A 57394-nucleotide genomic window follows, 5' to 3' on the forward strand; every position below is an offset into this window, starting at 1 on the left:
CTGACCCAGCGGGCGCGGCGGACGACAGCTACTCGGTCGGCATCACGATCGTCGAGAACAGCCGCCGGGTCCGCCCTTCGGCGGGGCCGAGTTCGCCCCAGCGTTCGATCACGCCCCGCAGTTCGTCCAGGAACTGCTCGAACTCGCTGTCCGACAGCGAGAGTGCGGTCTGCGTGTATCCGACGCCGTCCTGTGTGAAATCGCGATCGTGCCGGGAGAGGTAGGCGTCGAACGGGCTGAGAAGTCCGGCGAGGAACGCCATGAATGCCTGACGGTGTTCGTCCGGGGACATCGTGGCTAGTTCTTCGGGGGAGATCCGCCCAGCCTCCGAGCGCAGGGCGTAGGTCCGGCGCACGGCACCGCGCACCTTCTCCATGGCGACCACGTCGAGCACGCGGGCATCGGTGAGGGTCGCGACCTGACGGTAGAGCGTGGCCGACGTGACGTCGGGCAGCTCGGCCGCCAGTGCGGCCGTCGTCAGCTGTCGTCCACCGAGCAGCGCCTGCACGATGCGCAAGCGGATCGGGTGGAGCAGAAGATCTGCGCTGACACTCATCGAACACCAACCATTCTCATTATTGACAACGTTCTCATTTGTAAGAATGATACTCCTCAACGGACTTAGGGAGGAGCACCATGGCCAAGTTGACGGTCACCTCGACCGCACTGACGATCGCACTCTCGCGTGGGGAGAAGGTCGCGAGCCTGCACGGCGACATCACCATCCCGCTCGAGCAGATCAGTTGCGTCGACGTCGTCGCGGACGCGTTCGCGAACATGCGCGGATTCCGCGCGCCCGGCCTCGGGTTTCCGGGCCGGGTCCGAATCGGAACCTGGCGGGGCCGCGGATCCCGGATGTTCGTCGTCGCCCGTCGCGGTGTGCCGGCCGTGCGGGTGCGGACCGTCGGCGTCGCCGCAGGTGCGAACTTCGACCAGGTGATCGTCAGTACCCCGAATGCGACAGCCGACGCTCAACGCGTTCGGGACGCGCTGTCGACGGGCCGTCCCGAGTTCGCCGAACAGGAGGTGTCGTTCGTCTCGGGCGACGGCACCGAGTTGGTCGGGGCACTGGCCGTGCCGAGCGGCGGAGGCCCCGGGCCGGTGGCGTTGATCCTGAGCGGCTCCGGTGAGATCGACCGGGACGGCGATCATCGCAAGATGGCCATCGGTGTCAGTCGGGCGCTCGCGCACGCCCTGGCCCACAATGGCGTCGCGTCGTTGCGATACGACAAGCGTGGGGTCGGTGCGTCGGGCGGCAGCTTTCTGACCGCGGGCTTCGCCGACAACGTCGCCGATGCCGCAGCTGCTATCGAATGGCTCCGTTCCACAGGAGGATTCGCGAGGGACGAGGTTGCCGTGATCGGACACAGCGAGGGTGCGTGCCAGGCCGTCGCGCTGGGCGCGGACCGGACCGCGGATCCGGCCGCGGTGGTGCTGCTCGCAGGTCCGGCGGCGACCGGCCGAGAGGTGCTGTTGTGGCAGTCAGGCAAAGCCGTCGCGGGCCTGCCGGCCGCAGTGCGAGCGATCCTGCGGGTGTTGCGAATCAACGTGCGTACCAAGCAGATGAAGGCGCTGGACAAGTTGTATCGGAGCGAGGGCGACGTCGCACGACTCGGCAGCCGCAAGGTCAACGCGCGCTGGTTTCGAGAGTTCCTCGACTTCGATCCGAAACCGTTTCTACGAGAGAACTATTCACCCGTCCTCGCGATCACCGGCGGGAAAGATATCCAGGTCGACCCAGACGACCTCACGACCATCGCCGACCTGGTGCCGGACGAGGTCGACACGGTCCGGGTTCCCGATCTGACGCACCTGCTGCGCCGGGATCCGAACCCGCCGTCCCTGCGTGCCTACCGGCAGCTGGTGCGCGAACCGGTCGATGACAAGCTGCTGTCGCTGGTGGCCGACTGGACCGCCGGCCACCTGCGACGCGTGTGAGCCTTCGTTGTCAGCGGGCGGCTCCCGGGGTCATCGGACGGCCCCCGATGTCAACGGACGACTATGCCGTCGTCGTCGCTGTAGACGGTCTCGCCCGGGTTGAAGGTGACACCGCCGAAGGAGACCGGCACGTTCTTCTCGCCGGAACCGGTCTGTGTGCTCTTGCGGGGGTTCGTGCCGAGCGCCTTGATGCCGATGTCGAGGGTGCGCAGGATCGCCGAATCGCGCACCGCCGCGTTGACGATGACGCCCGCCCATCCGTTCGAGACACCACGGCCGGCGATGATGTCGCCAACGAGGGCCGTATGCACGCTCGCGTCGCCGTCGACGACGAGGACACCGCCGTTGCCGGGTTCGCTCAGGGTTTGCTTGACCAGCAGGTTGTCCTGGAAGCACTTGATCGTGGTGATCGGGCCGGAGAACACGCTCCGTGCACCGAACTGGATGAACTGGGTGTCGCAGCTGCGGATTTCCGGACCGATCTCGTCGGCCAGATCGGCGGTTGCCACCGGTTCACTCATGGTTACTGCCCTTTCGTTCGTTCGCCGGTCGCACCCGAGCTTACCGATCGGTAACTTGTGCCGGTCAGCTGCGACCGTGACGCCAAACGTAGTCCGGGCAGGGAACGAGGAGGAACAGCGCGAGGGCCGTCAGCTGTACAGCTCGGTGATGCGGTCGGCGAAGTTGTCGACAACCTTCTTGCGCTTGAGCTTCATGCTGGGGGTGATCTCGCCGTTCTCCACGGTGAGCTCACGCTCGAGGATCGTGAACCGCTTGATCTGTTCCCAGCGGTTGAGCCCGGCGTTGAGTTGGTCGACGTAGGCGCTCATCATCGCGACGGTCGGACCGGCGGCGGCGATCTCGCGCAGGGGCATCTCACCCATCCCGTTCTCTACCGCCCACTCGGCGATCGCTTCGCCGTCGAGGCTGATGAGGGCGACGCAATACGACTTGCCCTCGCCGTGCACGATGAGCTCCCCTGCGAACGGACAGATGCCCTTGAAGGTTGCTGCGATCGCCGACGGGGCCACGTATTTGCCGTTGGAGGTCTTGAACATGTCCTTCTTGCGGTCGGTGATCCGCAGGTAGCCGTCGGCGTCGATCGTGCCGATGTCTCCGGTGTGGAACCAGCCGTCCGGCTCGAGGGACTCGGCGGTGGCGTCCGGGTTCTTGTGGTAGCCACTCATGATCCCGGGGCCACGCAGGAGGATTTCGCCGTCGTCGGCGATCTTGACGTCCGTGCCGGGAATGGGCCAGCCGACGGTACCGAACCGGTACGCGGTCGGTCGGTTCACGAACGACGCGGCGCTCGTCTCGGACAGCCCGTAGCCCTCGAGGACGGGTATACCGATGGCGTCGAACCATTGCGCCACATCACGATCCAGGGGAGCGGACCCGGAGATGAAGAACTTCAACCGGCCGCCGAACCGATCTCGGATCGTCCGGAACACGAGCCGGTCGGCCAGGGCGAGCTGGGCCTGCTGGATCCTCGAGAGGGGCTTGCCGGCCTGGCGCGCCTTCGAAGCGGCCAGCCCCACGCCGATGGCCCAGTCGAAGATCCTCTTCTTCACGCCGCCCTCGGATTTGACCGTGGCGACGATGCGCGCGTACGCCTTCTCGAATATCCGGGGCGCCGCACCCATGAAGGTCGGCCGCACCACCGCGAGGTTGTCGACGATCTTGTCGACCCGCCCGTCGATGGCGGTCGGGAATCCGATTTGCAGCGGCAGCGTCAGGAGCACCTTGCCGAACACGTGCGACAGCGGCAGCCACAGGTACTGCAGGTCGTCGCCCTCGGAGATGCCGACCGCGTCGATCGATGCAGCCTCGTACGTCCACGCCAAGTGTGGCAGGCGCACGCCCTTCGGCCGTCCCGTCGTGCCGGACGTGTAGATCAGTGTCGCGAGGCTGTCGGGAGAAATCCCGGAAATGCGGTCGTCGACGCAGGTGGGACGCTCCCGCAGCGTGCGGTCGCCTAGCTCCGCGAGCTCGTCGAAACCCATCACCCACTCGTCGTCGGGTACGGTGCCGTCGATGAGCACGACGCGGTGCACGTCCGGAATCTCGTCGCGGTGTTCCCGGAGCTTGGCGAGCTGGCTCTCGTCCTCGGCCACGACGACCCGGCTACCCGAGTTCGCCACGATGAACGCGACGTCGGCTGCCGTCGTGGTGGGGTAGACGGTGGTCGTTGCGGCGCCGGCACACATGACCGCGAGGTCCGCGAGCACCCACTCGTACCGAGTACTGGATGCGACAGCGACGCGCTGTTCGGGTTCGATGCCGAGCGCGATCAACCCCGCGGCCAGGGTGCGGACCCGCTCACCGACCTCGGCCCACGAGACGCTCACCCACTCGTCGCCGCTGGGGTATCTGAAGGCTTCGGATCGGGGTGTCGCCGCCACCCGGTCGATGAACAGCTGGGCCACCGACGGCGCCCTGTCCTCGATCTTGGACCAGTCCACGACCTCGTCTGACGCGCGCGAAGCTGTCATGACCCGAGTCTATGAACCCCACTGATGCCCTGAACGGGAATTCATGTCACGGTTCCGCCGCGAAGGCATGACGTGAATTCCCGTTCAGGGCATGGGCGGCGGTGGCGGGGCGTCGCCGGCCGGTGAGGGTCAGCGGAGGTCGCGGCGGCGCAGCCCGGCGAGACCGCCGACCAGCAACGCCACCGCGATCAGCAGCAGCCAGACGACCGGTGCGGCCTGGAACTCGGCCCCCGGCAGCCGGGGCAAGTGCAGGAACGGCACGAGGTCGAGCAGCAGCTGGGGGAGATCGGCGACCATCCCGATGATGTACAAAGCGAGCATCGCTGCGAACACGACCCACGCGCCCGGGGCCAGACGCGGCAACGCACCGAACAGCGCGACGGTGATCCCCGTGACGAGCCATACCGCCGGCAGTTGTACGAGCGCGGCTGCTAGGACGGGAGGGATCTGTCCGCCGATGTCGCCGATGGACGCGCCGTACGCGATCCCGGCCGCAAGCCCCGCGACGATGAGGACGATTGCGGGACCAGCGAGAGCGAACAGGAGGTGGCTGCTCGCCCAGCGCGGGCGGCCGATCGCCGCGCCGAGAACGGATTCGGCTCGGCTCGACTCCTCCTCATCGCGCAACTGCAATGTCGCGGAGATGGAGAAGGCGGCCGCGGCGAGGCCGAAGATGGAGAAAATCATCGCGAGGTACGCATCCTCGATCACCTTGGTCCCACCCATGCGGTCCAGGACAGAGATGATGAATTCGCTGCTGCCGATCTGGTCGCTGACGCCGCTCGCCGCGGCGCCGAGCATGGCCGCGAACACGGCCAGTCCCACCGTCCACGCGAGCAGTGGTCCGCGCTGCATGCGCCAGGCGAGGCCGATCGGGCCCGACAAGAAGGTCGACGCTTCGCCGGGACCGGGGCGTCCGGCGATGAGGCCGGCACCCAGGTCGCGCTGGTCGTGCAGGCGGTAGGCGACGGCGACGAGGACGACGGCGGTAACCGCCGATAGCAACAGCACCCACCAGCGTTCGTCGGCGAACGGCCGCAGCTGCTGCGCCCACCCGATCGGTGACAGCCACGACATCGTTCCCGATCCGACGTCCCCGACAGCTCTGAGCAGGAACGCGAACGCGAGGACGGCGAACGCGAGGCCGCGCGCCAGTCGCGCGCCGGTGCTGATTTGGGCGGCGACCGCTGCCACCCCCGCGAACACCACCCCGGCGCCGAACATGGCCGCGCCGAACGCGATCGATCCGGCGGCGCCCGTTCCGATCGCGGCGAGGCCCGCAGTGCTGGCCGCGGCACTGACGACCGTTCCGATGCCTGCGACGAGAAGCGCCGCGGTGAGGCCCGCGCGGCGTCCGATCGACGTCGACTCGAGCAGTTCTGTGCGCCCCATCTCCTCCTCGGTGCGGGTGTGGCGGATGACGGTCAGGATGACGGCGATGGCCAGCATCGGGAACAGGATCCCCGATCGCCACGTCGCCAGCGCGCCGATGCTGGACCCGAATATTGGTCCCACCAAGGCGATCTGGGACTTCACGACCGCGGTCGTTGCCGCGAACGCGGCACGGGCACTCTCCGTCGGGTACAGTCCCGCGATCGAGCTGCCGTACACCATTGGCAGCACGCCCAACACGATCGCCCAGGCAGGCAAGATCATCCGGTCGCGGCGCAGGTAGAGGCGCAGCAGCGCCGTTGTTCCGGTGAAAGGCGACGACGTCGTCACCCCCGTAACGGTGGCCCTCGACGTCGCGGTGGCGGTCATGCCCGCACCTCTTCCGCGATTTGATAGTGCTGCATGAACAGTTCCTCGAGTGTCGGAGGCGTGCTGACCAGGCTTCGGACGCCCGTGTCACCGAGGGTGCGAATCAGGGCGCCGAGTGCGTCCGCGTCGGCCTGGCAGTGCAGCGTCCGGCCGTCGATCCGCACGTCTTCGACACCCGGAATTCGTCCGAGATCGCCTGGATCACCGTCGAGTTCGGCGGTGATGGACGTGCGGCTCAGGTGACGCATCGCGGCGATCGAGCCACTCTCGACTGTTCGGCCGGCCCGGATGATCGTGACCTTTTGGCACAGAGCTTCGACCTCCGAGAGGATGTGGCTCGACAGCAGCACGGTCACACCCCGCGCACTGGCCTCCGCGATGCAATCGCGGAACACCTTCTCCATCAACGGATCCAGTCCCGACGTGGGTTCGTCCAGCAGCAGCAGCCGGGCATGCGACGAGAACGCAGAGATCACCGCGACCTTCTGACGGTTGCCCTTCGAGTACGAGCGGGACTTCTTGTGGGGGTCGAGGTCGAATCGTTCGATGAGCTCGGCTCGACGGGCGGTGTCCAAGCCGCCGCGCATCCGCGCCAGCAGGTCGATGATCTCCCCACCGGTGAGTGACGGCCACAGCGTGACGTCGCCTGGGACGTAGGCAACTTCACGGTGCAGGTCGACCGCGTCGCGCCACACGTCGCGCCCGAACAGAGTTGCAGTACCCCCGTTCGCGCGGAGCAACCCGAGCAGCACCCGGATGGTCGTGGACTTGCCGGAGCCGTTGGGCCCGAGAAAGCCGTGGACCTCGCCCTCGCGCACCGTCATGTCCAGCCCGTCGAGTGCACGCGTGGAGCCGAACGACTTCTCCAGCTTCTCGACTTCGATGATTGCGGTCATTCCTTCTCCTTGGAGGATTGCCGTGGGGCTGTGTAGGCGTCGAGCAACGCCGAATCGGTGAACAGCCCTTCGGTGAACAACTCGAGGCCGGGAAGCGCGATCTCGTCGCTCAACTGCCGGAGCGCGCGGGCGTGGTCCACGGAACCGTTCGTATCGGCGTGCATCTGCAGGAACAGCAGTGTCGTGCCGAGGCTGTTCATTGCCAGGTACCGCGCACGTCCGGTGGGGTCGCGGCTCGGTCGCACTCGTCCTTCCTCGACGGCGGCGTCCAGGTACTCTTCGACTCCGGCCACCATGTCTTCGAACAGCGACTCTGCGAGTTCGCCCCCGGCCTGGAACGAGCGGACCAGGTAGGCGACGAGAGGTGCGTACTGCTCGATCTCGCTCATGGATGCGAGCATCCGGCCCGGATCACTCGCTGTGAGCATGTCCCGTTTCTCGCTCGCGATCGCCGCCAGGACGTGGCCGTCGCAGGCGGCGCGCAATCCCTTCTTGGAGCCGAAGTGGTGGTTCACGAGGCCTGGCGAGACTCCGGCGGCGGTCGCGACGGCGCGTATCCCGGCGCCGAACCCCTGTTCTCCGAACACTCTGATCGCGGCGTCACGGATTCGAGCCCGGGTGTTGAGGTCGTGGTCGGGCGAGACCGCCTTTGCTGAACACATGTTTAAAGTATTGCTCACCCGTTCAATCGGGTCAAGAATTCACACGCCACCCTCGCGGAATTTGAGTGCCATCAGTGCGAAATTCTGATGGCCAGTCGGCCCCGGTTTCCGACTGGTCGCGGATCGGATCCTGGTTCCTGTGACTAATGCCGGGGAAAGGGTAGGTTGTCTGTAACTTGCAATCTACTTACCAGTAGGGGTACGACCATGCCTGCTCCGTCAGCAGCGACCTTCGCCCGCCTCGCCGATCTCATCGCGATCCCGGACGCCGCGGACCGTCCTACGCGCCCGATCATCGAGGCCTTCACCGGACGCGAACTCGCCACCGTCCCCGTCGGCACCGCGGCCGACACGCTCGCCGCGATCGAGCGGGCCCGCGTGGCACAGAAGGCGTGGGAGAAGCGGTCACCGGCCGAGCGTGCCGAGATCTTCCTGCGTTACGCCGAACTCGTACTCGAGCGCCGTGGCGCCCTGATGGACATGGCGCAGGCCGAGACGGGCAAGTCGCGGGCGTCCGCCCAGGAGGAAGTCCTCGATGTCTCGTTGACCTCGCGCTACTATGCACGTCTGGCCCCGAAGCTGCTGCGCCCCAAGCGTGTTCAGGGCATGCTGCCCGTCGCGACCAAGACCGTCATCCGCCATCACGCCAAGGGTGTCGTCGGCGTCATCTCGCCGTGGAACTACCCGATGACGCTCGCGGTGTCCGACGCCATCGCAGCGCTGCTCGCCGGCAACGCCGTCGTCCTAAAGCCGGACAGCCAGACCCCGTACTGCGCGCTCGCGTGTGTCGAACTGCTGTACCAGGCCGGTCTACCCCGCGATCTGTTCGCAGTGGTGCCGGGCCCCGGTTCGGTGGTCGGCACGGCGATCGTCGAGAACACCGACTACCTCATGTTCACTGGTTCCACCGCCACAGGACGTCTGCTAGCCGAGCAGGCCGGGCGCCGGTTGATCGGCTTCTCCGCCGAGTTGGGCGGCAAGAACCCGATGATCGTGACCAAGGGTGTGAACCTGCGCGAGGTTTCCGACGCGGCGGTCCGTGCGTGCTTTGCCAACTCCGGCCAGCTGTGCATCTCCGTCGAGCGCATCTACGTCGAGGAGGCTATCGCCCCCGAGTTCATCCGCATGTTCGGCGAGCGTGTGCAGAACATCTCCCTCGCCCCGGGCTACGAGTTCGGCATCGAGATGGGCAGTCTCGTGTCCGAGGCACAGGTCAAGACGGTGTCCGGGCACATCCAGGACGCGGTCGCCAAGGGCGCCACCGTGGTAGCCGGCGGCAAGGCGCGCCCCGACCTCGGGCCGTTGTTCTTCGAACCGACCGTGCTCACCGGCGTCACCGAGGAGATGGAGTGCCACGGGAACGAGACGTTCGGTCCGCTCGTCTCGATCTACCCCGTCGCCAACGTCGAGGAGGCGATCCGGCGCGCCAACGACACCGAGTACGGGCTCAACGCGAGTGTGTGGGCGGGCAACAAGGCCGAGGGCGAGGCCATCGCGGCCCGAGTCATGGCGGGCACCGTCAATGTCGACGAGGGCTACGGACCGACCTGGGGGAGCACCGCGGCCCCGATGGGCGGCATGGGCGCGTCCGGCGTCGGACGCCGGCACGGCGCCGAGGGCCTGCTCAAATACACCGAGGCACAGACCGTCGCGACCACCCGCCTGTTCAATCTCGGTGGCCCGCGGTGGGTTCCGGCGAAGGTCTGGGCCAAGATCCTGCCGCCGTTCGTCAAGGGAATGAAGTACCTGCCGAAGCGCTGACGTCCCGCGCCCTTAACGACCTCCGCGCCCGCCCCTGCCAATAGGCAAGGGCGGGCGCGGAGGTCGTGGAGTGGCCCGGCCGCAGCGGACTGGCACCGGAGTGGACCAGACCCGGGACGTGCTCCATCACCCCCTGGTGGGTGGAATCACCTGCCAGAGGACAACGAGAGCAGCGGCCGCAATGGCACACGAAACCGCGAACATGATCGCCATCAAGGGCGACCCCGTGAGGCCGAGGGTCACCCCCAGGACGAGGATCGACAGCACTGCGACCACCACCGCCTGGATTACTCGTACCGGTGGCCGGCTCGGTTGTCCGGGCACCGCTATCAGGTGCCGCGTCGGGTCATCGCCATAGCCAAACCCAGAGCCGACAGAACGACGACCACTGCGCCGACCACGACGTTGGACCAGATCATTCCCGCACTCGTGCTCACACCGGCCACCAGCCAGGGTGAGACGATCAACCAGACACCCAGCAGCGGCGCAACGAAGGTGATGCCGTGCGTCCGCCCGTAGGTTGTGGCGTGACCGACTGCCAGCAGTGCGACAGCGAGCCCGGCGATCATGTTGGTCATCATCAGGGTCGTCTGACCGTTGAACCCGACGATGAACGACGACGCCGCAGCGTAGAGACCGGCCAGCACCAGCAGCCCTCCGGCGAACTGTAGGGCGGGACCTTCGCCCAGTTCGTCGTAGCTGTCGCGAAGGGCGGCAATATCCGGATGGGTTTCCATCGACATGCTCGGTGATGTCGACATCGCAATCATCTCCTCGACCTTGTTCGATCTGTTCGGTCAAGTATCGGAAGCACCCAATTCGGCTCAGCCGCAGTGAGGTCAGTCAATGCCCTGGCCGAACCCGGTGATTCCGGCCCTTACTCTGACAGTAATCCCGCCAACCGGGTCCCGTAAATCCCGTCAACCGGGCGCGCACTCCCTGCCTGGTTGTACGGCTCGAGTAGTTCGGTGCGAGGCCCCGTCCCGTGGATTCCGAGGGCCGTGTTCTGTTCCCGAGACGGGGTCGCAAGGCATTCTGAGGTGGGAGAACGTCAGTGAACGCACCGCAGTCATCGAGATCGCCGACCGAACGATCCCGCGTCGCGGAGATACTGCGCGACGAGACGGTCGGTGGGGCCTTGCTGTTGGCAGCGGCGGCGGTTGCCCTGGTCTGGGCCAATTCGCCCTGGTCCGCCGCGTACTTCACGATCGGACAATTCGAGCTCGGCCCAACGGCTCTCCACCTCAACCTGTCAATCAGCTCGTGGGCCGAGGAAGGGCTCATGGCGATCTTCTTCTTCGTCGCGGGCCTCGAACTGGCCCAGGAGGTCACCTCGGGGGAGTTGCACGGGCGCCGGCGGGCCGCCGTCCCGGTGGCCGCGGCGATCGGGGGCATGCTGGTGCCGGCGGCGGTGTACGCGGCGGTGAACTTGGCCTCGGTCGGTGGGGATCTACGAGGCTGGGCCATTCCGGCGCCGACCGATATCGCCTTTGCGCTCGCGGTTCTCGCGGTCATCGGTTCGCATCTGCCGGCTCAGTTGAGGGCCTTCCTGCTGGCACTCGCGGTGGTCGACGACTTCCTCGCGATCGTCATCATCGCGACGTTCTTCTCCGAAGCACTCTCGTACGGAGCCCTCGTGGGTGGTATCGCGGGCGTCGGGATCTTCGCAGTGGCCGTCCGCAGGGCTTACCGACCGTGGTGGCTGCTGGTACTGATCGCCGTCGCCACGTGGATCTTGTTCCATTCCTCGGGGATTCACGCGACTGTGGCCGGTGCAGCACTGGGGCTCGTCGTACCGACCCGCGGTGAGCAGCACGGAAGGAGTCTCAGCGCCCGCTACGAACACCTACTGCGCCCGGTATCGGCGGGTCTGGCGGCTCCGGTCTTCGCATTCGTCGCTGCCGGCGTCGCTGTCGGTGGCCTGGCCGGCCTGGGAACGGCGTTGTCGGATCCTGTAGCGCTGGGCGTGGTTCTCGGCCTGTTGCTCGGAAAGCCGATCGGGGTCTTCGGGGCAACCGTGCTGTTCGCCCGCTACGGTCCCGGCCGCCTCGATTCGGGGCTGGGTCGGGTCGATTTGTTAGGCATCGCGGTAATCGCGGGCATCGGGTTCACCGTGTCCCTGCTCATTGTCGACCTCGCCTACGGATCCGGCACGGTGTTCGGATCCCATGCGACGCTCGGGGTGCTCGTGGGTTCGAGCCTTTCCGCGGCGGTCGGGGCGGTGATCCTGTCGATGCGCAACCGCACCTACCGGATGCTCGCGTCGACTGTGCCGGACGAGGACGATTTCACTGAGCCGGGTGAGACCGAGGAAACCGAGCCAGGCGTGGACGAGTCCACCGAGCTGGACGAGATCGAGGAAACCGACCGTGGCGAGGACGAGGTGACCGATCCGGGTGAGGGCGAGTCCACCCAGCGGGGCGAGGATTCAGATACCTGAGTTGTACCGCCGGTGTCGGCCCACGTCGGCTCGTTCGGTGCTGATGGCGTCGGTCAGCCGCACCAGACGACCGAACGTCGGGCCCATCCGGCGCGGTCGACGAACGATCGCGTCGCAGATGACTTGCCCGCCCTGCTCGGATGTCAGTGCCGGCGCATCGGCGTACTGCTTGTTGGGGGCGATCATCGCCGTCCGCACCAGCGGCATGTACACCGACGTGAATGTGATGTTCTCGTGCAGGGTTTCGGCCTGGAAGCAGGTGGAGACTTCGTCCAGTGCGGCCTTCGAGGCCACGTACGCCGAGTACCTGGGGCCGCCGAACAGGTTCGCCACCGAGAGCACGTTGATCACCTGGCAGAACCGGCGTTCACGCATCCCCGGGAGCACCCCCAGCATCAGGCGCACCGCCGCGAAATAGTTGAGCTGCATGGTGCGCTCGAAATCGTGTGCCCGCTCGTACGAGTCGGCGAGCGAGCGGCGGATGGACCGCCCGGCGTTGTTGACGAGGATGTCGACGCCGCCGTGTTCGGCCAGAACCTTACCGATCATTGCCTCGGAGGCTTCTGCGTCATTCAGGTCGCACGGGTAGGCGAATGCCTGCCCCCCGCGGGCCGTGACCGCGTCGACGACCTCTCGAAGTTCGGCTTCGCGGCGGGCAACGAGGATCACGACGGCACCGGCGGCGCCGAGTTCGATGGCGGCCGCGCGCCCGATCCCCGACGACGCCCCCGTGATCAGGACACGGCGGGAGGCCACCGCCCCGGCGAGTGTACGACCTCGACGTCGCGCGAACGGGCCGCGGGTGTCGAGCGCGTGCTTGGCCTGGAACCACCACCCTGTCGCAGTCACGGTGAGCGATCCTATATGACCGATATGACGGGTCAAGCGGTGGTTGCGAGTGCCGCCGCGAGTCCGAGTGCGGTTGCCATAGCGGCCGATTCACCGACCGCCCAACGCAGCGACGCGTCTGCGCCCGTTCGGTGCGCCGACGCCGGGGCCACCCAGGTGCGCCGCAACCACCACCCCGCCGCCAACAACGCGGCGAGGGCGACGATCTTGGCGAGCACCACTCGGCCGTATCCGGTGGTGACGAGCGGGGCCACGCCGCCCAGCCGGATCGCCGCATTGACGACGCCGGTCGCCGCTACCACCCATACACAGCGCCCCGCAATCGTCGAATAGCGCGGCAACAGCGTTGCCCACGCGCCACGTGAACGGACGGTGAGCGCGAGGGCGGCCAGCATCCCGAACCATGTGGCGGCGGCGAGGACGTGACCGGCGCCGAGCAGCGCCCCGAGCATCTGCTGCGACATGTGGCCGCTGACGGGTCGGGTGATCAGCGCCAGCCCAGACAGCGCCAGCACCGGGGCGGCGGGCCACGGCAGGCTTCGCCGGTACGCGACCGCCGCGGTTACGGCCACCAGTGCAGCGCACACCACAGTGAGGACACCGAGTCGGCCCGTGTTGACCACGCGCACGAAATCGATGACAGTGCCCGGCGCAACCGCGAATCGCGAGTGGCCCTCGGCCTCGGCGGCCTCGACGACGACCAGCACGACCTCGGCCACCGTCCACGAGCCCGCCACCGCCGCGGTGGACTGCCACAACAGGTTTGGGTCAAGGGCGGGTCGGCGCTCGTCGCGTTGCAGAAACTGCCAGGCGGCGAGCCCGAACACCGTCGCACCGAGACCCACGGCAAGTACTCGGACCACGCTCGTGGGGGATGGGCCGTCCGGGGTGGCGAGCATCCATGCGATGCCCACCCCGGCCAACGCGGTGACGATCGTGGACAGTAGCCAGGTCCGCCCGGAGACGACCGAGCGCACCGTTCTCATCGGTGACGGTCAGCCCTGGCCGCGCGGCCTGCGTAGCGCGAACCACAGGCCGCCGCCGAACACGACGACCCCGATTCCGACGAACACCCAGATCAGCCCGCTGCTGTCCGACACTTCGTCGGAGCTGCCAGTCGGCGCGGCGGCCTTCGGACCCGGCGTGCCGACGCCCTCCTGGGTGAGCGTGAACACCTGGGTGCCGCTGATCGGGTGGCCGTCGGCGGAGGTCACGCGGAACGCGATCGTGTACTCGCCGGCGGGTCCGAGACCGTCGAGCGGCACGCTGAGGGTGTCGCCCTGGACCGTCGGGTCACCCTTCGACCACAGGTTGCCGTCCGGTCCGACGACGGTGAGCGATGCGAAGTTCTGGTGGAGTGCCTCGTTGAACTGGAGACTGACCTGTTGGGGAGCGGCCGCGATCTGGGCACCGTTCTCGGGGCTGCTCCCGATGACCGCCGAGTGTGCGGACGCAGTGCCGACACCGAGCACCATGGCGAGCATCGCCACGAAGCCGACGACGACGGCACGGAGGCTGGTGATCCTGTGGCCTTTCATGAGACGGCTCCGATCACCGTGACAGGCGTGCGGAGGGGGGTCTTCTTCATCTTCCTCGTGTGTCTTTCTGTGCGGAGGTACCGGTGCGCTGGTCAGGCGCACACGGGTGGTCCGCGCCGGGAGAGTCCCACGGCGAGCACAGCGAGACGCGGTGCGCGATCGAGCCTACGCGGCCGGAGGACCCGCGTCGGCTGGACGCCGACCGTCGGCGGCGTAAGGACAGCGCGCAGGACACCGGTGACCGGCCCGTAGAGCCGTTCCGCGGTCAGGATCAGGCCCGCACAGACGACGGTGGCCGCAGCGTGCGCGGCGAGCATCGTGGATTCCGGAGCCCCACTGTGCACGTGGGCATCGGAGGCGAGGGTGAGCGCGAGGTGCCCCGCGCCCTGCCCGACGGCCAATGCCGCGAGCAGCGCCCACCGGCTGCGGGTGAGCACGGGTAGACCCCCGACGACGACGCCGACCCCGGTACAGACCGCGAGCAGCAGCGTCAGCGAAGTTGTGGCGGGGAGCGTGCCGCCGCCGAAGCCGTGGGCGGCCACGGCCAGAGATGCTGCCGTCGCCCCGACGGCACCGCCGCGGAGGGCGGCGGTGGGTTCGGGGCGACGGGTGGGCATTGTGATCGGGAGAGCGCTAGCGGACGCCGAGGCGCGACAAGATGTCGGCCTCGACGCCGTCGAGTTCCGCGGAGATGGCGTGGTGGGCCTGCTTGCGACGCGCGGGAGACATCTGTTCGGCCGAGCGGACGGCGGTGCCGAGGTCGGTCAAGCGCGAGCGGATCGCGGATGCGAACTGCTGGGTCTCCGCGTCGGCGGGGTGACGGGCGACGATTTCGTCGATGGATTTCTCGGCGCCGGCGATGCGGGCGCTGAGCCTGGCGCCGTGACCGGTGTACTCGCCGAGACGATCGACCGCGATGCCCATCTGTTGGGCACGTTGGGCGTCGATCTGGGCGCGCAGAGCCGTTGCGCCACGGTAGGCGATCGGCACGATGATGGGGGCGAGCAGGCGCGCGACACCGAGATAGCGGCGCAGCTTCGCGACCGTCAAGCCCTTCTCCGACGCCTTGATGGCGGCCTTCTCCTGTGCCTTGAGTGTGGCGATCTGGGCCTTGTCGACCTTTTTCTGCGCCTTCCTGTCCGCGCGGTTCTTCTTGCGGTCGTTCTTCGCGCCGAGCTTGGCCTCGAGCTTGGCCTTGTGTTTGAGCGCCTTCGCCTCGGCCTTGCGCCTGGCGCGCCGCGTACGTTTCTTGAACAACCCCACTGGAATGGCCCCTCCATCTGGTGTTTCGGTGCAGGCGCGGACCGCGTCACGGCCTATCTGTGCTTGTTCCTGATCGCCGCTTTCGGCTTTACCCTAGGTGAGCACATAATCTTGCACATCGTGTGTTCCCCCAACGGTCCGCAGGAAGGCGCCCCCGTGCTGCTCGAGCCGGGAGCTCTTACGCGGTGCCGACACCGGATCCATCTCGACGCCACCTACCCCGACCAGCTCGCTGCGGCCCCCCAGGACATCGGGGTCAAGCAGCGGCAGGAAGCGGCGGCCGCGCAGCGTGAGGCGGTGCGTATCCGGCTCATGGATGCCGACCCCGACGCATGGGTGCGGATCGCGCCCGACGAGCCGCAGCGTGCCCACGCAACCCTCGAGGCGTGCCGGGCCGGTGCAACCAAGATCTGGGGCGCGGCGCTGCCACCCGAACGTGACACAGGTCGGCGCGGAGGCGCCGAGATCCTGCTGCGGGACGCCGAGCTCGGCGGCTACATCCCCGTCATCGTCGTCAACCACAAGGTCACCGATCCGGGCCGCGGAGCGACCACGTCGGGGCTGTTCGAATGGGCGCCGACGATCGACGAGACCCGCAAGGTCCGCTCACACCTGCGCGACCAGATGAGGTTGGCGCACCTGTACCGGATGCTCGAGCGGCACGGTCTGGCCAGCCCGTCGCTCCAGGGGGGTGCGATCGGCTACGGCGCCGACTGCGTCCTCGTCCACGACCTGGCCGAGATCCTCGACGACTACGACGAACGGTTCGCCGACCGGATCGCCGTCGCCCGCGGCGAGGCGGCGACGGTGCCGTCGCAGATCAGCGAGTGCCGCTCGTGCCCGTGGTGGGAGGGCTGCCGAAAGAAACTCGAGCAGACCCGCGACGTGTCGCTGGTGGCGTCCGGGGCGCGCGCCGAAGTGCTGCGCGCGCGGGGAGTGCGCACCATCGACCAGCTCGCCGCGTGGGAGGGCGAGGCCCCGGAGGAGTGGCCGAACAACTCGTTCCACGACACCGTCGTCAACGCGAAGGCTTGGCTCGCCGGGGTGCCGCTGGTGCGCCGCAACGAGACGGTGACCGTGACCCGCGCCGACGTCGAGGTCGACATCGACATGGAGAGCTACCAGGAGCACGGCGCCTATCTGTGGGGGACGCTGCTCAACGTCGCGGGCACGTCCGTGTACCGGCCCTTCGTGAGCTGGGATCCGGTGCCCACTGTCGACGAGGCGCGCTCGTTCGCCGAGTTCTGGACGTGGCTCATGGCCGAGCGCGCCGCCGCAGCAGCTACCGGAAAAACCTTTGCCGCGTACTGCTATTCGCGTACAGCGGAGGACAAGTGGCTGCTGGACTCGGCCCGACGCTTCGCCGGCGTGGAGAGGGTGCCCACCGTCGAAGAGGTCCGCGAGTTCATCGACAGCCCCCAGTGGGTGGACATCTACCAGGCCGTCGACGAGAACTTCGTGTGCCCGAACGGCAAGGGACTCAAGAAGATCGCGCCCATCGCCGGCTTCAACTGGCGCGACGCCGAGGCCAGCGGGGAGGCCTCGATGAGTTGGTACCGCGAGGCCGTCGGCTACGACGGGGAACCCGACCTGGAGCAACGCCGACGGCTGCTCGAGTACAACGAGGACGACGTCATCGCCACCAAAGTGCTGCGCGAGTGGATGAGCGAGCGGGCGGTCGACGAGATCCCGCACGAGTCGGAGCTCTAGCGCCCGACCTCGGGGGCACCGCGTGCCCAGACGGCGAGGCCCCGGGACCGAGCGTCCCGGGGCCTGGCGTGCGTCGGTGACTACCGCGGCGCCATGCGCAGCGCGCCGTCCATGCGGACGGTCTCGCCGTTGATGTAGTCGTGCTCGGTGAGGAACTGCGCCAGCTGCGCGTACTCGTCCGGGCGGCCCAGGCGGGACGGGAACGGGATGCCGGCTTCGAGGTTCTCGCGGTACTCGTCGGTCACGCCGGCGAGCATCGGGGTGTCGATGGTGCCGGGGGCGATGGTGTTGACGCGGATGCCGACCTGCGCGAGATCGCGTGCTGCGGTGATCGTCATCGCGTGCACGCCGCCCTTGGACGCGGTGTACGCGATCTGGCCGATCTGCCCCTCGAACGCCGCCACCGACGCGGTGTTGATGATGATGCCGCGCTGACCGTGGTCGTCGACCGTCGGCAGGTGCTGCATGGCGTTGGCCGCCAGCCGCATCACGTTGAACGTGCCGATCAGATTTACGTTGACGACGGTGCGGAACAGCTCCAGCTGGTGGGGGCCGCTCTTCGACAGGATCCGGCCCGCCCAGCCGACACCGGCGCAGTTGACGACCGCGCGCAACGGGATCCCCGACTCGCCGATCTTGTCGAGCGCCGCCTGCACGTCGTCCTCGTTCGTGACGTCTCCGGCGATGAACGTCACGCCCGCGGGCGCCTCGCCGGCCCGCTCGATGGACGGCGCCAGGTCCAGCCCGAACACCGTGGCACCGGCGTCAACGAAACGCTTCGCGGTCGCGGCCCCCAACCCGGAGGCCGCTCCGGTGATCAGTGCCGCGGTTCCCTGGATATCCACTGCTGTTCCCCTTCGTCTCGGCTCGGCCGACCTCGGCCGGCGACTATGTTCTGCACCATAACGCGGGGGCGGAAGATCTGGGGCTCGGGCTTCGGCAACAAATACGTGCGGATTGCTTCGCGGTGTCAGCGGCCAGCATCGATCCCGCCGAGCGCCTGCGCGTTCGCCTCCTCGGCGGCGCCGAACCTCGCTGCGATCTTCTCGAACACTGCCTGCATCTGCTCGACGACGGCGATGTGGTCGCCGAGGGCCTGGTCGAGGGCGTAGTCCCCGCCCGAGGCCTTCTGTTCGAACTTGCGGGCCAGAGCGATGCCAGAGGGAAGGTGGCCGAGGCCGTCGATTCTGGCGAGTCCCTGAGCGTACCGCTGGAGATCCATCAGTTCTTCTCGCAACTGTCCACAGCGTGCGGCGCACTTCTCGGCGACACCGGGCTCTAGATAGAGCTCGCCACCGTCGACCAGTTCACCGAGTTCTGTCCACGAAGGATTCATCCACATGATCGAGCCTCTCTCGTCAGCGGGGCAGGGAGGGTTCGAGGAGTTCCGCGTTCTCGATCGCTTGAGGACAGGGGCTTTCCGTCGGTGGCAGACCCCTGCCGAGACTCGTCTGAACCATCAGTGTGTCCGGGCCAACGGCGAGCACTACGTCACAGTGCTCGTTGCGGCGGTCGGACGTCTCCCGAACCGTGAACGCCTCGCGCCCAGCGAGATCGATCGGGGTGACGTGGATGAACCGTTCATTCGTGAGAATCGTGTCGAGTGATATTCCCGTGGCGAAGATCGTGAAGTAGAAGGCACGGTCGGGCTCATTCCAGCGGCACAGGCTCCAGCCCGGCTGCTTGACGCCCAAGATGTCGCGACTCTCCGATGCCGGATCGACGCCGATCGCGAGCAGTACATCCTCCGGGACGCTGCACGGATCGAACACTGGCTCCCCGGCCTGCGCCTTTGTCTCGGCCTGCTCCTCACTCGCCGACCCGCAGCCGACAAGACCCAGCACACTGACCGCGGCGACGATCGCGCCGCCCCAACGTCCCACGAACCCCACGCTTCTCCTCATTTCCGCAGCGCCATTTCCACAGCGCCCGGCTCATCGAATCAGACGCGTCTGGATGACGCGTGGTTCCCCGGTGGGAGAGTGGGCTGAACGTCTACTGCCCGGATTCGATCCCGCCGAGTGCCTGCGCGTTCGCCTCCTCGGCGGCGCCGAACCTCGCAGCGATCTTCTCGAACACCGCCTGCATCTGCTCGACGACCACGATGTGGTCGCCGAGGGCTTGGTCGAGGGCGTAGTCGCCGCCCGACGCCTTCAGTTCGAACTTGTGGGCCAGGGCGATACCTGAGGGTAGGTGGCCGAGGCCGTCGATGGTGGCGAGACTTCCGGCGCGGTCTTGGAGTGCTATCAGTTCGTCTCGCAGTTGTTCACACCGGGCGGCGCACTTCTCGGCAATGCCCGGCTCGAGGTAGAGCTCGCCATCGTCGACCAGTTCGCCGAGTTCTTTCCACGAGGGATTTATCCACATGATCGGCCTTCCGTCAGCGGGGTAGGGATAGTTCGAGGAGTTTCGCGTTCTCGATCGCTCGCGGGCAGGGGCTTTCCGACATGGGCAGCCCCTTGGCGAGACTCGTGCGGATCATCAGGGTGTCCGGTCCGGCGGCGAGCACGACGTCGCAGTGCTCGTTGCGGCGGTCGGACGTCTCCCGAACCGTGAACGCCTCACGCCCGGCGAGATCGACCGGGGTGACGTCGACGAACCGTTCATTCGTGAGAATCTCCTCGAGCGGCCTTCCAGTGGCGAAGATCGTGACCAAGAAGGAGATGCCGGGGGAATCGTTCCAGTTGCAAAGGCTCCAGCCCGGCTGTTTGACACCCAAGATGTCGCGCTCTTCCGACTCCGGGTTGACGCCGATAGCGAGCAGTACATCCTGTGGAACGCTGCACGGATCGAACACTGGCTCCCCGGCCTGCGCCTTCGTCTCCGCCTGCCCATCGCCGCCCGAACCGCAGCCGACCAGCGCCAACACACTGACCGCGGCAACGACCGCGCCGCCCCATCGTCCTACGAACCCCACGCTTCTCCTCATTTCCACAGCGCGATTTCCACAGCGCCCCGCTCATCGAACTAGACGCATCAGGACCGCACTCGGTTCCATCGAAGACACGCGTCGTGACCGGCGGTGATGCGCGACACGTTTTCAAAGATACGATCACGATATATCGTGAGTGTGTCGGTTAAGAACGGAAGGAGAAACCGATGAGCAATATGAATCGCCGGCGCGGCCGGGACGATGCGGACGCACCCTTGCGAGCCTGGGGCGAGGGGGCAGGCCGCCGACGCCACCATCACCGCCCGTTCGACGCGGAGGATCCGCGCGGACCGGGCAGGCGCGGCGGGCGAGGTCGCGGTCGCGGCCACGGCGGGCCCCAGGGTCGCGGCGGACCGCGTCGCGCAGGCCGAGGCGACGTGCGCGCGGCCGTCCTGCTGCTCTTGAAAGAGGACGCGATGTACGGCTACCAACTGATGCAGACCATCACCGACCGCACCAACGGGGCCTGGCGTCCCAGCGCGGGCGCGATCTACCCCACCCTCCAGCAGTTGGAGGACGAAGGCATGGTGCACACCTCAGCGGAGGGGGGCCGCAAGCTGGTCAAGCTCACCGAGTCCGGCCGCGCATACGTCGAGCAGAACGCCGAATCCTGGGGCGACCCATTCGCATTCGCGGGATCGGGCCCGGATCTGCGTGGGCCGCTGCGTGATCTGCACGGGGCGGCCCGTCAGGTTCAGATGTCTGGCACGGCGGCTCAGGTCGCCGCGGCCGAGAAGATCCTCGCCGACGCCCGTCGTGCCCTGTACATGATCCTGGCCGGCGACGACGCCGCCGACCAGGACACCCCGTGACACTTCGTTCGAGCGCTCAGGACGGGTCCTGGATCCGCGCCCAGGGCCTGGCGGACTCGAGCTCGTAGGCGAGTTCGAGGAGTGTGCGTTCGTCACCGTGGTTCGCGGAGAAGTGTGCGCCCAGCGGCAGGCCCGTCGAGGTCTGGTGCAGGGGCAGTGAGATCGCGGGACCGCCCGACGCGTTGTTGATCGGGGTGAAGGCCACGTAGTTCACGAGCCGCTCGAACAGCGTCTCGAAATCTTGTGCGGGGGAAAGGTATCCGAGCTTCGGAATGGTGTGTGAGAGAACAGGGGACACCACGACGTCGTACTTCTGGAACATCCGCGCGTAGATGCGGGCCGTGCGCTGCAGCCGGTACAGCATCCGCGGTGTCTCGATCATGTGCTTGCGATACATGGCGTCAAGTCCGCGGCTGAGGTTGTCGGTCTTGGCCGCGTCGAACGTCGGCCCGAACATTCGCTTGCCTCCGGTGAGGAGCGCAAACGACAGGAAGCCCCAGTACAGCTTGAAGTCGCGCATGAATTCCTCGCCGACCGGCAGCGTGGCCTCTTCGACATGGTGGCCGAGTTCGGCGAGCAGGTCGGCGGTGGACTGCATGGCCTTCCGCGTCTCGTCGTCGGTGGGCACCCCGGTCACCGAGTCCACGATCACCCCGACCCGAAGGCGCGTCGACCCCGGTCCCTCGACGAGTCGGATGGGCGGCAGTTTCGGATTGCGGTAGTAGCTCTCGGCCGCGGCGGAGAACCGGGCACTGTCGCGCACCGACCGGGTCACGACGCCCTGCCCGACGATCCGGATCGGCATCGACTTGTCGAGCGAGTTGGCCACCGTGCGGCCGCGAGTCGGCTTGAGTCCCACGAGTCCGCAGGCGGCGGCAGGGATCCTGATGGAGCCCCCACCATCGTTGGCGTGGGCGAACGGCAGCACCCCGGCGGCGACCAATGCGGCGGAGCCGCCGGAGGACGCGCCCGGGGAGTACTCCGGGTTCCAGGGATTGCGGACGGGATCGGCGTCCGGATACTCGGTGGACGCGCTGAACCCGAACTCGGGCAGCCGGCTCTTACCGATCGGCACCGCGCCCGTCGAGAGGAACTGGTCGACGAAGTCGTCGTTCCGGGGTGCCGGGGCGGGCGTGAACGCCGCGCTGCCGTGACCGGTGGGGAGACCCGCGAAATCGACATTGTCCTTGAGGATCGTCGGGACGCCGGAGAACACCCCGCGGCGGGGAGCGTTGGACTTCTCGAGCGCCCGCTCGAAGTCCTCGGTTTGGATCCCGTTCAGAACGCCCTGCACGGCCTCGGCCCGGTCGATCGCGGCCTGGACCACCTCTCGCGCCGACACCTCGCCGGACGCGATGCGCGCGGCCACTCCGGTCGCATCGAGGTCACCCAAGGCGTCGTCACGGAAGGCATGGACATGCAGGTTTTCAGTCATTCCCGGAGTCTAGGGGACCCGGGCGCGCTTCTGGACGATTCCAGCGGAGCCGGGCGAACAGGGCGTCTTCCGGCGCGATAATGGGGGCATCACCTCGCGCACCACACGGCGAACGTGGGGAGCGGAAGGACCATGGAACAAGTCCGGGCGATCAACTGGAACCGAGTACCCGACCCCGAGGACGTCAGGGTGTGGGACCGGCTGACCCGCAACTTCTGGCTGCCGGAGAAGATTCCCCTGGCAAACGACCTCATGTCGTGGCAGACCCTCACCGAGGCCGAACGCCGGCTGACCATCCGGGTGTTCACCGGTCTTACACTCCTCGACACCGCGCAGGCCACCGTGGGCGCCGTCGCGATGATCGCCGATGCCGTCACCCCGCACGAGGAGGCGGTGCTGACGAACATGGCGTTCATGGAGTCGGTGCATGCCAAGAGCTACAGCTCGATCTTTTCGACCCTGTGTTCGACGCGGGAGATCGACGCCGCGTTCGACTGGTCGGAGGAGAACCCCCACCTGCAGCGCAAGGCGCAGATCATTATCGACTACTACCGGGGCGACGATGCCCTCAAACGCAAGGCTTCCTCGGTGATGCTCGAGTCGTTCCTCTTCTACAGCGGATTCTTCCTGCCGATGCGCTGGGCGAGCCGCGCCAAGCTCACGAGCACCGCAGACCTGATCCGCCTGATCATCCGTGACGAGGCGGTCCACGGCTACTACATCGGATACAAGTGCCGGCAGGCGCTCGCGCAGCTCGACGCCGAAGCGCGTGCCGAGCACCGCGACTACACCTACGAGCTGCTGCGAACGTTGTACGACAACGAGGTCCGCTACGCCGCCGATCTGTACGACGAGGTCGGCTGGACCCCGGAGGTGTTGTCTTTCATGAGGTTCAACGCAAACCGGGCACTCGCCAACTTGGGGTACGAACCGCTGTTCGCGCCGGCCGACTGCGAGGTCGACCCTGCGATCTTGTCGTCGCTCGATCCCGGGGCGCTGGAGAGCCACGACTTCTTCTCCGGGGCGGGCAGCGCGTACGTCATCGGCCACCAGCAGCCGACCGAGGACGCCGACTGGGACTTCTGAGGAACTTCCTGACCAGGCAGGAACGCAGCTAGGAGGACACGTGGGCCGTGTCGATCTGCTCCGCAGGTACGCCGGAACGCGTGCGCCGCGTCAGCCATCGGATGCCTGCGATCGCCGCCGAGACGGCCACCACCACGCCCGCAGAGATCGTGCCGGCCGGGGTGTCCGGGAACAGTGCCTCGAGCACCAGCCACGCGCCGAACGCGAAGAACAGCACCGCGGCACCGACCCGGACGAGAACCTCCGGCAGGTGCCTGCCGAGGAGTGCGCCAACGACGATGGCGAGGGCGTCTGCGGCCACCATGCCGACAGTCGAACCGATCCACACGCCCACCCAGTCGTGGTCGGCGGCGAGGGTGACGGTGGCGAGCATCGTCTTGTCGCCGAGTTCGGCGAGGAAGAACGCCGAGGTGACGGCCAGGAACACTGACCCGGTCACCTTCTGGGCCCGTCGCTGCTCGTCGTCGGACAGGCTGTCGCCGCGCAACGTCCACAGACCGAAGATCACGAAAGCGAGGCCGGCGAGAATCGAGATCGCCGTGGTGGGCAGCGATGCGCCGAGGAAATGGCCGACGCCGACGGAGACGAGGTGGACGACCGTGGTTGCGAAGGTGATGCCTGCGAGCACCATCCACCAGCGGTGGCGCAGCGCGAACGTCATAGCCATGAGCTGGGATTTGTCGCCCAGCTCGGCGACGAAGATGACGCCGAAACTCAGCAGGATCGCGGCTGACAATTCCTCGGACCTCCTCCGGTTCTAGTTCTCGGAGGATGTCGGGAACCTTCCTCCGGCCCGAACACGATGGACGTGTCCACGGCCGAAGGTCTCGCCCACCGGACGCCGTCCGGTTCGCGGGCCGGGCGGACACTTCGATGTGCCGGCCAGCATGTCGACCCAGCGATTGCGGGCTACTCCCCTTCGCAAAGGAAACGGTAGTCCTGGTTTAGCGAAAGCGCAAAGGGCGCAATAATTTTGGGGATCCGAACTTTCGATTTCCGGCGGGCGTCATGCGGCCAGCAGCATGGCCAGAACCGCGGTGTCGGGATCTCTGATCGGATCGATTCCGACGCGCGAAACCATCGAGGTCACGGTTCCGTCGGCTTCCGCCTCGACCCAAGCCGCCCGGTGTTCGAGGCCGAGGTGCGGCAGTCCGGGCAGCAGGATGCAGCCGGACGCGGCCCCCGCGCACTCAGGGAGAGACGGCACCGTCTCGGTCGGTGGGTGCAGCATCAGGAGCGCCGGCGGCTGGTGTTCGGCGAACCGGCCCGGAGTGAGGACGCGGTCGCCCAGAACGGGGCCCTCCGAAACGATGAGACCGACGGTTCCGGGTTCGGGATCCTCGGGCAACTCCTCGCGCGCGCCGAAGACCGTCGACGTGGCCAACAGGCCGGGCAAGGACGCGACTCGGACAGCGAGCGCCAGCAGTTGCGCCCACTCCCGCGTCGTGGCGGGCCACCGCCCGGAGATCACGAAGCCGGACAGATCGCCATGCGCGTGGAAGGGTGCGACGCCGACGTACTCTTGCTCGCTCATCTCGGCCCCGATTCCCCTGCCCTCATCGGTATTTCGAGCATGCGCCCTCATGCTGCTGGCACACAAGGGGTACCGGGTGCCAGCGCCCAACTGGTCGCATCAGCACCCGGAACTGGGCAAGATCCTGTGCGGGGTCCGGATCGCGCCACCGCAAACGTGGAAAACATACCGATTGGATGCTTGGTTGGTCGGGGTAGTGGGCGGTGAAACGCGCGGCGCCGCACCCGGGCGTGCCGGGCGCGGCGCCGAAAGCGTGCTCCGGGGGAGCAGTGCGAGCGTGCTCCGGGGGGAGCAGTGCGAGGGTGCTGCCGGGAGCAGTGCGAATCAGGCCGGGACGATGAGTCCAGCGGTCTGAGTGCGGGCCTTGGCGAAGCGGTCGGCGACATCGGCCCAGTTGACGATGTTCCAGAAGGCCTTGACGTAGTCGCCCTTGACGTTCTGGTAGTCGAGGTAGAAGGCGTGCTCCCACATGTCGAGCATGAGCAGGGGGGTCAGGCCGATGGGGATGTTGCCCTGCTGGTCGTAGAGCTGGACGATGACCAGGCGCTGGCCGATCGAGTCCCAGGCGAGGATGGACCAGCCGGAACCCTGGATCGCGTTGGCGTTGGCGGAGAAGTGGCTGCGGAAGGCGTCGAAGTTGCCGAAGAAGTTGTCGATCGCCGCGGCAAGCTCGCCCTCGGGCTTGTCGCCACCCTCGGGGGAAAGGTTGTTCCAGAACACCGAGTGGTTGGTGTGGCCACCGAGGTGGAAGGCGAGGTTCTTCTCGTGCAGGTTCACCACGGGGGCGACGGCGTCGGCCTCACGGAGCTCGGCGAGCTTCTCGAGGGCGGTGTTGGCGCCGGCGACGTAGGCAGCGTGGTGCTTGTCGTGGTGGAGCTCCATGATCTTGCCGGAGATGTGAGGCTCGAGGGCCGCATAGTCGTAGGGGAGATCGGGCAGCGTGTAAACAGACACGAGATTCCCTTCCTCAGGGGCGTGGCGCCCTGACGCGTGTTTGATGAGTCGAACCGGGGACAACCCCTTCTCATTGGTACACCCTGTGCAACTAACGCGCTGAGGTGGGAGCTGCCTCAGAAAAATGTTCGGGAACCCGCGATTCGGGCTTCGATCGTGGCTCTACTGCGCCCGGGACCTCTCATGGGTACGGGCCAGGAAGTGAACGCTAAGCTCTCCAAGTGCCGACCGAAACGCCTGCCGCAAGATCGCGGGCCGATCTGGCACCCCGTGTCGAGCTGTCCGGCGCTGATTTGCTCCGTGCGGTCGCGGTTCTCGCCGTCATCTACTCGCATATCTCCTTCTATCTGATCGACGACGTCGGTTCCGGTTGGTGGATGATCGACGCCGTCTACAAGGTGTTCGTCGAGGGACTGGGCCTCAATCAGCACCTGTCGTTCTTCGGCGTGGCGATCTTCATGACGCTCACCGGTGCGCTGATCACGCGGTCGGCGATTCGGAAGCATCCCGGCCGGTTCCTGCTCGACCGGGTAGCACGCCTGCTGCCGGCGTTCTGGGTCGCGATCGCGGCCGCGATCCTGCTGGTCCGGCTCGGCATCAATGGGATGTTCAGCGGACAACCTGGCATCTCGAACATCGAGGCCGCACTCAGCTTCGTGTTCGGCGGGTTCTTCCTCAAGCCACAGGTCGCCGTCCTTGGCGTGACGTGGACGCTAGTCGTCCAGATCCTCTTCTACCTGTTCTGCGTTGCCGCGCAACCGATCCTGCGTACCCGTCCGATCGTCGTTCCGCTCGTCGGCGCAGCGGTTTGCGCCTTGGTGCTCCTCTACAACCTGTACGTCCCGCAGCCCTATACGGTGCCGATGCTCTCGAAGGTGGCGGCAACCCTGCCGACGGTGTTCCTCGGTCAGCTCATCTACCTCGGCATCGCGCGCCTGGTCGACTGGCGCTGGCTGATCGTCGGTGTCATCGCGCAGATCGAGGTGGTGCGGCTGGCGACCGAGATCCGCGTCTACTGGGCGGGTGACCGCTACATGTGGACTATTGCGGTCGTGGCGCTGCTGGTGCTGGTGCTGGGCCACTACCGCGGCCGTCCCACCAGGTGGGCGGTGGTCCGGTGGACCGCAACGCGGAGCTACGCGATCTACCTCGTTCACACCCTGATCCTCTATCGGGTGTACGAGAACACCGTCGGACCCTTCGGCCCGACCGGTGCGGTGCTCGCGTTCCTCGTCGTCACCGCCGGCGTATCGGAGGTGCTCTACCGATGGGTCGAAGTGCCCGCCGCGCGATGGCTGAGCGCGCGCACCCGATGGATCGGCCAGCGACCTGCCAAGACGCCCGAACCGACGCCGAGCCGGACCCCGGCCGACACACCCGACCGCGCGTAGCATCGACGTATGTCTTGGCTCGATGACCTCTTCGACGGCGGTACCGCTCGCGCCAAGTCGGTGATTGTCACGCCGGATCAGGCGCTGCCGGGCCGCGAGGCGCCCATGCCGGTGCCCGCCGCGCACTACGTCAACGGCCATCCGCTGCAGCCGCCGTTCCCGGAGGGCATGCAGACCGCCGTAGTGGGCATGGGCTGCTTCTGGGGTGCGGAGAAGGAGTTCTGGCAGCTGGACGGGGTGTACTCGACCGCCGTCGGATACGCGGGTGGCTACACCCCCAACCCGACCTACGAAGAGGTCTGCTCGGGCCGCACGGGGCACACCGAGGCCGTCCTGGTGGTGTTCGACCCGAAGGTGATCTCGTACGAGGGCATCCTCAAGCAGTTCTGGGAGAACCACGATCCCACGCAGGGGATGCGTCAGGGCAACGATCGCGGCACCCAGTACCGCTCGGCGATCTACACCGAGTCCGACGAACAGGACCGGGTGGCACGGGCGACGGCGGGGGCCTACGGCAAGCGGCTCGCGGACGCCGGGTACGGCGCGGTCACCACCGAGATCGCACCCCTGACGACGTTCTACTACGCCGAGGACTACCACCAGCAGTACCTGGCGAAGAATCCCGGCGGCTATTGCCCGGTCCACGCGACGGGCGTGAGTTGCCCGGTGGGTCTGGGCGCCTGACTCGCTCAGCCGAGCTGAGGCAGGACTTCCGCTGCGACGAGTTCGAGATGCGCCAGGTCGGCCAGGTCGAGGGTCTGTAGGTAGATCCGCTGCGTTCCGACCTCGCTGTAGCGTCCGATCTTGTCGACCAGTTCGGCCGGCGTTCCCGCGAGCCCGTTGAAGCGCAACTCGTCGACCTCCCGCCCGATCCGCGAGGCCCGCTGCTTGATCTCGTCCTCGTTGCGCCCACAGCACAGGACGAACGTGTTCGAGTAAACGAGTGAGTCCGGGTCGCGGTCGACCGCTCGGCACGCTTCACGGACCCGGTCGAACGCCGCCGCAGTGCCCTCGAGTGACTGGAACGGCTGGTTGAACTCGTCGGCGTAGCGCGCCGCGAGCGCCGGGGTACGCCGCTTGCCCAGCCCGCCGATCACGATCGGCGGGCGCGGCGACTGCACTGGCTTCGTCAACGCCGGGGAATCGCTGATCGGGAAGTAGACGCCGTCGTAGTTGAACTTCTGGCCGACCGGCGTCTCCCACAGGCCCGTGATGACCGCGAGTGACTCCTCGAAGCGGTCGAACCGCTCACCAGTCGGTGGGAATGGGATGCCGTACGCGCGGTGCTCTTCCTCGAACCAGCCTGCGCCGATGCCAAGCTCGACCCGTCCACCACTCATGGCGTCGACCTGCGCCACCGAGATGGCGAGCGGCCCGGGGTACCGGAAAGTTGCCGCGGTCACCAAGGTGCCGAGCCGGATGGTGGAGGTGTCACGGGCGAGACCGGCGAGGGTGATCCACGCGTCGGTGGGGCCGGGCAGACCCTCGACGTTCATGGCCAGATAGTGGTCGGACCGGAAGAAGGCGTCGTACCCGAGTTGTTCGGCAGCCTTCGCCACCGCTAGAAGGTCGTCGTACGTGGCGCCCTGCTGTGGTTCGGTGAAGATTCTCAGATCCATGCCGTCCACTGTGCCGCATTCACTGTGTCGCATGCGCGGATGCGCGGCGCTTGGAAGGAATCTCGGGACGGCGGGCCGGCACCGGGGCACCGGACCTCTGCAAGTCACCTCCTCACAGCCTGTGGATTGCTGTGGATCGGGTGGTGCACAGTTGTCAACGGATCTTCCGCCACAGGCCGCTGACCTGTGAATGATCCCCACCAGGGTTGTGCAGAACTGGGGACAATTCTGTGGAAACTGTGGATAACTCGGCGGAATCAGTGGTTCAGGTCACATTTGAATGCTCATTTGGCTGACGCCGGGAGCGAAACGTGTCGGTCCGGTCACGAACGGCCCCGAGGTGATAACGCGAGACGCGCTACCCGAACGGGCGTTCGTGCCACAATCAAGGCGTGACGATGCCGCGCGTTCCCAGCGTCTCTGTGACGGACCTCCCGACGGAGCCGGGTCCGGGGAGCGTCCTGCTGGACGTGCGCGAAGTCGACGAATGGGAGCTGGGGCACGCCCCGGGTGCGCAGCACATCCCGATCATCGACGTACCGGCCCGCACGGACGAGATCGACATCGATGCCGAGGTGTTCGTGGTGTGTCGGCAAGGGGGACGCTCGATCGTCGCGGTCGAGTACCTCAACAGCATCGGCTTCGACGCCTACAACGTCGACGGCGGCATGGTCGCCTGGCAAAAGGCCGGACTGCCGCTGACCTCCGATGGCGATCCCGGGTCAGCGAAGATCTACTAGATGAGCGTCATTCAGGTTTGTGCTCACTGCGCGACCCGATGGCCGGTCGTCGAAGCACCGGCGCATTGGTGCGCGCGGTGCCAGGGAGTGCTGCTCTCGCCGTTCGACACCGACCGTCCCACGCCACCGTCCGGACGCAACTTCCGCTGGGTCGCCCGCAGCCCGTACCAGCAGAGCGCGGGTCGGCGCCCACCGGCGGCCCGCGAACTCGGACCGACTCCCCGCTACAGCCAGGTGCCGCGTTGGGGCCTCCTCGATCCCCCTCCGGAACGACCCGACGACCGCTTCACCCGCACCGAGTCCGCCGCGGACCTCGCACCGACCCTGCTCGCGTGCACCGCGATCGTGTTCGGTCTCGCTGCCGCGTCGGAGGCCTTCCGATACGCACTGCTCATGTTCAACCGGGTCCAGCTGGTCGACCCGCTCACCCTGGCATTGTCGGACTCGATGGTGTGGGCGACTCAAGTGTCGGCACCGCTCGTTGCGCTCGCTGCGGCGATCGCCTCGGTGTGCCGACTCGCCCTCACCCGCCGCCGGGTCCTCGCCGCCCGCGGGCTGGCGGACCCACGTTCTCCGCGTTCGCTCGCCGTCGGCGTGCTCGTCCCCGTCGTCAACCTCGTGATGCCCGGGGTGTTCCTCAGTGAGATCGCCCGCGGAGACCGACGGACACTGACCGCGATCCGCATCTGGTGGGTCGCGTGGGTCGCGAACGGCGTACTCGTCGCGATCGGCCTGCTCTGGCGAAACCGCGACACCTTGCAGGCGCAGGCGGACGGGGTGGTGCTGGCCGCGGTCACCGCGACCGTCGCCGCCGCGACTGCACTGCTCACGCTGCACATCGTGCGCCGATTCGACGACCGAGACCTGTTCGGTCGCCCGCACCGCAGCGCCCGGTGGGTCAACGTGCCCAGCAGCGCACAACCCGAGGAGGCGACAGTCCGATGAGCCCCGATCGGCGCGGACCTCTCGTAGTGGCCCATCGTGGTGCGTCGGCCGCGAAGGCCGAGCACACCCTCGCGGCGTACGAACTGGCGCTCGCGGAGGGAGCCGACGGTCTCGAGTGCGACGTTCGGCTCACCCGAGACGGCCACCTCGTGTGCGTCCACGACCGCCGCGTGGACCGCGTGTCCTCCGGCACCGGCGTCGTCAGCGAGATGACGCTCCGAACCCTGGGCGAACTCGATTACGGCACCGATGGAGAGCCGGCGGAGCTGCTGACGTTGTCCCAGCTCATCGAGCTCACCTTGGACTGGACGTCGCGCCGGACCAAGTTGTTCATCGAGACGAAGCACCCCGTCCGCTACGGCGGACTGGTCGAGAGCAAGGTGCTCGCCGAGCTGGCCCGCTACGGGTTGGGGGCCCCGGCCTCGGCCGATCACTCACGGGCCGTCGTGATGTCGTTCGCGGCGTCCGCTGTGTGGCGAATCCGCAGGTCGGCGCCGCTGCTGCCCACAGTGCTGCTCGGGGACGCCTCCCGCTACCTCGGCGGTGGGGCTGCCGCCACCACCGTCGGCGCGACCGCTGTCGGGCCGTCGATCAAGACGCTGCGCGAGCATCCGGAGATCGTCGACAAGGCGGCCGCGGCGGGACGCGCCACCTACTGCTGGACCGTCGATGAACCCGCCGACGTCAGCCTGTGCAAGGAACTCGGGGTGGGCTGGGTGGCGACGAACCATCCCGGACGCACCAAGAGACTGCTCGGCGGCTGAGATCGTGGGCCCGTCCGTGTAGGTTTTGGCCTCGTGGGTAAGAAGAGCAAGAGAAACAGTGGTCCAAAGCCCGGTAGCAACCGTGCTGCGAAGCTCGAGCAGCGGCGCCTCGCGCGTGAGGCCGATGTCGCTGCGCCGACCCGGCCATTCGCGGGCCTGGCCGCCGAGTGTGATCTCGTCGCTCTGCGCGAGTTCGTGCCGTCCGCCCTCGTCGAACTGCCCGTCCGCGACGCCGACAAGCCGGTGACCGCCGCCACGGTCCTGCCGGGCGCAGTCGCGGCACTGGTGCGTGACGAGGCTGGTGCCGCCGGACGGTATGTCGGCCTGCAGGTCCAGGCTTCTACGGCCGACCCCGGTGCCGACCTCGGCACTGCGGTGGTCTGGGCGCAGGCCGCGCAGCCGGGTACCTCGCTGACATTTGCGGACCCGCCGGCCGACGGCCCACGCCTGGCCGACGTCCTCGTCGCGGACGCGCGCCCGAAGATCAGCGTCCACCAGGACTTCGACTGGTGGATTCCGGAAGGTGTCGAGGCGGCTCCGGACATCGCCGCATCGGTCCAGCAAGCGAACATGGCGATCATGCCGTCGGCGCGGGTCGAGGCCGACGGCGTCGACGCCGCCTGGTGGGTCGACGCCGGTGAGCGGGCGCACCTGCGTTGGGTCCGCCCCGAGGACGAGGACGCTCTGATGCTCGCGCTCGCGCGCCTGCAGGCCGCCAGCGGGCTGCACCTCGGCGAGGGCTCGCGGTTCGCGGGATCCTTCCGGACCCACGGTCTGCTCGTCCCGGTCTTCGACCTCGACCGCGAAAAGCACCCGGACGAGTGGGCTGAGCCGATCGTGGAGTTGGGCCGACGCCTGGCCGAGGCGCTGGCCGTCGATGCGCCGCTGACGTCGGCGGAACTGCGGGCCCGCGACGGGCTGCGTGGGCGCCAGGTCACGCTGCGCTGAGCTGAACGGCCCACCGAACGGAGGGGCACCGTCACGCGCTGCGAGGCGCGTGACGGTGCCCTTCGGCTGAACCGGGGGTCAGATCTTTCCGCCGGCGACCTCGGGCGCACCCGACGCGTCGTCGACGCTGCTCATTTCGCGGGCCACGAAGTCCTCGAGATCGAACAGGTTGGAACCGGCGCGGTCGGCGATCGTCAGGAGGGTCGTCATGCGGGCGACTTCTTCGACCTGTTCCTTGAGGAACCATTGCATGAACTGTTCGCCTAGGTAGTCGCCGTCGTCGCGGGCGGTGCGGGCGAGTTGGACGACCTGCTCGGTGACGTCCTTCTCCTGGGCCAGCGCGAGCGCGATGGGCTCGCGGGCGCTCTCGAAGCGGCTCTTCGCCGGGTCGATCCCGCTGAGCTCGATCGAGATGTCTCGATCCAGGAAGTACTGGATGATCATCATCGCGTGGTTGCGTTCCTCGTTGGCCTGCTTGTAGAAGTGCTTGGCCAAACGGGGAAGGTCCGCGTTGTCGAAATACACCGCGGTCGCAAGGTACTGATGCGACGCGTTGAATTCGTTGCGAATCTGTTCGTGGAGAAGTGCATGGAATTTGGTCCGATGCGACTCGTCTGCAGCACTCATGCAATAAAGATATCGCTGGTCAGGGCCAACTGTCATCCAAGCGGAACCTAATTGAGGCTAGTGTTCCCTCATTTGGGGTCGACTAATTTAGCGTCGGCTAAATTAGGTTGGGCTTTCCAAAGTTATCGAGTGCCCGCAATTGTCAGCTGTCGACAATTGCGGCAAATCCGAATCAGGAGCCGGCGATCTTGGGTGCGGTGGAGTCGGACCTGACCGCCGAACTCATCTCGCGCGCCACGAAGTCCTCGATATCGAAGAGGTTGTCCCCAGCGCGATCGACGATCGTCAGCAATGTCGTCATGCTCGCGACCTCCTCGACCTGCTCCTTGAGGAACCATTGCATGAACTGTTCACCCAGGTAGTCGCCTATGTCGCGGGCGGTGCGGGCCAGGCGCGTGACCTCATCGGTGACGGCCTTTTCCTGCGTGACGGCCAATGCGACGGGCTCGCGAACCGACTTGAAATCCGTCTCGACGGAGTCGATTCCGGGCACCACGACAGGCAGGTCGTTGTCGAGTAGGTACTGGACCATCATCATCGCGTGGTCGCGTTCCTCGGCCGCCTGCCGATAGAAGCGGCCGGCGAGCTGCGGAAGATCTTGCGAATCGAAGTAGACCGCGACAGCGACATACTGCTGAGAGGCCGTGAATTCGTTGCGGATCTGTTCCTGCAACAGTCGGTGGAACTCGCTCGGGCGTGCCGCATCAGTCATGAACGAAACACTACGCCCGCGACGTGTCTGTCGCGCCGCTGAGTCACAACTATCAGGGTGTACTGGTCAGAAGGCTCTGCGGTATCTGACGGTCATTTGCGAGCGCATCGAAGAATTCGCTCGCTTTTCCCCGGTCCCACAGCAGGACGTCACCCCAACCGGCGACGAGGTCGAATCCGCCGACCGGGACGGTGGTGGTCACCACGTCACCGCGCATAGCCCACGCCAGCCCAGCGAGATTCCACAGATGGTCCCCGTCGCCGACCTGTAGCGAATCCGCCGTCTTCGCCACCGTCGGCCACAGTCGCAGCGGATTGATCAGCGTTGCGGGCGAGGTCACCTTCTCCAGCAGCGCGCTCATGAAGGCACGCTGATTGTCCATCCGGTCCAGATCCGCGAGGGCGGTCGCGCGACTCCGGACGAAACCGAGCGCGTCGCGTCCGTTCAGGTCCTGGCAGCCTTCCGGGAGGTTGACGCCGGCCATGGGATCGTCGATCGCGTACGGCACGCACACGTTCACGCCGCCGAGCGCGTCTACGACGCCGGCGAAACCGCCGAACCCGATTTCCGCGTAATGGTCGATACGTAGCCCGGTCGCCTCCTCGACGGTCTGCACGAGCAGTTGTTCGCCGTTGGGTTCGGAGAAGGCCGCATTGATCTTGCCTCGGCCGATGCCGGGGATGTTGACGTACGAGTCACGGGGGATCGACACCATCGTCGTGGCACCGCTCCGCGGGATGTGCACGAGCATGATCGTGTCGGTGCGCTGTCCGCCGATTTCCTCACCACCGGTCGTCAGCTCCGCCGCCTCTTCGGGGGTGAGTCCGGCGCGGCTGTCCGAGCCGACCAGCAGCCAGTTGGTGCCCGGGGTGTCGGCGATGCGGCCGGGATAGTCGGATAGGGCGTTCACGCGATTCAGCTTGGTGTCCAGGAAGAGCATGCCGCCGACGGACGCCACCAAGGCCACGATCAGCACGAGTGCGACCCGACGCGGCCAACGCCAGCGTCGGCGCGGACGTCGCTGGTTCGGCGGCTCGTTGGGGGTCGCCGGCGGCCGCGGGGGCCTCGGGTTGTTCGGCGGCGCCGGCGGGACGCGGCGGGGGTCGGCGTGCGGGCGCGGTGTCTGCGTCGGCGCGTACCCGTGAGGCGGTGGTCCGGACGGTGCCTGGGACCAGGCCTGTTGGGGTGCCGGATGCGGGGATGGTCGGCGCTGGCCGCCGTCGCGCCGGATCACCTGCGAGCCCTCGGGCCCCGGCACAGGCCGGGGCAGCCGCGGTGGCGGGGGCGCGCTACGCGGTGGCGGGGGAGCGCCACGCGGCGGCTGGGGAACGCCACGCGGTGGCTGGGGAGCGCCACGCGGCGGCGGGGGAGCGCTACGCGGCGGCTGGGGACGGCCGCGCCGGGGCGGGCCCGGCTGACGTCCGTCGGGGGTCTCGCCGTTCACGATCACCGAGAATACGCACGACCACCAACGGCCGAGATCAAGGCAACCACGACACGTGCCCGCGGAGCAGTGCGTATCCGACGAACGCGACGGCGTCGATCAGGGCGTGCGCGATCACGAGCGGCCACAGCTTGCCGGTCCGCTGCCAGTACCGGCCGAAGATCAACCCCATCAGCACATTGCCGAGACCGCCGCCGAGGCCCTGATAGAGGTGGTAGCTGCCGCGCAGCAGCGCCGACACGAGCAGCGACGAGTTCTCGCCCCAGCCCAGCCGGCGTAGCCGCGAAATCAGGTACGCAACCACCAGTACTTCCTCGGCGGCCGAGTTCGCGATCGCCCACAACACCAGGACGGGCAGCCGCCACCAGTGGTCGTCGATGGTGCTCGGCATGACCGTCAGGTTCATGTCCAGCGCGACCGCGGCCAGGTAGAACGCCAGCCCGGGAACGCCGATGAGGGCCGCGAGCCCGACACCGGGTACAGCCGCGTCCCGGAACCGCATCCGCCCGAGGCCGATCCGCCGTGGGCCCATGCCGCTGCGCCACAGCAGGTACAGGCCCAGTGCCGCCCACGCGGCGAGCTTGACGATCCCGAGCAGTTGTCGGGCGAGGTCGATGTACGAGTGTGTCGACCGGGACGGGTTGAGCGCGACCGCTTGCTCGGACAGCCCGCCCGGCTGGAGTGCGGATTCGAGCAGCGACAGCGCGCTGTAGACGCCTGAAAGCCCGAAGGTCACGATCAGGACGATCGTGACCTCGAACCACAGGGCGCGCCGCTCACGGGCGTCGAGCGGCGGTGAGGGTGGCGGCGGCGCGGGCCGCAGCCACGAGTCGACGGTCGAACGGGTGATCACCCAGCCGACGCTAGACGCAAACGCTGCTACATGTGATGAGCGATGGACTCCGCCTTCGCGCCGAGACTGGGCAGCCGCAGGTCGGCGAACGGGGTCAGCGCGTTACCGAGGCGATTGGTGACGAATGCCAACGACAGTCCGGTCTCCGGGTCGGCGAACGCGCCGGACCCGCCCATCCCGTAGTGCCCGAACGCGCCCGAGTGCTGGGTACGGGCCGCGACGAGGGCCGCGTGATAACCGAGGCGCCAGTTCATCCGGATACCGAGCACGTAGTCACGGGCGCGGGTCTGCACCTCGCCCAACTGCTCGAGCGTTTCGGGTTCGAGGAACTGGATCCCGTCGACGACGCCGTCGTTCGCGAACGCCGCGTACATGCGGGCCAGTGCGCGGGCGCTGAACACGCCGTTCCAGCCCGGCATCACGTAGTCGTGAATCGTCGGGTCGCGCACCAGCATGTCGAAGCCTTCGGGCATGCCCGCGTCTGCGATGTCCCTCAGGTGCGGCACCAGCGACAGCGTCAGCGACGTCACCCCCCACGGCACCCCGAAGGGGTTGATGTGCGGGAACACCTTCGCGATACGGCTCTTCTCCGATTCGGGAACCTGGAACCAGAACTCGGGGATCCCGAGTGGCTCGGCGACCTCGGTGCGGACGAGTTCCGTGAACGACTTACCCGACGCCCGTTCGGTCAGTTCAGCGATGAGCGTTCCGTACGTGACAGCGTGGTAGCCAGGCATCTTCGTGCGGCGCGGATCCGGCACCGCCGCCGCGAGTGCTGCGGTGACCCGGTCGTGGTCGAGCAGCGCGAGGCGACCGGAAACCAGGCCACGGATGCGGTGCAATCCGGCGCGGTGGCTGAGCAACTCGCGGACGGTGATCGATTCCTTGCCGGCCTCGCCGAACTCGGGCCAGTACTCAGCGACAGGCGTGTCGTAGTCGATCAAGCCGCGCTGCGCGAGGCGGTGCAGAACCGTGCTCGCGACGCCCTTTCCGGTCGAGAACGACAACGTCACTGTGTCGGAGTCCCACTTGCGGATCGGGGACGCCCACCCGGCCCAGACGTCGAGGACCGGCTCTCCATGCAAGTAGACGGCCAGGGCGCCACCGCCGTCGCGGGTGCGACGGAACATGTGGAAGAACTGTGTGGCGAGCGCCTCGAAGTGCGGGTTGACGAGCATCGTCGTCGGCGGTTGATAGTTCGCCTTGCGACGTGGGGTCCCGCTCGAGGCACGACGAGGCATTGCGGCAGTCATGTCGAGCGAACTTCCGGTATCCGTGCGAGACCGCCCATTGCGGTCTCGGTCTCATCATTAAAACGCTCCAGTCCCGGCACTGATTCCGGGTCGGAGAGAAACCCGAAGTCCAGGCGGTCGGCGTAGCGGCAAGACATAAACCCCATGGCCCACCACCTTTCTCAATTTCTCTGTACACCCGTGACGGGGTCGTGGCAGGAAGTTCGTCGCCCGTGGCCGGGATGTGACCGATCCGGAAGACGATCGTGGTCAGGACCGGGGGAATCGAACCCCCCGGTCCGGGATAACGTGGCGGGGTGTCGATTCCTGTTTCACTGTCGATGCCGACCCTTCCCGCGGCCGGCGATCGGGCGGCGCAGCCGCTCGTCGCGGGACTGCTCCTCGAGCGACGCGAATCCGCCCTTCCCGCCGCCGCCGGTGACACCGTGGTGGCCGGACCGCAGATCGTCGCCGCGTCGGTCCTCGAGGCTGCCGCCGGAACCGACGCTGATGCCGGCAGGGTCGTGGTGGAACTCGACATCGATCCGGACAACCTCGACCGCACTGCCGAGCACCGCGTGCTGCGCTACCACGTGGACTGCACCACCACGCAGGTCGAGGACGCCGTCGGACTGCGCCTGCCCGCGCCCGTCACCGTCTTCGTCACACCGGAAGAACCGGACACCGGCACCCTCGCCGAGGCGGCGCAGGTCCTGGCGGACGCCGGCTACAGCCCCGGCCTGATCGCCGGTCAGCCCGTCGACGCGGTCGCCGACTTCCTCGCCGTCCTCGCGCACACGTCCGTCGGTTTCGTCGGACGTGCCCGAGACGGCTCCGAGGTGCTGTCGCTGCTGGCCGGTACGGTCGCGGCGCTGTCCGGCGACGACGTCCGAGCGGCGCTGACCAGCCCCGACGCGGCGGCGCTCGCGGCACTGGCCCCGGAGGCCGCCGAAGCGGTGCGGGGCGTGCTGCTCGGAGTCGAGGTCGAAGACCTGGCGGACGTCGAGCGAATGCTCTCCGACGCCGGCCTGCAGTAGCGGGCCCTGCACCGGAACCGGAAACGCCGAGGGCGCCGCACATGATTGCGTAACCTCGTAGGCGTGCCTCGTATCGCCTACTTCGGACCCACGGGAACCTTCACAGAGATGGCCCTCGCCCAGCTCGAGGCGGCGGGCGCGTTCGACGGCGACGTCGAGCGGGTGGCCGCGTCGAGCCAGTCGGCCGCGCTTGAACTGGTCCGCAGCGGAGACGTCGCCGGCGCGGTGGTGCCGATCGAGAGCTCGGTCGAGGGGTCGATCCGGCCGACCATGGACGCCCTCGCCCTCGGCGACCGGTTGCAGATCATGGCCGAGACCGAGCTCGAGGTCTCGTTCACGATCGTCGGCCGCCCCGGTACCACGCTCGACGACGTCCGTACCGTCCGCGCCTACCCAGTGGCGACCGCGCAGGTGCAGGGCTGGCTCGACAGGCACCTGCCGAACGTTCGCGTCGAGCCGGCGTCGTCGAATGCTGGTGCGGCAGAAGATGTTGCGGCCGGTGTCGCGGACGCCGGTGTGTCAACGGCGCTGGCCGGGGAACGGCTCGGGCTCGCCGCATTGGCATCAGGGGTGGCCGACTACGAGGGTGCCCGCACCCGCTTCGTGCTGGTGACCAAGCCTGGGCCTGCGCCGGCGCGCACCGGTAACGACCGCACCAGTGTCGTGCTCCACCTCGACAACGTCCCCGGATCGCTGGTCCGGGCCATGACGGAGTTCGCGACGCGCGGCATCGACCTCTCCCGTATCGAATCCCGTCCCACGCGTAAGGAATTCGGCACCTACCTGTTCCACCTGGACTGTGTCGGGCACATCGACGACGGTCTGGTTGCGGAGGCGCTCAAGGCACTGCACCGCTTCAGCGATGTGCGCTTCCTCGGGTCGTGGCCATCGGCGGTCCCCGGTGGCGGCGCCCCGATGTCCGACGCCGACGCCGTCACGTGGCTCGAGCGACTGCGCAGTGGGGAGGAGGACGCGTGAGCGGCAGGCTGATCCTGGTTCGGCACGGACAGACCGAGGCGAACGTCGAGCGACGCCTCGACACCCGACTGCCCGGTGCCCGGCTCACGGAACTCGGGAGGACCCAAGCGAAGAGGCTCGGCGACCGGTACGCGGAGCTCCCGCCATCGGCGCTGGTGTCGTCGGCGGCGTTACGCGCACGGGAGACGGCCGGGTTCGTCGAGACGGCGGCGGGCATCACGTTGCAGGTTCGGGATGGGCTGCACGAGGCCCAGGCTGGTGAACTCGAGGACCGCTCCGACGTCGATTCGCACCGGATGTTCGCGAAGGTGTTCCACACGTGGCACGAAGGCGACCTGTCGGCGCGGATCCCGGGCGGCGAATCCGGTCACGACATCATCGAACGGTATGTGCCGGTCGTGGATTCGCTGCGCGCCGAGTATCTCGACGGCAGCGAAGGCGGAGACGTCGTGGTGGTCAGCCACGGCGCCGCGATCCGGTTGGTGGCCGCCCACCTGGCCGGTGTGCCCGGGGCGTTCGCGGCCGATCGGCACCTGGAGAACACCTCCACGGTGGAGCTTGCCCCGACTTCCGGGGGTTGGCACTGCATACGGTGGGGCACTTACGATCCGCCGTTCGTGGCGCCCGCGCGGCGACCGTGGTTCGAGGAGACGGCAACCGAGGCCGCTGACGACCCGATGGGCTGACCACCCGATGGGCTGACGGCCCGGCCTGATCGACGACTCAGCCGAGTTGAGCGAGCAGAGCCTCGATCGCCTGCTGTAGCCGACCGGGTGTCCCCGGCCCGAGCGATGTCCACTTGACGCCGTCGGTGGCGACGCTGGTGGTGCCCACGATGCGCCCGGCCGAGGTGTCGAACACGGTCACCGGTCCGTGCATCACCGGCGGGCTGCCTTCCACATGCGCGAATCCGACGATCTCAGTGAACTCCGGGCAGTCGGCGAACGCGGGACCGAGGACCGCGGCCTCCTCGGCGCGGACCCCCACCGCGGTCAGCGGGCGTGCCGCCCCCTGCGGGGCGGTGATCTGATCGAGCGCTGAAGTGAGATCCGCGGTGGGGCAATTCACCGCGCCGAACAGCAGTGGCTCGACGCTGCCCAGCGCCTGCCCGAGCGGTTCTGAAAGTGCGCCTTCGACCCTTTGGATCGTGAACGTGTCGCCGCTGCGGAGCGCCAGCACGCCGGCGTCGGCGCTGTCTTCGTCGCGGGCCAGACACGCCCGGTGGATTGTCCCGCCGCCATGCCGTCGCACGGCGATCTCTGCACGCGGGCGAGCGAGTGTGCGCAACTGTCCGGCAAGGTCCGGGTGCACTTTGAACCCCCCGCCGACTCCCTCGATCAGCGCGGCCGACTCCAGCGTGCCGTAGGCATCGCGGAACACCGCATCCCGCCCGGAGAGAGCATCGAAGCGCGGTCCCGTGTCGAGCACGACCGGCAGGACATCGATATCGAGCAGATGGGCGAGCAGGTCGATCTCGTCGACGTGCAGCGTTGTCGGCGGCAGCGTCGCGTCGATCGGTTCGAGCCCGAGGTCGATCACCGCCCGTCCTCGGGAAGTTCGGCGCCGATGACCGACGGGATGACAGTGCGCCCGTCGGAGAAGTGCTCGAAGCTCCGCAGGTAGCCGGGCGCCGAGCGGTCGTCCTCGGCGAGGTCGACGGCACCTCGATGCGCGCCGGCCGGTGCTCCAGCCACCGGGGTGGTGTTGCGGGCGGTGCCAGACGCGTCGGCACGCAACGCATCCGCACCGCCGGTGCTGCCACCGGGCCGGGCGGCACCGTCGAGTCGCCCGGCCTGAGACCAGCCGTCGGGTAGCGCGACGCGGGCTCGGTCGGGGGCGCCCGCCGCCCGCGGGACGGCGGAGCCGCCATCCCCGCCGGCGGTGGCTGAGGCGCCCCTGACGGTGCCCGAGGACGGGGCAGAGGTGTTCCCCATGAGTGTCGGTGTCCCGGCTCTATTCGCCCCGAGACCGGCGCCGCCGATGTCGGAGGCCGCTGACGTGGCGGTGGAGACGAGGCCGGTGGCTGCCCCGACCTGCGTCGTCGCGTTCGCCACGGCGGGATTCTGCGCGAACGAGGTGGCCGCGGCCGCGACCGTGTCGACCGGGCCGCCGCGAAAGTCGTTCTCGAGCGTGCGCTGGCCCACCTCACCAGCGTCGCCGGCCTCGAGTCCCACCGTCGAACCGTTGGTGAGCGGTGGTGGGGGCGCGAATGACTCGGGTGTTGCAACCATGCTCGATGCCGCCTCGTACGCCTCCATCACCAGCCCGGCCCGGATGTCCATCGCCCGGTCTGCGGCTTCGGCGGCGGCTGCGGACCCGTTGAGTGCGCCACCGGTGGTATAGGCGGCGGTCTTGGCGGTCTTGACCGCGGTGATCTCGGGCAGGCTCGGCATCGCCATGGCAGCGGTCGTGTACGCGGCGGCTTCGGCGGAAGCCTTGGCGGCCGTCTGGGCGGCAAGCGTCGCGGACTGCTGGGCCCACGCATTGAACGGGGCGAGCCTGGCCAGAGCGGCGTCGGCGGCCACGCCAGTCCATCCGGTACGCAGTTCCTGCATTACGCGGGTCAGGGTCGCACCCGCGTCGACGAAGCTCTCGGCGATCGAGGTCCAGGCGGGACTCGCCCCGCTGAGCGGCACCGGCCCGGCGCCCGCGCTCAGCGCGGTCGAGTTGACCGTTGCACCGCGAGGTATCCAGACGACGCCGGTGACACCGATGGCCATTATGCGTTTCTCCTCTGGTCGGCTGAGTGGTACGGGCGGGTCGAGGTCACATGCCCGCCGCGAGCGTGGCGCCGAGGGCGTGGTCCTCGTTCGAATATGCGGCGGCCTGGGCGCGGAGCATCGCCGCGGCGGCGGTCAGTTCCTCGATGCCGCGCGTCGCAGCTGGTCCGAAACTGCTAGCAAGCCGGTTGAAGTAGCTTGCTGCCAGAACCGACACCTCCTCGGACCCCGACGGTGCGACGTTCAGGGCCGGGCTGGCGGCGGCCATCGTCGTCTGGAGGCGAATCGCCAGTGCGTCGAGTTCCGCGGCGGCCGCGAGAAGGACGTCAGGGTCGACGAACACGTGATCCGACATGGCGGAGGCTCCTCGTGTAGGGGTCGGGAGGCGAGGACACGAACCTGGGAACCAGCTTCGCGGAACGGTTCCTCGATTGCTTGGACGCAGCGGGAGGCCGGTCGGTTCCACACAAACCGGGCATAGTCTCGCCGGGGTGGTCAACCCCAGCCGAGCTCGTGCAGACGGTCCTCTTCTATACCGAAGTAGTGGGCCACCTCGTGGATCACCGTGACCATCACCTCGTGCACAACCTCTTCTTCGGTGTGGCACACGTCGAGGATGGCGTCGCGATAGATCGTGATGGTGTCGGGCAGCGACCCGCCGTAGTGGCTGTCCCGCTCGGTCAAGGCGATGCCTTGGTACAGCCCCAGCAGTGTGGGTTCCTCGTCGTTGCGTGGTTCGACGAGCACCACGACGTTGTCGATCGCTTCCGCGAGCTGTGACGGTATGAGGTCGAGCGCCTCCGAGACCAGTTCCTCGAATCGGGCGTCCGTCATGGTCACCGTCACGTCACGCTCCTGGGATCGACAACAATGGTTCGGCACCGGGCAGCGGAGTCGGCAGCGCCCGCGACCCGATCGGCGGTGGCGGTACCGGCGCCTGACCGTCGATCAGGATGTCGCCCTTCGCGCTGCCCACGATCGTCGCGAACCCGTTGCCGTCTATCTCCTTGCCGATCGAACAATTGATCTTACGGCTCCCGACGAGCCAGCTGTCGAGGTCCAGGTTGTCCCAGAACAACGTGAGAGTCTTGTCGCGCAGGGCTTCGGGGGATCCGAGATAGTCCGTGCTGGCGTCGGTACAGGCCTTTTCGAGGAGCTCGTCCTGGTCCTCGACCGATGGCATACCGCCCGGGAATTGGCTGGCCATATCGACCACACCCACTACCTCGAACGCATGAGGTTGCGTGCAGTCGACCGGATCGGACGGCACGCCCTGGCTGAGGCCGATGCAAGTGTCCACGTCCCATACCTTCGACTGATCCTGCTCCGCAACCTCACCCTTGATGGGTAGCGACGTGCCAGTGACACCGGAGAACTGCAGCCCGCAGCGGATGGTCCGCTCGCCGGCAGCCCAGCCGGCCTCGCCCGGATTGATAAGGCCGACGCTGAACTTGCCCTTGGGGTCGAAGCGGCCGTTCAGATAGTTGTTGACCGCCGGTGCGCAGTAGTCGTCGCGCAACTCGGAGAAGCGCAGCACGCCCGGGAACCGGGAGCCGGGCCCGAACTCGACGCCGGGGTACGCGCTCAGGTCTATGTCGCGGGCCACCTCGAACTGGTGCGTCTGTACGCAGTCGACCTTCTCGAGATCGCTGGCGTCGGGTTCACTCCACGCGAGGCAGTCACCGGCGCCGGCCGATCCGAATGCCTCGCCTGCGACCGCGGCGGTGGCCTGTGGACCGACCTTCGCGGAGGGTGTGGCCAGGTTCTGGCCGCGGTCGAAGCCGCCCGACAGGAAGATCGTGGCACCCGCGGCCAGCAGAGCACCGATCGCAACCAGCGCGAGGGCACGTCTGGCGACCGGCGCAGGCAGGTGTCGGCGCCGCTTCGGCTGCTCGGCCGACTGAGATGTCGGCTCGGTCTCATCCTGGGACATCTCGTCCATGATGCCTGCAACCGACTCGGATGCCGAGGCCTGCGCCCAGGTTCTCCCGCGTGAGTGAGAAACATCGCCCCTCTACGGATGCCGACGTGCAGGAATTGGCCGGTCGATTGTTCGATGTGGCCGACGCCACAAGTGGCGACGTTGAGGGTGTGGACGCCCTGGTCGGTGCCGGCGCCGACGCGCTGGCGGGTCATCCGCCGGCGCTCGATGCTGCCCGTATGTTCGAACGCGAGGACTATCCGCGGGTACTGGGGAAGCACCCGGAGTGAGCGGAGCTCAACCAAGTAGGGTCTAGGGTCGTGATTGACCTCAAGTTCCTTCGCGAGAACCCAGACGTTGTCCGCGCCTCGCAACGTACACGCGGCGAAGACCCTGGTCTGGTCGATGCGCTGCTCGAGGCAGACGCATCGCGTCGCGCGGCCGTCCTGGCGGGTGACACTCTGCGCGCCGAGCAGAAGGCGTTCGGGAAAAAGGTGGGGCAGGCGTCCCCGGACGAACGGCCCGCGCTGCTCGAAGGGTCGAAGGAACTGGCCCAGAGGGTCAAGGAAGCCGAGGCCGCCGAGGCCGGCGCGCAGGCCGCACTCGAGGAGGCTCACCGGGCGATCTCGAACGTCGTGCAGGACGGCGCCCCGGCGGGCGGCGAGGACGACTTCGTCACTCTCGAGACCGTTGGTGAGATCCCGGCCTTCGACTTCGAGCCCAAGGACCACCTCGAGCTCGGTGAGTCACTTGGGTTGATCGACATGGAGCGCGGCGCGAAGGTGTCGGGGTCGCGGTTCTATTTCCTCACCGGCTTCGGCGCGATGCTCCAACTGGGCATGCTGCAGTTGGCGGCACAGAAGGCGATGGCCAACGGATTCACGATGATGATCCCGCCGGTGCTGGTGCGCCCCGAGGTCATGCAGGGCACCGGTTTCCTCGGTCAACACTCGGACGAGATCTACCACCTGGCCGACGACGACCTCTACCTCGTCGGCACCTCGGAGGTGCCTCTGGCCGGCTACCACGCGGGCGAGATCCTGGATCTCTCCGACGGCGCCAAGCGGTACGCGGGCTGGTCGTCGTGCTTCCGCCGCGAGGCCGGCAGCTACGGCAAGGACACCCGCGGCATCATCCGAGTCCACCAGTTCGACAAGGTGGAGATGTTTACGTTCTGCAAGCCCGAAGAGGCAGACCAGGAACACCGCCGACTCCTCTCCTGGGAGCGGGACATGCTCGCCGCGATCGAGGTCCCGTACCGGGTGATCGACGTCGCGGGGGGCGACCTGGGCACGTCGGCGGCCCGCAAGTTCGACTGCGAGGCTTGGATTCCCACGCAGAAGGCGTACCGCGAGCTGACATCGACGTCGAACTGCACCACTTTCCAGGCGCGGCGGCTGAGCATCCGCTACCGCGACGAGAACGGCAAGACGCAGATCGCGGCGACTCTCAACGGCACGCTCGCCACGACGCGGTGGCTCGTCGCGATCCTCGAAAACCACCAGCAGGAAGACGGTTCGGTCAAGGTCCCCACCGCCTTGGTGCCGTTCGTCGGGCGTGAGGTGCTCACGCCGTAGGTCACCCCTCGGCGCTCGGGGGGTGGCTCAGCGCAGGATCAGACACGTGGTCGATGCGGTCGCCAGTAGGCGGTTCTCGTCGTCGCGGACCTCGGCACGCGCGGTCGCGGTGGTGCGGCCAGTGTGCTCGGAGAACCCGTGTACGCGAATCGATCCCGCCCCCTCTCTGATGCCGCGGATGTAGCGGACGGTCATATCGAGCGTGGTGTAGCCGACGCCGGCAGGCAGGGTGCTCGAGACGGCGAAGCCCATCGCGGTGTCGATCATGGTGGCGATGACTCCCCCGTGCACGCTGCCGACGGCGTTGTAGTGCCATTCGGCCGGTTCTGCCGTGATCTCGACGAAGCCCTCGTGGGCGTCGGTGACATGGAAGCCCAGGGTGCTTGCGGTGGGGTGGTGCGGGACGGTGCCGTCGACGAGTCCGCGGACGAACTCGAGGCCGCTGAGGTTCCGGTTGGCCTCGGCGATCGGGCCCGGGTCGTTCCAGGTGTAGGTGCGCTGGCGTTCGGTGGACACGTACCGGACGGTACCCGGATGTAGGAGTCGGCGCGGTCGGCGAATCACTACTGCCCAGTAGGAAGAAATCGCTACTGCTCGGTAAGAAGGAATTGCTACTCGCCGGTATTCAATTTCTGAAGCCCGGGCAATTGCGTCTTCGTCAGCCAAACGGACGTTCGCTGTGAGGCCGAAACTGGCAACCAGCCTGGGTACGGGCGGGTCCTTACATCCTTAGTTCAGCTAATGGCCATGGAGACCTGCCGCGACTGCGGCGGGACGCCCGGGGGAACTGATCGAGGCCGATACTCGTCGGTAACCTTACCTGCCCCCTAGCAAATCTATAGCAACATCTAGACCGTTTGATTGGAAAAGCGATACATCGACGTAACAGTGTCGTTATGGTGATCCCGCTCCGCCCGAATTTTTCTCTCCATCCATCGGCAAACTCTTGAAGAGGAGTTGTGCATGACAAGGCCTTTACTCAGGCACTGCGCCGCCCCCATCACAGGCGCAGCGCTTGTGGCCGGGACCCTCCTGATAGCCGCTCCGGCGGCGTCCGCGGCAGACGACCCGGTCACGACGGTGACGAGCTACAAAGCGGCGTGCCAGGCGAACAGCATCATCGACGTGACGAAGATCCAGGACACCTCGGTGAGCGTCACCGCCCCGACCCAGGTCGAACCTGGCGAGACCTTCACCTACCGCATTCAGCCGGGTCCGTCCTCGTACCCGAACCGCGATTCCGGCGCGACTACGACGAACGTCTCCCGGCTCAAGTTCGACTTCATGATCCCGGAGAACTCGACCTTCGTCGAAGCCGCCGTGGTCGGCTCGGGCACCAACCTCGACAACGTGCCTCCGAACGTCATCCGCGTCGACGAGACCGGAAACCCGGCCGCCACCGGCCAGATCTTGCGTCTGTCCGGCAACAACGAAGTGATCGGGAACGGGCCCTCGGGCAGCGTCAGCACCAACTCGGAGGGCGGCATCCGCGCGCCGAAACTGCAGCTGAACCTAGATGGTTCGCCCAACGCCGACGGTGACAGCTGGTTCCAGCTGCCCGCGGTCGACGTCACGGTCGTCGCCGGGGACGCCGGAACACCGATCGAGCCCAAGCTCCGCACGGGTGGCATCGCGGCCAACTTCAATGCCTTGGAGAACTTCAACACCTTCCTGCCGAGGGCATCGCTGTTCGGAACGCAATGGGCCAACACCCGCTGCGTTCCGCGCGACTCGGGTTCCGCACCGCTCAACGCCGGCGCGGGTCCGCTGGCGACGATCAATGTCGTTGCCTCGCAGGTATCGACAACCACGACGCTGTCCGCTCCGGATACTGCGGAGACCGGTACTCCGGTGACGCTCACGGCCACCGTCGCACCTGATGACGCGACAGGTTCGATTCAGTTCCAGGACGGCGGCGTCGACATCGGCTCCCCGGTGACGGTCGAGGGTGGTACGGCGAGCCTGGACTACACCTTCACGACCACCGGTTCGCACTCCGTCGCGGCGGTGTTCACCGGGACCGGTAACTTCGCCGATTCCACCTCGTCGGCCCAGGTCGTCTCCGTGAACGACCCGGTGGATGTCGAGACGACGTTGGCACTGACGGTTCCGCAGGATGCGGAGACCGGCACCCTCGTCGACCTGACCGCCAACGTGACTCCGTCGAACGCGGAGGGCACCGTGCAGTTCAAGGACGAGGGCGCCGACATCGGCGGGCCTGTAACAGTCGCTGCCGGCACGGCCACGCTGTCACATGCGTTCACAACCGCGGGCGCCCACACGATCACTGCCGAGTTCACCGGTGCGCCCGGCTTCGCTGGTTCCACCGCGGGGGCGGAGACCGTGACGGTGACCGATCCGGTGGATCCCGTTGTGGAAACCACGACGACGGTGTCGGCTCCGGCCAACGCCGAGACCGGTGAGGAGGTCACGCTCACGGCGAGCGTCGCACCAGACCACGCGACGGGAACGGTTCAGTTCACTGATGGCGGCGAAGACATCGGGTCGCCGGTGACGGTGTCGAACGGTGTTGCGACGCTACAGCACACCTTCTCGGCTGCCGGTGCGCACAACATCGCTGCCGTCTTCACCGGTGGTACCGGGTTCGGGGACTCAACAGCGAGTGCGCAGACCGTGACGGTCTCGGATCCGACTCCGGTCGACGCCGACACCACGACGATCCTGAGCGTCCCCGGCAACGCCAAGACCGGTGAGCCCGAGCGGCTCTATGCGACTGTGTACGACGTCGCAACCGCGGAAGTCGTCCCGAGCGTCGGCGCCGTGGAGTTCTTCGATGGCGGCGTCTCGATCGGAACGGCGCCGGTGGACGACGGCCTGGCCACGCTGACGCACACGTTCACGACCGAGGGTGCCCACACGATCACCGCAACCTTCACCGGCGCTACCGGATTCGCCGGTTCCACAGCTGCAGCGAAGGGCGTCGAGGTCGCGGTGCCGACTCCGATCGACATCGACACGGCCACCGTGATCACGGTGCCCGCCAACGCGACGGTCGATAGTCCCGTGGAGCTCACGGCGCAGGTAACCGGTGCCGGAGACGTGCCGGTGAGCGGCACCGTCCAGTTCTTCGACGGGGAGAACCCGATCGGTGACGCCGTCGCGGTTGTCGACGGCACGGCGGTGCTGAGCCACAGCTTCACCACGTCGGACGCGCACGTGATCCACGCGGTGTTCAGCGGCGGCCAGGGCGTCAAGGACTCGACGTCGGATTCGCGCACGATCCAGGTCTCGAGTGGCGGCCTCGGCAGCCTGAGCTTCGGCTCCTGAGCAGGACTCGAGCAGTAGGTCGGATGACCACCCGTGGTCGGGGCGGGTGGCCCACCAGCAAGGACGGCTTAGGTCGTCATCGAGACCCTCACGAGGGGAAAGGATTTCGAATGTCCCGATCAAGGATGCGACTACTCGTGTCGACCGTGGTTGCGGGAGCCATGACAATGGCCGCGGCAGGAGTGGGTCAGATTGCATTGGGTGGAGCCGTGGCGAACGCCACCACGGCGACAGCAACGGTGAGCGGATCCGGGCTGACCGCGACCAAGACGGTCACGCCGGCTGTTGCCTATCCCGGTGACACCGTGACGACCACCATCGAGGTCGTCAACAACGAGGGGATTGTCAAATACCTCAACTTCCTCACGGACTATCCGCCCGCCGGATATGTCTTGCAGAGCGTAACCGGAACCGTCTATCGGGGTACGGGTGGCGACCTGAACGACCCGAGTGTGTTCGACGGGACCGCCACGCAGGCGGGTGACGGGTCGGTTCGGGTCCGGTGGACCGACGCAACGTTGCGACTGGCGAAGGTGGAGCGGAACAACGGCCCGGTACACCCCACGCTCACCTTCACGTACACCGTCCCCGAAGACGCCACACCCGGACCACGTTCAACTGGTTTGGACTTCCAGATGTACAACCTTTTCGGGGATGAGACCACCACGGGCAATCCGATGCCGGACCTAGCGGTATCGGTCGCGGCGACACCCACGACAACGGCGGTTTCGGCGCCGGCAACTGCACAGGTGGGAGTCCCGACCACACTTACCGCGACCGTGACTCCCGCAAAGGCCGGCACCATTCAGTTCAAGGACGGCGGCGCCGATATCGGTGCTCCGGTTCCGGTCTCGGACGGCACGGCCAGCGTGGACCACACGTTCGACGCCCCGGGTGCGCATGAGATCACCGCGCAGTTCTTCCCGAGTGCCGGCAACGTCGAAGGTTCGACATCGCCGCCTCAGACGATCGATGTCGAAGACATAGCGACGAGCCTGTCGGTGACCGTCCCAGCAGAGGCGCTCACCGATGAAGAAATCACGCTGACGGCCAACGTCGAACCCCAGAACGCCGCGGGATCGGTGCAGTTCCAGGACAACGGAACTGATATCGGTGTTCCGGTCACCGTCGTAGATGGTGCCGCGAGCATGCAGCACACCTTCACGACGGACGGCACGCACAGCATCACGGCGGTCTTCACCGGCGACAGCGGGTTCTCGGGTTCGACCGCCCCCGCTCAGACCGTGAACGTGAGTATCCCGGTGGTTCCGACGTCGACCACCCTGACCGTGCCCCAGACGACGGTGACGGGTGAGCAGGTGGAGTTCTCGGCACAGGTGTCGCCGGCGGATGCGCAGGGCACGGTGCAGTTCACCGTCGGCGGGGTCTCGGTCGGGGATCCGGTCGAAGTGGTGAACGGGGCGGCGAGTATGTCGTTTACGTTCGCCGATGCCGGGCAGCATGCGGTCGCAGCCGACTTCTTCGGTGCCACAGGCTTCACGGACTCGTCGGCGCCGCCGTCCACGGTCACCGTGGATGCTGCGACGGTAACGCTGTTGGGTGTTCCGGGTTCGGCCACGACAGGGGTCGAGACGGCGTTGTCGGCGACGGTGCAGGCGCTTTCGGGGTCGGCAGTGCCGGCCGGTTCGGTGCAGTTCTTCGACGGTGGAGTGGCGGTCGGTGCACCAACGGTCCTGACCAATGGTTCGGCGAGCGTGCCACACACGTTCACAACGGTAGGGACGCACCAGATCACGGCTGTGTTCACGCCTGAAGCTGGGTTTGCGGGGTCCACGTCGGTGCAGCGTCCGGTGACGGTGTCGGACCCGGATCCCTCGGACGTGCCGTCGTCGGTGGTGATCACCTCGTCGCCTTCGGCGACGGTGGGTGTGCCATTGACATTGAAGGCGCAGGTGATCGGTGCCCCGGTGTTGCCGGGCACGGTGCAGTTCTTCGATGGTGGCGTGGAGATCGGTGATCCGGTCGAGGTCGTCGATGGTGTCGTGGAATTGGTGTACACCTTCGACTCCGTTGGGCCGCATCAGATCCACGTCGTCTACTCCGGTGGTCTGGGCGTGGAGGGCTCGACATCGCAGGTACAGGTGCTCGAGGTCAGCGAGTCGGGTGGCGTGGGCACCGGGTCGTTGGGCAGCTTGGGTGGCCTGTGATCCGGACCTGACGGCCGAGGAATGAAAGCCGGCTGTGGCCCCCTGCCCGTGTCGTAGGGGGTCACAGCCTTTTCGCGTGGGGTGACCTGTTCAGATCGACCTTCGCAAATCGACCCCATTTGGACGTTTGTCCGGTACAGTCCGGTGCGCATTCATCCGTGGGGTCGGGACGCGGTGTGGTTGCGGGGGTCGGCGTGGGGTGCTGCAACGCGCTTCGGAGTGGATTCGTAGGTCTTGCTGTCCCAGGTCGAAGCCTGATCCGTTGAGTTGGCGGCCGGTGGCCGTCGTCGAGAAGGAGATGCATGGTTGGCAGGGGATTACGCCGGATAGTCGGCGGGATAAGTGTTTTCGCGTTGGCTGGGGGTTTCGCGACCACCGTGGGTATCGGGTCCGCAGCCGCGGCGAGTGAGTCGGTGAGCTGGTCGAACGCCTCCACCAAGATCACCCGAACGGTGAGCGATACGACGGCGTCGGTGGGCCAGATCATCGAGGTGAAGACGAAGTTCGAACGCTCGGGCTCCCTCGAGATCATCCGAGAGGTCTGGGACTACCACCCGTCGTGCTGGGAGTTCGTCGACAGCAACAAGTCCAACCCGAGGGTCGAGTCGGACTACACCAAGGTGTCGGGGTCGTGGAATGTCTGGCCGAACATCAGCCCGAACTCGCAGACCTTCACGTTCGAGTATCGGGTGACCGAGGATTGCGCTCGTGACACCCAACTGACGACGGGGATGGGTTACGCCAGCGGCCTGCGCACCGGCGACTTCCGAACCAAGGGTCCGAACGTCACGGTGGCCAAGAACAACAGCACGACGTCATTGGCCACGGTGCCCGGCCCGGTGCCGACGGGTGTGCCGGTGACGTTGACCGCGACGGTGACCGGTGGCGCGCAGGGCGATCCGGTGGACTTCTACGACGAGGGCACGAAGATCGGTTCGGGCCAGCTGAACTCGTCGGGTGTGGCGACGTATGAGTGGACCCCGCCGGAGGCGGGTACGCGGTCGCTGCAGGCGAAGTTCCCGTCGACGGCGAAGGCGAAGTCGTCGCAGTCGGGCACTCAGGACGTGACAGTGACGGATGTGGCGACCTCGCTGGAGGTGTCCGCGCCGGGGACGGCGATCACCGGTGAGCCGGTGGAGTTGACGGCGGCAGTCTCGCCGGTCGAGGCCCAGGGCACGGTGCAGTTCTTCGATGGTGGCGCCCCGGTAGGGGATCCGGTCGAGGTGGTTGGCGGTGCGGCTGTGCTGTCGCACGCGTTCGCGGCGGCCGGGGAGTACTCGGTCTCGGCCGAGTTCACGGGTGCGCTCGGGTTCACGAACACGTCGGCGGCGCCGGTGGCGGTGGCGGTGGCGGATGTGGTGACCGCCCTCGAAGTCGAGGCGCCCAGCACGGCAGACACGGGTGACCCTGTGGAGTTGACGGCGCAGGTCTCTCCAACGGATGCGCCTGGCACGGTGCAGTTCTTCGACGGTGACGTGGCGATCGGTGATCCGGTCGAGGTCGCAGAGGGCGCGGCTGCGCTGGCGCACACGTTCACGGCTGCCGGGGAGCACGCGGTCTCGGCCGAGTTCACCGGTGCGCCCGGGTTCACGAACGCGACTGCGATGCCGGTGACGGTGGCGGTGGCGGATCCGGATGTGGTGACCTCACTCGAGGTGTCTTCGCCGGGCACGGCTGTTGCGGGTGAGCCGGTGGAGTTGACGGCGCAGATCTCGCCCGCGGATGCGGTCGGAACAGTGCAGTTCTTCGCAGGTCACGTGGCGATCGGTGAACCAGTCGAGGTAGCGGACGGGGCGGCGAGCGTGTCGCACACTTTCGCTGCCGGCGGGGAGTACGGTATCTCGGCCGCTTTCGTCGGTGCACCTGGGTTCACGAACGCGTCCGCGGCGCCGGTGCCTGTGACGGTGTCGGATGTGTCGTCGGTGGCGATCACATCGTCGCCGTCGGCAACGGCGGATGTGCCGTTCACGTTGAGGGCGGAGGTGATGCCCGCGGATGCAGCCGGCACGGTGCAGTTCTTCGAAAGTGGTTTGAAGATCGGTGATCCGGTCGAGGTGGTCGATGGTGTCGCGGAGTTGGTGTACACCTTCAACTCAGCTGGGCCGCACGAGATCCACGTCGTCTACTCCGGTGGTCCGGGCGTGGAGGGCGCGACGTCGCAGGTACAGGTGCTCGAGGTCGCCGCATCTGGTGGCATGGGTACCGGATCGTTGGGCAGCTTGGGCCTGTGATCTGACGGCTGTGGAGTGAAAGCAGGTGTGGCCCCTTCCCGTTGGGTAGGGGCCACAGCCCTTTCGTGCGGGTCGACCTGTTCAGATTGACCTGCGCAAATCGACCCCCTTTTGGACGTTTGTCCTGTACAGTCCCTTGCGCATTCATCCGTGGGGTCGGGGGCGCGGCGTGGTTGCGGGGGTCGGCGTGGGGTGCCGCAACGCGCTCAGGAGTGGATTCGTTGGGCGTTGACGTCCCAGGTCGAGGCCTGATCCGTTGAGTGGCGGCCGATGGCCGTCGTCGAGAAGGAGATGCATGGTCGGCAGGGGATTGCGCCGGATAGTCGGCGGGATAAGTGTTTTCGCGATGGCTGCGGGTTTCGCGGCGACGGTGGGTGTCGGGTCGGCGGCCGCGGCCAGTGAGTCGGTGAGCTGGTCGGACGCCCTCACCAAGTTCAAGCGGACGGTGAGTGACACGACGGTATCGGTGGGTCAGGTCGTCGAGGTGAAGACGAGGTTCGAGCGCTCCGGCTCTCTCGAGATCATCCGAGAGGTCAGGGATTACCATCCGTCGTGCCTCGAGTTCGTCGGCAGCAACAAGTCCAACCCGACGGTCAAGTCGGACTACACCGAGGTGTCGGGGTCGTGGAATGTCTGGCCGAACATCAGCCCGAACTCGCAGACCTTCACGTTCGAGTATCGGGTGACCGAGGATTGCGCGCGTGACACCCCGTTGACGACGGGTATGAGCTACGAGAGCAGTCTGGGCGGAGGCAGTTACAAGACCAAGGGCCCGAACGTGACGGTGGCCAAGAACAACACCACGACGTCGTTGGCGGCGGTGTCCGGCCCGGTGGTCGCGGGTGTGCCGGTGCCGTTGACTGCGACGGTGACCGGTGGCGCGCAGGGCGATTCGGTGGACTTCTACGACGGGGGCACGAAGGTCGGTTCGGGCCAGCTGAACTCGTCGGGTGTCGCGACCTATGAGTGGACGCCGCCGGACGGGGGCACCCGGTCGCTGCAGGCGAAGTTCTCGTCCACGGCGAAGGCGAAGTCGTCGCAGTCGGGCACGCAGGACGTGACGGTGACGGATGTGGTGACCTCCCTCGAGGTCCAGGTGCCGGGCACGGCTGTTACAGGTGAGCTGGTGGAGTTGACGGCGGCGGTCTCACCGGTCGAGGCCCAGGGCACGGTGCAGTTCTTCGATGGCGACGCCCCGATCGGGGATCCGGTCGAGGTTACGAACGGTGCGGCGAGCGTCTCGCACACGTTCGCGGCTGCCGGGGAGTACGGCGTTGCGGCGGAGTTCACCGGTGGGCCCGGGTTCGCGAACGCGTCGGCGGGGCCTGTGACGGTGGCGGTGGCGGATGTGGTGACCTCGCTGGAAGTGTCCGCACCGGACACGGCGACCACGGGTGAGCCGGTGGAGTTGACGGCGCAGGTGCTACCGGTGGAGGCGGCCGGCACGGTGCAGTTCTTCGATGGTGACGTGGCGATCGGGACCCCGGTGGAGGTTGCAGAGGGTGTGGCTGCCCTGTCGCACGCGTTCACGGCTGCCGGGGGGCACGCCGTCTCGGCCGAGTTCACCGGTGCGTCCGGGTTCACGAACGCGACTGCGATGCCAGTGACGGTGGCCGTGTCGGAACCGGATGTGTTGACCACTCTCGAGATCCAGCTGTCGGACACGGCGACCACCGGTGAGCCGGTGGTTTTGTTGGCGCAGGTGTCGCCGGTTCCATCCGGTGGCACGGTGCAACTCAACGTGGACGGTGTCGATGTCGGTTCTCCGGTGGAGGTTGACGCCAGCGGCCGGGCGATCCTGCCGTACACGTTCGATGCCGCCGGATCGTACGCGGTGTCGGCCGCGTACTCGGGCACGGCAGGGTTCGCGGGTTCGTCGGCGGCGGCCACGGTGACGGTGTCGGATCCGTCGGATGCGTCGTCGTCGGTGGTTGTCACGTCGCCGCCGTCCGCGACGCCGGGCGTGCCCTTCACGTTGGAGGCGCTTGTGATCGGCCCACCAATGTTGCCGGGAACGGTGCAGTTCTTCGACGGTGGTGTGGAGATCGGTGATCCGGTCGAGGTGGTCGATGGTGTCGCGGAGTTGGTGTACACCTTCGATTCCGTTGGCCCGCACGAGATCCACGTCGTCTACTCCGGCGGTCCGGGCGTGGAGGGCGCGACGTCGCAGGTGCAGGTGCTCGACGTCGTCGAGTCTGGTGGTGCGGGTACCGGATCGTTGGGCAGTTTGGGCCTGTGATCCGGTCCTGACGGCGGAGGAGTGAAAGCAGGCGTGGCCCCCAGCCGTGTGGTGGGGGCCACAGCCTTCTCACTTGGGCCGGTCTTCGCAATTCGGCGGCAGTTGGACGTTTGTCCGGTACAGTCCGTTGCGCATTCATCCGTGGGGTCGGGGCGCGGTGTGGTTGCGGGGGTCGGCGTGGGGTGCTGCAACGCGCTTCGGAGTGGATTCGTTGGCGTGGTCCCGGGTCGAGGCCTGATCCGTTGAGTTGGCGGCCGGTGGCCGTCGTCGAGAAGGAGATGCATGGTTGGCAGGGGATTGCGCCGGATAGTCGGCGGGATAAGTGTTTTCGCGATGGCTGCGGGTTTCGCGGCGAGCGTGGGTGTCGGGTCGGCGGCCGCGGCCAGTGAGTCGGTGAGCTGGTCGGACGGCAACACCAGCTTCAAGCGGACGGTGAGCGACACGACCGTGTCGGTGGGGCAGATCATCGAGGTGAAGACGAGGTTCGAGCGCGACTGGGCTCTGGAGATCATCTACGAGGTGAACGAACACCACCCGTCGTGCTTCGAGTTCGTCAGCAGCAACAAGTCCAACCCACAGGTCAAGTCGGACTACACCCGGGTTTCGGGGTCGTGGACTGTCCGTCCGTACTTCGACCCGACCTCACAGACCTTCACGTTCGAGTATCGGGTGACCGAGGATTGCGCTCGTGATACTCCGTTGTCGACGGGGATGAGTTACAGCGGCAGCCTTGGTTCCGGTAGCTACAAGACCAAGGGCCCGAACATCACGGTGGCCAAGAACAACACCACGACGTCGTTGGCGGCGGTGTCCGGCCCGGTGGTCGCGGGTGTGCCAGTGACGTTGAGTGCAACGGTGACCGGCGGTGCGCAGGGTGATCCGGTGGACTTCTACGACGGGGGCACGAAGGTCGGTTCGGGCCAGCTGAACTCGTCGGCTGTCGCGACCTATGAGTGGACGCCGTCGGAGGCGGGCACCCGGTCGCTGCAGGCGAAGTTCTCGTCCACGGCGAAGGCGAAGTCGTCGCAGTCCAGCACGCAGGATGTGCAGGTCAACGAGCCGCAGTCGACGGGTGTGGTCGTGTCGGTGCCCGGCACGGCGACCACCGGTGAGCAGGTGGAGCTGACGGCGCAGGTCTCGCCTGCCGAGGCGCAGGGCACGGTGGCGTTCTCGGTGGACGGGGCCCCGGTCGGGGATCCGGTCGAGGTCGTCGGCGGTGCGGCGGTGCTCTCGCACGCGTTCGGGGCTGCCGGGGAGTACTCGGTGACGGCGGAGTTCACGGCGGCGCCCGGGTTCACCAACGCGTCCGCGGCGGCGCAGACCGTGACAGTCTCGGATGCGGTGACCTCGCTGGAGGTGTCCGCGCCGGGTGAGGCGATCACCGGTGAGCCGGTGGAGCTGACGGCGGCGGTGTCGCCGGTCGAGGCCCAGGGGACGGTGCAGTTCTTCGATGGTGGCGCGCCGATCGGTGGCCCGGTCGAGGTGGTGAACGGTGCGGCGGTGCTCTCGCACGCGTTCGGGGCTGCCGGGGATGCGTCGGTGACGGCGGAGTTCACGGGTGCGCCCGGGTTCACGAATGCGTCCGGGGCGCCGGTGACGGTGGCTGTGTCGGATCCGGATGTGGTGACCTCGCTGGAGGTGTCCGCGCCGGGTGAGGCGATCACCGGTGAGCCGGTGGAGCTGACCGCGGCGGTGACGCCGGTCGAGGCCCAGGGGACGGTGCAGTTCTTCGATGGTGACGCCCCGGTCGGGGATCCGGTCGAGGTGGTGAACGGTGCGGCGAGCTTGTCGCATACCTTCGGGGCTGCCGGGGAGTACGGCATCTCGGCCGTCTTCACGGGTGCGCCCGGGTTCACCGATGCGTCCACCGCGGGGCAGACCGTGACCGTGTCGGACG

General features: G+C 67.3%; 56 protein-coding genes (2 of these 56 running past the window's edge). 23 read left to right on the plus strand and 33 right to left on the minus strand.

Annotation, left to right across the window (positions count from 1 at the left end; all coding sequences use genetic code 11):
* Nucleotides 1-4: the final stretch of a MarR family winged helix-turn-helix transcriptional regulator gene (locus EGT50_RS11735; RefSeq protein ID WP_127954705.1), read on the plus strand. It extends 416 nt beyond the left edge of the window; the window shows 4 of its 420 coding nt (coding positions 417-420); its start codon lies off the left edge, out of view; its stop codon occupies nt 2-4.
* Nucleotides 5-28: 24 nt separating this feature from the next.
* Here EGT50_RS11735 and EGT50_RS11740 read toward each other — a convergent pair whose 3' ends face one another.
* A complete protein-coding gene (locus EGT50_RS11740; RefSeq protein ID WP_127954707.1) occupies nt 29-556 on the minus strand; it encodes a helix-turn-helix domain-containing protein in 528 nt (175 codons plus the stop codon).
* Between the two features lie 80 nt (nt 557-636).
* On the opposite strand from EGT50_RS11740, the gene EGT50_RS11745 reads away from it, so the two are divergent.
* On the plus strand, nt 637-1938 hold the full coding sequence (locus tag EGT50_RS11745) for an alpha/beta hydrolase (protein WP_127954710.1): 1302 nt from the start codon (nt 637-639) through the stop codon (nt 1936-1938).
* Between the two features lie 50 nt (nt 1939-1988).
* On the opposite strand, the gene rraA is transcribed toward EGT50_RS11745, so the two are convergent.
* The 5 genes from rraA to EGT50_RS11770 all read right to left on the minus strand — a co-directional run bounded on the left by rraA (nt 1989) and on the right by EGT50_RS11770 (nt 7749).
* Nucleotides 1989-2459, minus strand: a complete 471-nt coding sequence (gene rraA / locus EGT50_RS11750) for a ribonuclease E activity regulator RraA (RefSeq protein WP_127954712.1) — start codon at nt 2457-2459, stop codon at nt 1989-1991.
* Between the two features lie 129 nt (nt 2460-2588).
* Entirely contained in the window at nt 2589-4430 is a 1842-nt protein-coding gene (locus EGT50_RS11755) for an AMP-dependent synthetase/ligase (RefSeq protein WP_127954714.1), read from the minus strand.
* Between the two features lie 129 nt (nt 4431-4559).
* The gene (locus EGT50_RS11760) at nt 4560-6191 is read right to left on the minus strand and encodes an ABC transporter permease (RefSeq protein WP_127954716.1); all 1632 of its coding nucleotides are present in this window, start codon (nt 6189-6191) and stop codon (nt 4560-4562) included.
* Complete coding sequence (locus tag EGT50_RS11765) at nt 6188-7087, minus strand: ABC transporter ATP-binding protein (RefSeq protein WP_127954718.1); 900 nt, start codon at nt 7085-7087, stop codon at nt 6188-6190. Before EGT50_RS11765 ends, EGT50_RS11760 begins: the two co-directional genes overlap by 4 nt.
* Nucleotides 7084-7749, minus strand: coding sequence for a TetR/AcrR family transcriptional regulator (locus EGT50_RS11770; protein ID WP_127954720.1), 666 nt, complete (start codon nt 7747-7749; stop codon nt 7084-7086). Before EGT50_RS11770 ends, EGT50_RS11765 begins: the two co-directional genes overlap by 4 nt.
* Nucleotides 7750-7956: 207 nt before the next feature.
* Here EGT50_RS11770 and EGT50_RS11775 point away from each other — a divergent pair, with 207 nt between their 5' ends.
* Nucleotides 7957-9510 (plus strand): succinic semialdehyde dehydrogenase, encoded by a 1554-nt coding sequence (locus EGT50_RS11775; protein ID WP_127954722.1) that lies wholly within the window; start codon nt 7957-7959, stop codon nt 9508-9510.
* 329 nt (nt 9511-9839) lie between these two features.
* Here EGT50_RS11775 and EGT50_RS11780 read toward each other — a convergent pair whose 3' ends face one another.
* Nucleotides 9840-10271 (minus strand): SPW repeat protein, encoded by a 432-nt coding sequence (locus EGT50_RS11780; protein ID WP_127954724.1) that lies wholly within the window; start codon nt 10269-10271, stop codon nt 9840-9842.
* A 293-nt stretch (nt 10272-10564) separates the two neighbouring features.
* Here EGT50_RS11780 and nhaA point away from each other — a divergent pair, with 293 nt between their 5' ends.
* The gene (gene nhaA / locus EGT50_RS11785) at nt 10565-11950 is read left to right on the plus strand and encodes a Na+/H+ antiporter NhaA (protein ID WP_127954726.1); all 1386 of its coding nucleotides are present in this window, start codon (nt 10565-10567) and stop codon (nt 11948-11950) included.
* Here nhaA and EGT50_RS11790 read toward each other — a convergent pair.
* From EGT50_RS11790 to EGT50_RS11810, 5 genes are all read right to left on the minus strand, one after another.
* On the minus strand, nt 11939-12799 hold the full coding sequence (locus EGT50_RS11790; RefSeq protein WP_127954728.1) for an SDR family NAD(P)-dependent oxidoreductase: 861 nt from the start codon (nt 12797-12799) through the stop codon (nt 11939-11941). The two genes, nhaA and EGT50_RS11790, sit on opposite strands and share 12 nt — an antisense overlap.
* Nucleotides 12800-12831: 32 nt before the next feature.
* The gene (locus tag EGT50_RS11795) at nt 12832-13785 is read right to left on the minus strand and encodes a CopD family protein (protein ID WP_127954731.1); all 954 of its coding nucleotides are present in this window, start codon (nt 13783-13785) and stop codon (nt 12832-12834) included.
* Between the two features lie 9 nt (nt 13786-13794).
* Entirely contained in the window at nt 13795-14337 is a 543-nt protein-coding gene (locus tag EGT50_RS11800) for a copper resistance CopC family protein (protein ID WP_235870713.1), read from the minus strand.
* Nucleotides 14338-14429: 92 nt separating this feature from the next.
* Nucleotides 14430-14954: a hypothetical protein gene (locus EGT50_RS11805; protein WP_127954733.1), complete on the minus strand. Its 525-nt coding sequence runs from the start codon at nt 14952-14954 to the stop codon at nt 14430-14432.
* Nucleotides 14955-14970: 16 nt separating this feature from the next.
* Nucleotides 14971-15600: a DUF6474 family protein gene (locus EGT50_RS11810; RefSeq protein WP_127954735.1), complete on the minus strand. Its 630-nt coding sequence runs from the start codon at nt 15598-15600 to the stop codon at nt 14971-14973.
* A gap of 120 nt (nt 15601-15720) precedes the next feature.
* Between EGT50_RS11810 and EGT50_RS11815 the strand changes: the two genes are divergently transcribed.
* Complete coding sequence (locus tag EGT50_RS11815; protein WP_408014634.1) at nt 15721-17310, plus strand: TM0106 family RecB-like putative nuclease; 1590 nt, start codon at nt 15721-15723, stop codon at nt 17308-17310.
* 80 nt (nt 17311-17390) lie between these two features.
* Here the strand turns inward: EGT50_RS11815 and EGT50_RS11820 are convergent, their stop codons facing one another.
* From EGT50_RS11820 to EGT50_RS11840, 5 genes are all read right to left on the minus strand, one after another.
* A complete protein-coding gene (locus EGT50_RS11820; protein ID WP_127954737.1) occupies nt 17391-18155 on the minus strand; it encodes an SDR family NAD(P)-dependent oxidoreductase in 765 nt (254 codons plus the stop codon).
* A 125-nt stretch (nt 18156-18280) separates the two neighbouring features.
* Complete coding sequence (locus EGT50_RS11825; RefSeq protein ID WP_127954739.1) at nt 18281-18652, minus strand: hypothetical protein; 372 nt, start codon at nt 18650-18652, stop codon at nt 18281-18283.
* A 16-nt stretch (nt 18653-18668) separates the two neighbouring features.
* The gene (locus tag EGT50_RS11830) at nt 18669-19202 is read right to left on the minus strand and encodes a DUF3558 domain-containing protein (RefSeq protein WP_235870714.1); all 534 of its coding nucleotides are present in this window, start codon (nt 19200-19202) and stop codon (nt 18669-18671) included.
* Nucleotides 19203-19305: 103 nt separating this feature from the next.
* Nucleotides 19306-19677, minus strand: coding sequence for a hypothetical protein (locus tag EGT50_RS11835; RefSeq protein WP_127954742.1), 372 nt, complete (start codon nt 19675-19677; stop codon nt 19306-19308).
* Nucleotides 19678-19690: 13 nt separating this feature from the next.
* Nucleotides 19691-20227: a DUF3558 domain-containing protein gene (locus EGT50_RS11840; RefSeq protein WP_235870715.1), complete on the minus strand. Its 537-nt coding sequence runs from the start codon at nt 20225-20227 to the stop codon at nt 19691-19693.
* 182 nt (nt 20228-20409) lie between these two features.
* On the opposite strand from EGT50_RS11840, the gene EGT50_RS11845 reads away from it, so the two are divergent.
* A complete protein-coding gene (locus tag EGT50_RS11845) occupies nt 20410-21054 on the plus strand; it encodes a PadR family transcriptional regulator (RefSeq protein WP_127954746.1) in 645 nt (214 codons plus the stop codon).
* A gap of 16 nt (nt 21055-21070) precedes the next feature.
* Here the strand turns inward: EGT50_RS11845 and EGT50_RS11850 are convergent, their stop codons facing one another.
* Entirely contained in the window at nt 21071-22489 is a 1419-nt protein-coding gene (locus tag EGT50_RS11850; RefSeq protein WP_127954748.1) for an amidase, read from the minus strand.
* 132 nt (nt 22490-22621) lie between these two features.
* On the opposite strand from EGT50_RS11850, the gene nrdF reads away from it, so the two are divergent.
* Entirely contained in the window at nt 22622-23575 is a 954-nt protein-coding gene (nrdF, locus tag EGT50_RS11855) for a class 1b ribonucleoside-diphosphate reductase subunit beta (protein WP_127954750.1), read from the plus strand.
* 28 nt (nt 23576-23603) lie between these two features.
* On the opposite strand, the gene EGT50_RS11860 is transcribed toward nrdF, so the two are convergent.
* The 3 genes from EGT50_RS11860 to EGT50_RS11870 form a co-directional block, all read right to left on the minus strand.
* Nucleotides 23604-24311 carry a TMEM165/GDT1 family protein gene (locus tag EGT50_RS11860; RefSeq protein ID WP_127954752.1) on the minus strand — a complete coding sequence of 236 codons (708 nt, stop codon included), beginning with the start codon at nt 24309-24311 and terminating at the stop codon, nt 23604-23606.
* 270 nt (nt 24312-24581) lie between these two features.
* Nucleotides 24582-25109 (minus strand): peptidase, encoded by a 528-nt coding sequence (locus EGT50_RS11865; protein ID WP_127954754.1) that lies wholly within the window; start codon nt 25107-25109, stop codon nt 24582-24584.
* 324 nt (nt 25110-25433) lie between these two features.
* Nucleotides 25434-26063 carry a superoxide dismutase gene (locus tag EGT50_RS11870; protein WP_127954757.1) on the minus strand — a complete coding sequence of 210 codons (630 nt, stop codon included), beginning with the start codon at nt 26061-26063 and terminating at the stop codon, nt 25434-25436.
* A 221-nt stretch (nt 26064-26284) separates the two neighbouring features.
* Between EGT50_RS11870 and EGT50_RS11875 the strand changes: the two genes are divergently transcribed.
* Nucleotides 26285-27454 (plus strand): acyltransferase family protein, encoded by a 1170-nt coding sequence (locus tag EGT50_RS11875; RefSeq protein WP_127954759.1) that lies wholly within the window; start codon nt 26285-26287, stop codon nt 27452-27454.
* Between the two features lie 9 nt (nt 27455-27463).
* Nucleotides 27464-28138, plus strand: a complete 675-nt coding sequence (msrA, locus tag EGT50_RS11880) for a peptide-methionine (S)-S-oxide reductase MsrA (protein ID WP_127954761.1) — start codon at nt 27464-27466, stop codon at nt 28136-28138.
* Nucleotides 28139-28143: 5 nt separating this feature from the next.
* Here the strand turns inward: msrA and EGT50_RS11885 are convergent, their stop codons facing one another.
* On the minus strand, nt 28144-29073 hold the full coding sequence (locus EGT50_RS11885) for an LLM class F420-dependent oxidoreductase (protein WP_127954763.1): 930 nt from the start codon (nt 29071-29073) through the stop codon (nt 28144-28146).
* A 398-nt stretch (nt 29074-29471) separates the two neighbouring features.
* Here EGT50_RS11885 and EGT50_RS11890 point away from each other — a divergent pair, with 398 nt between their 5' ends.
* Genes EGT50_RS11890 through EGT50_RS11905 form a run of 4 tightly spaced genes read left to right on the plus strand, consistent with a single transcriptional unit; the run spans nt 29472 to nt 32470 of the window.
* Nucleotides 29472-29813: a rhodanese-like domain-containing protein gene (locus EGT50_RS11890; RefSeq protein ID WP_127954934.1), complete on the plus strand. Its 342-nt coding sequence runs from the start codon at nt 29472-29474 to the stop codon at nt 29811-29813.
* Nucleotides 29814-30758: a DUF4328 domain-containing protein gene (locus EGT50_RS11895; protein WP_127954765.1), complete on the plus strand. Its 945-nt coding sequence runs from the start codon at nt 29814-29816 to the stop codon at nt 30756-30758.
* The gene (locus tag EGT50_RS11900) at nt 30755-31522 is read left to right on the plus strand and encodes a glycerophosphodiester phosphodiesterase family protein (RefSeq protein WP_127954767.1); all 768 of its coding nucleotides are present in this window, start codon (nt 30755-30757) and stop codon (nt 31520-31522) included. Before EGT50_RS11895 ends, EGT50_RS11900 begins: the two co-directional genes overlap by 4 nt.
* A gap of 33 nt (nt 31523-31555) precedes the next feature.
* A complete protein-coding gene (locus EGT50_RS11905) occupies nt 31556-32470 on the plus strand; it encodes a DUF5926 family protein (protein WP_127954769.1) in 915 nt (304 codons plus the stop codon).
* Nucleotides 32471-32548: 78 nt separating this feature from the next.
* Here EGT50_RS11905 and EGT50_RS11910 read toward each other — a convergent pair whose 3' ends face one another.
* From EGT50_RS11910 to EGT50_RS11930, 5 genes are all read right to left on the minus strand, one after another.
* On the minus strand, nt 32549-33097 hold the full coding sequence (locus EGT50_RS11910; protein ID WP_127954771.1) for a ferritin: 549 nt from the start codon (nt 33095-33097) through the stop codon (nt 32549-32551).
* Nucleotides 33098-33269: 172 nt separating this feature from the next.
* Nucleotides 33270-33809 carry a ferritin gene (locus EGT50_RS11915; protein ID WP_127954773.1) on the minus strand — a complete coding sequence of 180 codons (540 nt, stop codon included), beginning with the start codon at nt 33807-33809 and terminating at the stop codon, nt 33270-33272.
* 52 nt (nt 33810-33861) lie between these two features.
* Nucleotides 33862-35043 (minus strand): LCP family protein, encoded by a 1182-nt coding sequence (locus tag EGT50_RS11920; protein WP_127954935.1) that lies wholly within the window; start codon nt 35041-35043, stop codon nt 33862-33864.
* A gap of 247 nt (nt 35044-35290) precedes the next feature.
* Nucleotides 35291-36106 (minus strand): CPBP family intramembrane glutamic endopeptidase, encoded by an 816-nt coding sequence (locus EGT50_RS11925; protein WP_127954776.1) that lies wholly within the window; start codon nt 36104-36106, stop codon nt 35291-35293.
* Nucleotides 36107-36132: 26 nt separating this feature from the next.
* Complete coding sequence (locus EGT50_RS11930) at nt 36133-37359, minus strand: serine hydrolase domain-containing protein (protein ID WP_127954778.1); 1227 nt, start codon at nt 37357-37359, stop codon at nt 36133-36135.
* A gap of 296 nt (nt 37360-37655) precedes the next feature.
* Between EGT50_RS11930 and EGT50_RS11935 the strand changes: the two genes are divergently transcribed.
* The 3 genes from EGT50_RS11935 (at nt 37656) to EGT50_RS11945 (ending at nt 40039) form a co-directional block, all read left to right on the plus strand.
* Entirely contained in the window at nt 37656-38375 is a 720-nt protein-coding gene (locus tag EGT50_RS11935; protein WP_127954780.1) for a hypothetical protein, read from the plus strand.
* A 63-nt stretch (nt 38376-38438) separates the two neighbouring features.
* Nucleotides 38439-39353 carry a prephenate dehydratase gene (gene pheA / locus EGT50_RS11940; RefSeq protein ID WP_127954782.1) on the plus strand — a complete coding sequence of 305 codons (915 nt, stop codon included), beginning with the start codon at nt 38439-38441 and terminating at the stop codon, nt 39351-39353.
* Entirely contained in the window at nt 39350-40039 is a 690-nt protein-coding gene (locus EGT50_RS11945; protein WP_127954784.1) for a histidine phosphatase family protein, read from the plus strand. The genes pheA and EGT50_RS11945 overlap by 4 nt, the downstream gene beginning before the upstream one ends.
* A 37-nt stretch (nt 40040-40076) precedes the next feature.
* Here EGT50_RS11945 and EGT50_RS11950 read toward each other — a convergent pair whose 3' ends face one another.
* The 5 genes from EGT50_RS11950 to EGT50_RS11970 all read right to left on the minus strand — a co-directional run bounded on the left by EGT50_RS11950 (nt 40077) and on the right by EGT50_RS11970 (nt 44006).
* Nucleotides 40077-40892 (minus strand): ESX secretion-associated protein EspG, encoded by an 816-nt coding sequence (locus EGT50_RS11950; protein ID WP_127954786.1) that lies wholly within the window; start codon nt 40890-40892, stop codon nt 40077-40079.
* Nucleotides 40889-42073 carry a PPE domain-containing protein gene (locus EGT50_RS11955; protein ID WP_127954788.1) on the minus strand — a complete coding sequence of 395 codons (1185 nt, stop codon included), beginning with the start codon at nt 42071-42073 and terminating at the stop codon, nt 40889-40891. The genes EGT50_RS11950 and EGT50_RS11955 overlap by 4 nt, the downstream gene beginning before the upstream one ends.
* A 46-nt stretch (nt 42074-42119) precedes the next feature.
* Nucleotides 42120-42428 (minus strand): PE domain-containing protein, encoded by a 309-nt coding sequence (locus tag EGT50_RS11960; RefSeq protein ID WP_127954790.1) that lies wholly within the window; start codon nt 42426-42428, stop codon nt 42120-42122.
* Nucleotides 42429-42568: 140 nt separating this feature from the next.
* The gene (locus EGT50_RS11965; RefSeq protein ID WP_206615805.1) at nt 42569-42919 is read right to left on the minus strand and encodes a metallopeptidase family protein; all 351 of its coding nucleotides are present in this window, start codon (nt 42917-42919) and stop codon (nt 42569-42571) included.
* A gap of 1 nt (nt 42920) precedes the next feature.
* Nucleotides 42921-44006 (minus strand): septum formation family protein, encoded by a 1086-nt coding sequence (locus EGT50_RS11970; RefSeq protein ID WP_127954791.1) that lies wholly within the window; start codon nt 44004-44006, stop codon nt 42921-42923.
* A 59-nt stretch (nt 44007-44065) separates the two neighbouring features.
* Between EGT50_RS11970 and EGT50_RS11975 the strand changes: the two genes are divergently transcribed.
* Nucleotides 44066-44284 (plus strand): hypothetical protein, encoded by a 219-nt coding sequence (locus EGT50_RS11975; RefSeq protein ID WP_235870716.1) that lies wholly within the window; start codon nt 44066-44068, stop codon nt 44282-44284.
* Between the two features lie 30 nt (nt 44285-44314).
* Nucleotides 44315-45571, plus strand: a complete 1257-nt coding sequence (gene serS, locus EGT50_RS11980) for a serine--tRNA ligase (protein WP_127954795.1) — start codon at nt 44315-44317, stop codon at nt 45569-45571.
* Nucleotides 45572-45598: 27 nt separating this feature from the next.
* On the opposite strand, the gene EGT50_RS11985 is transcribed toward serS, so the two are convergent.
* Nucleotides 45599-46087 carry a PaaI family thioesterase gene (locus tag EGT50_RS11985; RefSeq protein ID WP_127954797.1) on the minus strand — a complete coding sequence of 163 codons (489 nt, stop codon included), beginning with the start codon at nt 46085-46087 and terminating at the stop codon, nt 45599-45601.
* Between the two features lie 447 nt (nt 46088-46534).
* On the opposite strand from EGT50_RS11985, the gene EGT50_RS11990 reads away from it, so the two are divergent.
* The 5 genes from EGT50_RS11990 to EGT50_RS12010 all read left to right on the plus strand — a co-directional run.
* Nucleotides 46535-48859, plus strand: a complete 2325-nt coding sequence (locus tag EGT50_RS11990; RefSeq protein WP_127954799.1) for an Ig-like domain-containing protein — start codon at nt 46535-46537, stop codon at nt 48857-48859.
* 110 nt (nt 48860-48969) lie between these two features.
* Nucleotides 48970-51027 (plus strand): Ig-like domain-containing protein, encoded by a 2058-nt coding sequence (locus tag EGT50_RS11995; protein WP_164873396.1) that lies wholly within the window; start codon nt 48970-48972, stop codon nt 51025-51027.
* Between the two features lie 302 nt (nt 51028-51329).
* A complete protein-coding gene (locus EGT50_RS12000; RefSeq protein WP_127954803.1) occupies nt 51330-53258 on the plus strand; it encodes an Ig-like domain-containing protein in 1929 nt (642 codons plus the stop codon).
* Nucleotides 53259-53553: 295 nt separating this feature from the next.
* A complete protein-coding gene (locus EGT50_RS12005) occupies nt 53554-55497 on the plus strand; it encodes an Ig-like domain-containing protein (protein ID WP_127954805.1) in 1944 nt (647 codons plus the stop codon).
* A gap of 282 nt (nt 55498-55779) precedes the next feature.
* Nucleotides 55780-57394, plus strand: partial view of an Ig-like domain-containing protein gene (locus EGT50_RS12010; RefSeq protein WP_127954807.1) — the 5' portion only. The gene runs 605 nt beyond the window's last position; 1615 of the gene's 2220 nt are visible here — the first part of the coding sequence; its start codon is at nt 55780-55782; its stop codon lies beyond the right edge, outside the window.

Origin of the sequence: Rhodococcus xishaensis, from assembly GCF_004011825.1 — a bacterium.
Lineage (GTDB): Bacteria > Actinomycetota > Actinomycetes > Mycobacteriales > Mycobacteriaceae > Prescottella > Prescottella xishaensis.

Coding starts and splice junctions, on each gene's coding strand:
- EGT50_RS11740 (WP_127954707.1), bottom strand. CDS start 556: ATGAGTGTCAGCGCAGATCTTCTGCTCCACCCGATCCGCTTGCGCATC.
- EGT50_RS11745 (WP_127954710.1), top strand. CDS start 637: ATGGCCAAGTTGACGGTCACCTCGACCGCACTGACGATCGCACTCTCG.
- rraA (WP_127954712.1), bottom strand. CDS start 2,459: ATGAGTGAACCGGTGGCAACCGCCGATCTGGCCGACGAGATCGGTCCG.
- EGT50_RS11755 (WP_127954714.1), bottom strand. CDS start 4,430: ATGACAGCTTCGCGCGCGTCAGACGAGGTCGTGGACTGGTCCAAGATC.
- EGT50_RS11760 (WP_127954716.1), bottom strand. CDS start 6,191: ATGACCGCCACCGCGACGTCGAGGGCCACCGTTACGGGGGTGACGACG.
- EGT50_RS11765 (WP_127954718.1), bottom strand. CDS start 7,087: ATGACCGCAATCATCGAAGTCGAGAAGCTGGAGAAGTCGTTCGGCTCC.
- EGT50_RS11770 (WP_127954720.1), bottom strand. CDS start 7,749: ATGTGTTCAGCAAAGGCGGTCTCGCCCGACCACGACCTCAACACCCGG.
- EGT50_RS11775 (WP_127954722.1), top strand. CDS start 7,957: ATGCCTGCTCCGTCAGCAGCGACCTTCGCCCGCCTCGCCGATCTCATC.
- EGT50_RS11780 (WP_127954724.1), bottom strand. CDS start 10,271: ATGTCGACATCACCGAGCATGTCGATGGAAACCCATCCGGATATTGCC.
- EGT50_RS11795 (WP_127954731.1), bottom strand. CDS start 13,785: ATGAGAACGGTGCGCTCGGTCGTCTCCGGGCGGACCTGGCTACTGTCC.
- EGT50_RS11800 (WP_235870713.1), bottom strand. CDS start 14,337: ATGAAAGGCCACAGGATCACCAGCCTCCGTGCCGTCGTCGTCGGCTTC.
- EGT50_RS11805 (WP_127954733.1), bottom strand. CDS start 14,954: ATGCCCACCCGTCGCCCCGAACCCACCGCCGCCCTCCGCGGCGGTGCC.
- EGT50_RS11825 (WP_127954739.1), bottom strand. CDS start 18,652: ATGTGGATGAATCCTTCGTGGACAGAACTCGGTGAACTGGTCGACGGT.
- EGT50_RS11835 (WP_127954742.1), bottom strand. CDS start 19,677: ATGTGGATAAATCCCTCGTGGAAAGAACTCGGCGAACTGGTCGACGAT.
- EGT50_RS11845 (WP_127954746.1), top strand. CDS start 20,410: ATGAGCAATATGAATCGCCGGCGCGGCCGGGACGATGCGGACGCACCC.
- EGT50_RS11850 (WP_127954748.1), bottom strand. CDS start 22,489: ATGACTGAAAACCTGCATGTCCATGCCTTCCGTGACGACGCCTTGGGT.
- nrdF (WP_127954750.1), top strand. CDS start 22,622: ATGGAACAAGTCCGGGCGATCAACTGGAACCGAGTACCCGACCCCGAG.
- EGT50_RS11865 (WP_127954754.1), bottom strand. CDS start 25,109: ATGAGCGAGCAAGAGTACGTCGGCGTCGCACCCTTCCACGCGCATGGC.
- msrA (WP_127954761.1), top strand. CDS start 27,464: ATGTCTTGGCTCGATGACCTCTTCGACGGCGGTACCGCTCGCGCCAAG.
- EGT50_RS11885 (WP_127954763.1), bottom strand. CDS start 29,073: ATGGATCTGAGAATCTTCACCGAACCACAGCAGGGCGCCACGTACGAC.
- EGT50_RS11890 (WP_127954934.1), top strand. CDS start 29,472: ATGCCGCGCGTTCCCAGCGTCTCTGTGACGGACCTCCCGACGGAGCCG.
- EGT50_RS11895 (WP_127954765.1), top strand. CDS start 29,814: ATGAGCGTCATTCAGGTTTGTGCTCACTGCGCGACCCGATGGCCGGTC.
- EGT50_RS11900 (WP_127954767.1), top strand. CDS start 30,755: ATGAGCCCCGATCGGCGCGGACCTCTCGTAGTGGCCCATCGTGGTGCG.
- EGT50_RS11910 (WP_127954771.1), bottom strand. CDS start 33,097: ATGAGTGCTGCAGACGAGTCGCATCGGACCAAATTCCATGCACTTCTC.
- EGT50_RS11915 (WP_127954773.1), bottom strand. CDS start 33,809: ATGACTGATGCGGCACGCCCGAGCGAGTTCCACCGACTGTTGCAGGAA.
- EGT50_RS11930 (WP_127954778.1), bottom strand. CDS start 37,359: ATGACTGCCGCAATGCCTCGTCGTGCCTCGAGCGGGACCCCACGTCGC.
- EGT50_RS11955 (WP_127954788.1), bottom strand. CDS start 42,073: ATGGCCATCGGTGTCACCGGCGTCGTCTGGATACCTCGCGGTGCAACG.
- EGT50_RS11960 (WP_127954790.1), bottom strand. CDS start 42,428: ATGTCGGATCACGTGTTCGTCGACCCTGACGTCCTTCTCGCGGCCGCC.
- EGT50_RS11970 (WP_127954791.1), bottom strand. CDS start 44,006: ATGTCCCAGGATGAGACCGAGCCGACATCTCAGTCGGCCGAGCAGCCG.
- EGT50_RS11990 (WP_127954799.1), top strand. CDS start 46,535: ATGACAAGGCCTTTACTCAGGCACTGCGCCGCCCCCATCACAGGCGCA.
- EGT50_RS11995 (WP_164873396.1), top strand. CDS start 48,970: ATGTCCCGATCAAGGATGCGACTACTCGTGTCGACCGTGGTTGCGGGA.
- EGT50_RS12000 (WP_127954803.1), top strand. CDS start 51,330: ATGGTTGGCAGGGGATTACGCCGGATAGTCGGCGGGATAAGTGTTTTC.
- EGT50_RS12005 (WP_127954805.1), top strand. CDS start 53,554: ATGGTCGGCAGGGGATTGCGCCGGATAGTCGGCGGGATAAGTGTTTTC.